Origin of the sequence: Corallococcus exercitus, assembly GCF_042231735.1 — a bacterium.
GTDB lineage: Bacteria > Myxococcota > Myxococcia > Myxococcales > Myxococcaceae > Corallococcus > Corallococcus exercitus_B.
Map to the genome: position 1 here is coordinate 6,913,066 of NZ_CP102577.1, position 46,935 is coordinate 6,960,000.

Consider the following 46,935-nt stretch of genomic DNA (forward strand, 5'->3'; position numbering starts at 1 on the left):
CGCCGCCCGGACCGCGGACCCGGAGGAGGCGCCGGCCGCGGACGAGACGCTCACCCTGAAGAAGGGCGCGAAGCAGGTGCTGACGGTGCCGGGCCTGAGCCGCGTGGCGCTGGGCGACCCGTCCGTCGCGGACGTGAAGACGACCGGGAAGGAGGGGGTGGAGGTCTCCGCGCTGGCGAAGGGAACGACCACCCTCATCGTCTGGGGCACCGGCGGCAAGCGCCGCATGTACCGCATCGTGGTGGACGGCTAGCGTCCCCCAACTCCGGAAGCCTCACGGCTCCGACAGCAGGAACAGCGCGTGCGAGCTGGCGATGGGCCGCGTCCGGTCGTCCTGCCAGGCCTCCACGCGCACGTTGGCCACGCGCCGCCCCTGCCGTGTGATGAACGCGCGCGCGAACGTGTCCTGTGCCTTGCCCGAGCGCAGGAAGTCCACCGTGGTGGAGATGACCTTGGGCACGCGCTCGGTGTCTGTCTTGAGCAGCAATTCGAAGATGGCGCTCGACTCCAGCAGCGCCCCCAGCGTGCCGCCGTGCAGCGCGGGCAGGATGCTGTTGCCGATGAGGTGCGGCGCGTAGCGCATGCGGCAGAGCATCTCGCCGGCCAGGTTCTCCACGCCAATGCCCATGAAGCGCGTGTAGGGGATGGCGTTGGTGAGGCGCGGGTAGTCGCGCGACTGGCGCACCTGGCGCACCAGGTCCGCGAGGGGAAGGGAAGGCGTGCTCATCAGTCCTCCACCCGCATGAAGGTCCCCTGCGACGACGCCACCGGCATCGCCGGGTCGCCCTGGTGCACCAGCGCGCGCACGAAGGCGACCAGGCGGGTGACCTTGTAGCACTCGGCGCGGGCCGTCAGCGGCAGGCCCGGACGCGCGGGGCGCAGGTAGTCGATTCTCAGGTCCAGCGTGACGATGGCCGCGAACGCGTTCAGCGCCGCCATCACCGCCGTGCCGCTCGCCGCGTCAATGAGCGTCGTCACCGCGCCGCCCGCCACCACGCCCGTCTCCGGGTTGCCGACGAGCACGTCCGCGTACGGCATCACCACCGTCGCGTCCGTGGCGCCCACCTCCTCCAGCCGCAGCGCGAGCGCGTGGTTGTGGGGCACCGCCTCGGTGAACAGCACGGCGAGCTTCTCGCGCCGCTCCGCCGCGTCCGCGGGAAGACTGAAGTCCGACATAGGCGGGATGCAGTAGCAGATTCGGACCGCGCGGGGGGAACGCGGTGCGGCACGCCCGCGCCCAGGAACACGCCTGCCCGTCCGCGAGTTCACGGGCACCCTGCGAACCCGCGCATCCTGGCAGGATGCCGCGCCCCGCGTCTTCCCCGAGGACACTTCCGGTGAACCGACCCCTCTCCTCCCTCTGCTTCGCGCTGCTCGTCCCAGGCCTGCTCCTGGCGGCGCAGCCCCTGCCCCGGCCCGCGAGTGCGCCCGCGCCCGCACCCCAAGGACAGGGCGAAGCGCCTCCGCCTGAACCGCCCCCACCGCCCGCGCCCAGGGACACCGCGCGCGAAGCCGCCCGGGCGAGCGAGGGCGACGGCGGCACCCTGGCCCCCGTCGCCGGGCAGGAGCCGCCAGACGCGAAGAAGGAGGAGTGGAAGGTGGACGCGCCTCCGGGCGTGGCCACCACGCAGGTGCCCATCGACGTGCGCGAGGGCACGTGGATGAACGTGGACGTGAGCCCGCGCGGAGACGAGATCGTCTTCGACCTGCTGGGGGACCTCTACGCGCTGCCCATCGCGGGCGGCGAGGCGCGCGCGCTGACGTCCGGCGCGGCGTGGGACATGCAGCCGCGCTACAGCCCGGACGGGAAGTCCATCGCGTTCACCAGCGACCGGGGCGGCGGGGACAACGTCTGGGTGATGGATCGCGACGGCCGCAATCCCCGCGCGGTGACGCAGGAGAAGTTCCGGCTGCTCAACAGCCCCGCGTGGAGCCCGGACGGCCAGTTCCTCGTGGCGCGCAAGCACTTCACCGGCCGGCGCTCGCTGGGCGCGGGCGAGGTGTGGATGTTCCACCGCGCGGGCGGCGAGGGCGTGAAGCTCACCGAGCGCGCCAACGACCAGAAGGACCTGGGCGAGCCCGCGTTCTCCCCCGACGGCCGCTACGTCTACTTCAGCCAGGACGTCACGCCCGGGAAGACCTTCGAGTACGACAAGGACCCGAACAAGCAGATCTACGTCATCCAGCGGTTGGACCTGGAGGCGAAGGAGGTGGAGCCCTTCGTCACCGGTCCGGGCGGCTCCATCCGGCCCACGCCGTCACCGGACGGCAAGCAGCTGGCGTTCGTGCGGCGGGTGCGCGGAAAGAGCGTGCTTTACGTGGCGGACGTGAAGTCCGGGGCGGAGCGGCCGCTGTATGACGGGCTCGACCGGGACATGCAGGAGACGTGGGCCATCCACGGCGTGTCCCCGGTGATGGCGTGGACGCCGGACAACAAGTCCCTGGTGTTCTGGGCGGGCGGGACGCTGCACCGCATCGACGTGGCGACGAAGAAGGTGACGCCCATTCCCTTCCACGTGAAGGGCACGCGCACGGTGTTCGCGGGGGTGAAGAGCACCCGGCAGGCGGCGCCGGACCGCTTCGACGTGAAGATGCTGCGCTGGGTGCAGGTGTCACCGGATGGCAAGAGGCTGGTGTACCAGGCGCTGGGCAAGCTCTACGTGAAGGAGCTGCCGTCCGGGACGCCCCGCCGGCTGACGCGGCAGAACGAGCACCTGGAGTTCTACCCGGCGTTCTCCCGGGACAGCCGCTCCATCGTCTACACGACGTGGGATGACGACGCGCTGGGCGCGGTGCGCGTGGTGTCCGCGACGGGCGGCGAGGGCCGCGTGGTGACGGCGCAGCCGGGCTTCTACGTGGAGCCCGCGCTCAGCCCGGACGGCAAGTGGGTGGTGTACCGGACGACGGGCGACGGCTACCTGATGCCGGGCACGTGGAGCCGGGAGACGGGGCTGTTCGTGGTGCCGTCCACGGGCGGGGGCGTGGCGCGCAAGCTGACGCGGGACGGGGAGCAGCCGCACTTCGGCGCGAAGTCGGACCGCGTGTACTTCCTGCACGTGGAGTCCAAGGACGTGGAGGACGTGCGCACGCTCCAGAGCATCGGCCTGGACGGCGGCGAGCCTCGCACGCACCTGACGAGCGGGGGCGCGCTGGAGATGCGTGTGTCGCCGGACGACCGGTGGGTGGCCTTCCGCGAGGACTTCAACGCGTACGTGACGCCCTTCGTGCGCGGCGCGAAGGAGGCGCGGGTGGGGCCGTCCACCAAGGCGATGCCGGTGACGCAGCTGAGCCGTGACGCGGGCGAGTACCTGCACTGGTCCAGCCCTGGCGGGCGGCTGTCCCTGCACTGGGCGCTGGGGCCGAAGCTCTACACGCGGGCGCTGAAGGACGCGTTCACGTTCGTGGAGGGCGCGCCGAAGACGCTGCCGCCGCCGGAGGCGGACGGGGTGGACGTGGCGTTCTCCGCGAAGTCGGACGTGCCGGAGGGGACGCTGGCGCTGGTGGGCGGGCGGCTCGTCACGATGAAGGGCGAGCAGGTGGTGGAGGAGGGCGTGGTGGTGGTGAAGGGCAACCGCATCGTGGCGCTGGGTCCGGTGGGGAAGGTGGACGTGCCCGCGTCCGCGAAGATTGTCGACGTGAAGGGCAAGACGCTGATGCCGGGCCTGGTGGACGTGCACTGGCACGGGGCCATGGGCGTGGACGGGCTGATGCCGGAGCAGAGCTGGGTGCAGGCGGCGTCGCTGGCGTTCGGGGTGACGACGCTGCACGACCCGTCCAACAACTCGGAGACCATCTTCGCCGCGAGCGAGCTGGGCAAGGCGGGGATGCTGACGTCGCCGCGCATCTTCTCCACGGGCACCATCCTGTACGGCGCGGCGAGCTCGGACGCGCACGTCGAGATCGACACGCTGGACGACGCGCGCCGGCACCTGCGGCGGATGAAGGCGTTGGGGGCCTTCAGCGTGAAGAGCTACAACCAGCCCCGGCGTGACCAGCGGCAGAAGGTGCTCCAGGCCGCGCGCGAGCTGGGCATGCTGGTGGTGCCCGAGGGCGGCTCGCTGCTCCAGCACAACCTGACCATGGTGGTGGACGGGCACTCGGGGCTGGAGCACTCGCTGCCGGTGGCGCGCATCTACGACGACGTGCGCCAGCTCTGGAAGGGCACGAAGGTGGGCTACACGCCGACGCTGGGCGTGGCCTACGGCGGGCTCATGGGGGAGAACTACTGGTACCAGAAGACGAACGTCTGGGAGGACACGCGCCTGCTGTCGTTCGTGCCCCGCCGTGTGGTGGACGGGCGTTCGCGGCGCCGCGTGATGATCCCGGACGAGGAGTTCAACCACCAGAACGTGGCGCGAGTGGCCAAGGAGCTGAACGACCTGGGCGTGAGCGTGCAGCTGGGCGCGCACGGTCAGCGCGAGGGCCTGGCGGCGCACTGGGAGCTGGCGATGTTCGTGCAGGGTGGCATGTCTCCGATGCAGGCCTTGCGCGTGGGCACGCTGAACGGCGCGCGTCACCTGGGCATGGACAAGGACCTGGGCTCGCTGGAGGTGGGGAAGCTGGCGGACCTGGTGGTGCTGGACCGGAACCCGCTGGAGGACATCTCCAACAGCCGCACGGTGCGCTACACGATGGTGAACGGGCGCCTGTACGACGCGAACACGCTGAACGAAGTGGGCACGCGGCAGCGCACGCGCGCGAAGTTCTACTTCGAGAAGGACGGCAACGAGGGCTGGAGCCCCCGGGCCACCACGCACGCCAACGAACAGGTATGCGATTAGGCGTCGTATTGGTGTTGGGAGCGGTCGCGGGCTGCGCAGGCGGCCCGCGGCAGTTCCGTCAATCCATGGGCCCGGGGCCAGGCCCGGGCTGTGTCAGCACCGTGGATTGTCAGTGCAAGAACGGCTCGGCGGCGGCGTGCGAACAGATGGAGACGATGAAGCCGCCCCGGCCCCGCAAGCCGAACCCGTTGCCGCCGCCTGGGGCGACGGATGAGGCACGGGAGAAGGAGGCCGAACACAATCGGGAAATTTGTGGTGGCCCCTATCTCAGCTGTGTTGATGCGGGCGGTGATAGCAAACCCGGTCGGGTGGAAGGAGAGAGCCTCTGTGATTCCTGCCGGTCCTACTGTATGGCCCACGGATTCTGGCCCAAAGCCATCTACACCTGGAACGGAAACGCGAAGAAATGCCTGGGAAGATAAGGAAAGCGTTCGCTGATCCAACCCTCCACGATCCGTGCTGGAACGCCTTTACCCTGGATGTCGAAGAGACGTCCGGGCTTGCTTCCAGGGATTGGCCACGCTTTCGCGTCGGCGTGAAACAATTGGAGCGGCGCCATACAGGGCGGGTTCCGGCGGCCTCGCTGCGTCGCTATCTCGCCGAAACGGTGTTCTTCTGCGCCGCGCATTGGGGACAGACCCCACGAATCGTACGGAGCGCGCTGCGTGCGTACCTGAAGCATCCGCTGGACACCCGGATGTACTCGTACACGGCCGCGGAGTACTGGCAGTGGGCCTACAAGGTCTCCCCCGAGGACCTGCCCGCGGCGGAGGCCATGCTCGCGGAGGTCCGCGAGTACCTGCCGTCCCTGGAGGACCACGAGCGCCGCAACACGGAAGGCATGCTGGCCTTCCTGGAGCGCCAGCGCCGCTGAACCTCAGTGGCCCGTCGCGGCCACCTGGGCCAGGGCCTGCTGAATCTGCGGCAGCGCGTAGGGCTTGGGCAGCACCACCACGCCCAGCCACTGCTGCGGATCCCCGTCCAGCGCCGCGCGGCCGTGGCCGGACGCGATGATGATGCGCATGGCGGGCTTTCGCAGCGCCACCTCGCGCGCCAGGTCCACGCCGGACATGCCCGGCAGCGTCACGTCCGTGAACAGCACGTCGAACCGCTCCGCCGCCAGCGCCACCCGCGCCTCCTCCGCGCTCGCCACCGGCATCACCACGTGCCCCAGCAACCCCAAGAGCTCGCTGGCGGACGCGCGGATGTCCTCGTCGTCCTCCACCAGCAGCACGTGCATCCGCCGCGCGGCCTCCTGCGCCGCCGTCGGCTCCTTCGGCTCCAAGGTGCGCTCCGGCCACTGGAGCTTCGGCGTCAGCAGCCGCTGCTGCCGCTGGTCCAGCAGCGTGCGCACCTTGCGCGCCAGGTCCTCGCGCCGGTACGGCTTGGACAACAGGTTCACGCCGGGGTCCAACCGGCCGCCGTGCACGATGGCGTTCTCCGTGTAGCCGGACGTGAAGAGCACCTCGATGTCCGGCTGCAGCGCCTTCGCCTGCCGCGCCAGCTCCGGGCTGCGCACCGGCCCCGGCATCACCACGTCCGTGAAGAGCAGGTCCACCGTCACGCCGCTCTTGAGGATGGACAGCGCGCTCTGTCCGTCCACCGCGCGCAGCACCCGGTAGCCCAGCTCCGTCAGGAGCTCCACCACCGTCGCGCGCACGTCCGCGTCGTCCTCCACCGCGAGGAGGGTCTCCCGCCCGCCCTCCACCGGCCCTGTCACCACCTCCGTCACCGGCGCCTCCGGCTGGAAGGCGCGCGGCAGGTACACCTTCACCGTCGTGCCGTGCCCCGGCTCGCTGTAGAGCTTCACGTGCCCGCCGGACTGCTTCACGAAGCCGTACACCATGCTCAGCCCCAGCCCCGTGCCCCGGCCCTCCTGCTTCGTCGTGAAGAAGGGCTCGAACGCGCGCTCCAGCACCTCCGGCGTCATGCCTCCGCCCGTGTCCGACACCGCCAGCAGCACGTACGACCCCGCCAGCACGTCCGGGTGCGCCTGCGCGTAGTGGTCGTCCAGCGACGCGTTGCTCAGCTCCAGCGTCAGCTTCCCGCTGCCCCGCATCGCGTCGCGCGCGTTGATGGCCAGGTTGAGGATGACGTTCTCCAGCTGATGCGGATCCGCCAGCGTGTTCCACAGCCCGCCGCTGATGACCGTCTCCACCTCCACGTCTTCCCCCAGCGCGCGGCGCAAGAGGTCGTCCATGCCCCGCAGCAGCCGGGCCAGGCTCAGCGAGCGCGGCTCCAGCGGCTGCCGCCGTGAGAACGCCAGCAACTGCCGCGACAGCCGGGCCCCGCGCTCCACCGCGCCCAGCGCCGAGCGCACCCGCTGCAAGCCCCGCTCGTTGCCCGCCACGTCGCGCTGGAGCAACTGGAGATTCCCGCCCACCACCTGGAGCAGGTTGTTGAAGTCGTGCGCCACGCCGCCCGTGAGCTTCCCCACCGCCTCCATCTTCTGCGCCTGCCGGAGCTGGTCCTCGGCCTGCCGCTGCTCGGTGACGTCGCGCCCGCTGGCGTACAGCACGCCGTCCTCCGGCACCGGCACCGCCGTCCAGGCGATGCGCCGGTAGCCGCCGTGCTTGCACCGGTAGGCGCTCTCGAAGTTCTGCGTGGGCTGTCCTCCCTCCAGCCGGGACACCTCCTCACGCGTCCGCGCGTAGTCGTCCGGGCGCTCCAGCCACTGCGACGTGCGGCCCAGCAGCTCCTCCTCCGTCCACCCCAGCATCCGCGTCCAGGCCGGGTTGACGCTGAGGAACTTCCCCTCCGACAAGCTCCCCACCACCAGCAGGTCCTGGGACACGTTCCACACGCGGTCCCGCTCCCGCGTGCGCTGCGCCACGCGCTGCTCCAGCGTCTCGTTGGCCTGCTTCAGCTCCGACAGCGCCTTGAGCCGGGACACCGTCGCCCACACGCGGTCCGCCACGTTGCGCGCCAGCTCGATTTCATCCTCCGTCCACGGACGCGGCCGCACGTCGTGCAGGAACAGCACCGCCACGAACTGGCCGCGCTCCATGAGCGGAATGTCGAACAGCGCCCGGATGCCCAGCTGCTCCAGCGTGGCCGCCTGGCCCGCCGTGCGCGGGTCCTCGCGCACGTCCGCGATGGCCACCACCTCGCCCCTCCGCAGCTCGTCCAGGAACACGCCGTAGTCCTGGAAGCGGTGGATGCCCTCGATGCTCGCCACGTCCGGCGAGCCCACCCAATGCGGGTGGATCCGCACCAGCGCGTGCGTCGAGTCCACCGTGCCGTAGCCCGCGCGCGGCACGCCCAGCAGCCGCCCCACCACCTCCATGGCGAGCTGCGCGGCGGCATCCGGGGACGAGGCGTCGCGCAGCCGGTCCGCCATCTCCAGCAGCGCCGCCTGCCGCAGCTCCGCCCGCTTGCGCGCGTCGATGTCCACCAGCACGCCGGGAAAGCGCAGCGGCGCGCCCTGTGGGGAGAGGACGCAGTGGCCGCTGGCCTCCACCCACCGGTAGACGCCGTCGGCGCGGCGCACGCGGTACTCGGCGCGGTACGAACCGCCTGCCTTCAGCGTGCGGGCGACGGCCGCCTCCACGCCGGGCCGGTCCTCCGGGTGCATGGACGCCATGAATTGATCAATGGGCAGTCCCTCGCGCGCCTGCCGCGGGTCCAGCGAGAAGGAGTGCGCGAAGCGCGCGTCCGTGACGACGCGGTTGTCGGGCACGTCCCACACCCAGGTGCCGATCATCACCTCGGTGTTCAGCGCCAGCTGCACGCGCTCGTTCGCGGAGCGCAGCGCCTCCTCGGCCTGCTGTTGCTCGGTGACGTCCTGGGCGATGCCGATGAACTGCGCCGGCCTGCCGGCCGCGTCGTACACGAGCGACGCCCGCCGGTGGATCCACCGCACCTCCCCGGTGTCCGGCCGGCGGATGCGGTACTCCACGGACGTGAGGACCTGGCCCGCGGCCCGCGTGCGCGCGTTGGACACGCGGTGCCGGTCCTCCTCCAGCGCGAGCGCCTCGATGACGGGCGCGGGCAGGGTGTCCGTGCGCGGCACGCCGTACAGCCGGCAGAACTCCGGCGTCACCGTCAGCAGGTTGGTGGCGATGTCCAGCGTGAACACGCCGATGCCGCCCGCCTCCTGCGCCAGCCGCAGCTGTTCGTGCTGCACGCGCAGCGCGTCGGCGTCGCGGTCGTGGAGCACGGGGGGCTCCGGGACCGGTGCGGGGGGCGTGCCGGTGCCGTCATCCAGCCCCGCGGCGCGCAGGCGGAGCCGCAGACGTTCGACCTCGGCCCTCAGGGCCTGTTCGGTGTCGGAAGGGGGCACGCTCATGAGCGGGGGACCGCGGGTCGAGGGGGGACGACCGCCGGCCGAGGCACTGTCGCCCGGGTCCTCCGGGGTGGGCAACGGAGAATTCCGGGGGGTTCATTCCTCCGGAATCGGAACATCCGCCTCGGTGTCCGCACCCGTCCGTGCCTGGATGAACGCCCGCATGTGCGTCACGAGTCCGTCGCGCCGCAGCGCGAGGAACGCCGCTCCGTCGCCTTGACGCAGGGCGGCCAGGGCGTCGGGGCCCAGCGCGTGGCTGGGGAATACCACGGGCGGCGTCACGCCCGTGCGCACCAGCCCCAGCAGGGACCGGCCCGGCGCGAGCACCGGGTGGAAGACCTGGTTCGCCAGCGTGAGCAGCAGGTCGCTGCCCGGCCCCGGCGGCGGCGCGCCTCCCGACAGCGGCGGCGGGAACAGGGGCAGGAACGCCACCGCGCCCTGGTTCTCCAGCAGCGGGACGGGCTCCAGCACGGCGCCGGTGAGCAGGTGCCGGGGCTTCAGCGCCAGCAGCGCGTTGGCCTCCACCCGGTCCGCCACCGACGCGAGCCCCGCCATGCCGGGCTGCGAATAGCGCTCCCAGCCGCGAGGAGGCGGCGACCCCAGGCGGTGCAGCAGCGCGCGCACGGAGGCGTCCGCGTCCGGCGTGAGGAGCGCGAGCGCTCCGGCGTCAGGCAATGAACGTCCGGTGTCGAAGAGCGCGTGGCGCCACAGCCAGTGGGACAGCCGCACGCGGGAGGCCGCCGGAGGCTGGGGATGCAGGTGGAAGAAGCGGCACAGCAGGGGCAGCGCGTCCGGTCTCGGCACGAGGGCCAGGTACGGGATGCCCGCGTCCTCGCGGAGGAAGTCGAAGGCGCGTCCCACCGCGCGCGCCGTGCGCTCCAGCGCGGGGGCCCAGTCGTCCTCGGTGGCGAACTCCTCGCGGAAGTCGCGCGTGAAGTCCCGCCCGTGCACCGCGAGCAGCAGCATGGGCAGCGCGTCATCCTCCAAGCGGCCGAAATCACGGGACGCGAGCCACGCTCCCAGGTCCTCCAGGCTCTGGCAGGACGTCTCGCGTTGCCCGGGAGGGGTGGGTGCCATGGGACGTCCTGCGTAGCGCGGACTCGTGAACACTCACATCACCCGCGGGTCGCAATGCTCACTTCCCGCCTTGACGCTGCGAGGAATTTCTTTAAAGAATGCGCGCACGTCCTCTTCTTCTTGGAAGATGGCGTATGTACCGGGCCTCGCGTTCCCCAACCGCGGAACCGGTGCGTGACGTCCCAGTTGAGCCCCGCGCGCCGCGTTCCCCCTCTCGGCGCGCGGTGGCCCCTGGGACTTCCACCTCGCCCCTCACAGCCCAGGTCCCCCTCGAGGATTCGCGTGTCCACGTCCGCCTTCGTCCTGCCCGTCTCGCTGGCCCTGCACCTCTTCACCTCGGCCTCGCCCCGGAACACCGCCACCGCACCCCCCCAGGACCCCGCGCCCAGGTCCGCGGCCACGGCGTCGGTGAAGGCGGCGCCCCCGGTCGTGTCGAAGCTGAGCGCCGCGCAGCAGGCCACGGCGGCGAAGCTGGTGGGGCCCGCGCTCGCGGAAGGCCATGCGTACGCGCGGCTGGCGGAGCTGACGGACGGCGTGGGGCCGCGCCTGTCCGGCTCCGAGTCCGCGGAGGCCGCGGTGCAGTGGGCCCTGCGCTCCTTCAAGGCGGACGGGGTGAAGGCGTGGAAGGAGCCGGTGAAGGTGCCGCACTGGGTGCGCGGCGAGGAGCACGGCGAAATCCTCCCCTCCGAGCGCACGCGCGGCCTGCCCCTGTCGCTGCTGGCCCTGGGCGGCAGCGCGCCCACGCCGCCGGAGGGCGTCACGGCGGAGGTGGTGGAGGTGAGCTCCCTGGAGGAGCTGGCGGCGCTGGGGGACAAGGTGAAGGGCCGCATCGTGTTCTTCAACCACACCATGTCGGAGGCGTCGGACTACGGCCGCTTCGCGGGGCTGCGCGGGCGGGGACCGGCGGCGGCGGCGAAGCAGGGCGCGGTGGCCGCGCTGGTGCGCTCGCTGGCCACGGCGTCGCTGCGCACGCCGCACACCGGGTCCACGCGCTTCGACGAGGGCGGCCCGCGCCTGCCCGCGGCGGCGGTGTCGGTGGAGGACGCGCTCACGCTGCACCGGATGCTCCAGGGCGGGGCGGTGAAGGTGCGGCTGGTGCTGGGGTGCTCGGAGCTGCCGGAGGCGGACTCGTCCAACGTGGTGGCGGAGGTGCGGGGCCGCGAGAAGCCGGACGAGGTGGTGCTGCTGGGCGCGCACCTGGACTCGTGGGACGTGGGCACGGGCGCGCACGACGACGGCGCGGGCGTGGTGATGGTGATGGAGGCCGCGCGGCTCATCGCGAAGCTGCCCCAGGCGCCCCGGCGCACGGTGCGCGTGGTGCTCTTCATGAACGAGGAGAACGGGCTGCGCGGAGGCCGCGCGTACGCGGAGGCGCACGCGAAGGAGCTGTCCAGGCACGTGGCCGCCATCGAGATGGACTCGGGCGGCGGGCGGCCCCTGGGCGTGAGCATCCACGCGGGGCCGGGCGGTGAGGCGCTCTTGCGGCCGTGGCTTCAGCCGCTGGAGGGGCTGGGCGCGGCGAAGTTCCTGGTGGGGCACGCGACGGGCGCGGACCTGAGCCCCATGGAGCCCGCGCACGTGCCCTTCGTGGGCGTGCGCGTGGACAGCAGCCGCTACTTCGACGTGCACCACTCCATGGCGGACACGCTGGACAAGGTGGATCCGCAGGACCTGTCGCGCAGCACCGCCGCGGTGACGTGGATGGCGTACGCGCTGGCGGAGGCGCCGGGCACGCTCGCGCGTCCCACCGCGCCGGAGTCGGACACGCCTCCGCCGCCGAAGAAGTAGGCGGGGCGCTACGCCTCCGCCGGGGCCTTGCGCGGCCCGCCCTTCCGGAGCGGCTGCTCCGGAAGCAGCAGCGTGACGAACAGGGCCGCCAGCGCGACGAAGATGGCGAAGCGGTACACCGCCATCGTCGCGCGGGTGAAGGACTCCTTGAGCGCGCGCTCCACGTGGTCCACGGTGGACAGCGCGCGGGCCTCGTCCGCGTCCACGCGCGCGCGGGCCTCGGGCCCTTCCGCCAGGGCCTGCCGCCGCTCCTCCTCGAAGCCCTCGCGCAGCTTCGCCTTCACCTGCTCCGGCTGGAACTGCTGGCCCTGAGGCGCGCCCTCGCCGCCCAGGCCTCCCGGCGCGGACGCGCGCAGCTCCTGCCGCACGTCCGGAGGCAGGCCGCGCGTGGCCTGCTGGGTGCGCGCGTGCATCTCCCGGCCCAGCGTGCCCGCGAACACGGTGCCCAGCAGCGCCACGCCCACCGTCATGCCCAGCTGCCGGAAGAACGTGGTCGCGGACGTGGCCACGCCAATGCGCTGCGGCGGCACGGAGTTCTGCACGGCCACGGTGTAGAGCGGGATGGACGGGCCCAGCCCCAGGCCCACCAGCACCATCTTCACCGTGACCTCGGCCTGGCTGGAGTCGGGCGTCAGCGTGAAGCCCATCACCGCGAAGCCGACCATGAGGAACAAGAGCGCCCCCACCATCAGCGCCTTGTAGCGGCCCAGCCGCGACACCAGCTGCCCGGACAGCACGTTGCCCGCCACCACCCCCAGCGTCAGCGGCGTGAGCGTCAGCCCGGAGTGCGTCGCGGACAGCCCCACCACGTTCACCATGAACAGCGGCAGGAAGGTGACGGACGCCAGGAACACCGCGCCAATGGTGAACACCGCCGCGTTGCCCGCGGAGAACGCGCGCAGGCGGAACAGCGACGGCTCCAGCAATGGCTCCTTCGCGTGGCGCTCCCGCCACACGAACAGGCCCAGGCCCACCGTCGACAGCGCGAACAGCCCCAGGATGGGCGCGGAGCCCCACGCGAACCCGCCCGCCCGGGGCGTCGCCTTCCCATGGCCCAGGCTGAGCGCGAGCAGGAGCGGCACCACGCCCACCGCCAGCGCCACCGCGCCCGGCAGGTCCAGCTTCCCGCCGTGCACGCCCTCCGGCTTGAGCGGCGGCATGCGCAGGAAGATGAGCGCCAGCGCGAGCGCGCCCACCGGCAGGTTGATGAAGAACACCCAGTGCCAGCCCAGCGCGTCGGTGATGAAGCCGCCGGCCAGCGGGCCAATGACGCTGGACAGGCCGAACACCGCGCCGAACAGGCCCTGGTACTTGCCCCGGTCGCGCGGCGGGAACAGGTCCGCCACCACCGCCAATGAGCCGGTGAAGAGGGCCGCGCTGCCCAGCCCCTGCACCGCGCGGCAGAGGATGAGCACGAGCGTGGAGCGCGCCGCGCCGCACAGGAAGCTGCCGGTGAGGAACACGGCGATGCCCGCCACCAGCACCGCGCGGCGGCCCAGCAGGTCCGACAGCTTGCCCCACACGGGCACCATCATCGTGGAGGCCACCAGGTACGCGGTGGTGAGCCACGGGTAGTGCTCCGGCGCGATGTGGAGGTCCGCCTGGATGGTGGGCCCCGCCGTGGCGACGATGGTCTGGTCCAGCGCCGCCAGGAGCAGCCCCAGCAGCGCCCCCGCCAGCGTGAACGCCTTCTGCGAGCGGCTGAACCGCTCGGACGCCGGCGCGGCGCGGGAGTCCAGGGCGGTGTCGGCGGCGGTGTCGGCCATGGCTCGGGCACGCGCACGGGGCGCGTGCATCCGCGCGAATCTGGGGACGGCCGGGGAGACTGGCCACGCCCGCCTGCCTGGCTGCCCTCCCTCCGGAAAGCACCCCCCGTGAATGAAGGCGCGGAGACGCCCGTCAGGGGGCAAGGTCTTTTCCAGGCGGTGGGCGCGCGGCCCTATCCTCCGGCCCCTTCAAAGCGGGACGTGCCGTGCCCGCGACCTGTCCTGCCCGAGGAGTCACGCATGCGGATCCATGGGGCGCTGGCCTGCGCCGGGGTGCTGTTCCTGACGGCGGGCTGCAAGGACGACCCGAAGCCCCAGCCCGACGCGGGGGTGCCGGATGCCGGGTCCGATGCGGGCTCCCAGGACGACGCCGGCACCGCCGGCCCCACCCTCTCCGAGACGCCTCGCTGGCAGGTCGAAGGGGATGGCCTCGACCCGCAGGAGTGTTTTGGCCGGGGCCTGGCGCTGGGCGACGTCAACGGCGATGGCCGCCAGGACCTGCTGGTGATTTCGCCGCCGTGCACCAGCCGCCCCACGAACCCGGGCCGCGTGATGGTGTACGCCGGAGAGGCGTCCTCCTTCTCCAGGACACCCGTCACCTCCACGGTGTCGTGGGTGCATCCCAGCCCGCGCACGTCGGGCTACCAGATGGTGGTGGGCACGGGCGACGTGGACGGGGACGCGTACGCGGACGTGGTGGTGAAGAGCTACTACGGCGTCAGCGTGTACAAGGGCGGGCCGGACCTGTCCCAGGTGTTCGCCCAGCCGCTGTTCCGCGTGCCGGACTCCGCGACCCTGCGCTTCAGCGTCGCGCGGCTGCTGGACGTGGATGGCGACGGGCTGGACGACCTCATTGTCTCGACCTTCACCGGCAGCACCACCCTCTACCGAGCGACGCCCGGCGGGGCGGAGGGGCCCTTCACCAACGTGCGCGTGCTGTCCGGCTACGTGCAGCCCGCGGGAGACACGGACGGGGACGGCGCCCAGGACCTGCTCATCACCCTGTTCGACGAGGAGAACAGCCAGGGCCTCTTCCTGGGCTGCAAGGCGGACAGCTCGCGCGTCTGTGATGGACCGCTCACCACGCAGCCGGTGTGGAGGGGCAGGGCGGAGAGCATGCGGGGGATTCCGGACCTGAACGGGGACGGCCGTCCGGAGGCGCTCGCGTCGCTCCGGGGCAGCACGCGCCTGCACCTGTCCGACGCCTCCGTCCAGGGCTACTCCGCCACGCCCGCGTGGCAGCTGATGGACGACCCGGCCTTCCCCAGCATGGCCGCCCAGAGCGCCACGGTGGGCTCCATGGCGGAGGGGGGCACCGGCCACGACTTCGTGCTCGCCTCCCTGGGGCGCGTGTACCTCTTCCGTCCCACGGCGGACGTGTCCGGTCCGCTGGAGCCGGTGTGGTCCTGGCCGCGCGCCAACCGCCTGCTGCCCCAGACGATGCTGGGCTTCACGGTCCCCAGCGTCGCGAGCCCCGGCGACCTGGACGGGGACGGGTACGACGACCTGGTGGTGGGCCTCTCGCAGGAGACCGACGGCACGCGCGCCCCGGGCCGGGTGGTGGTGTACGGCGGCGGCGCGGTGCCGGACTTGGAAGAGCCCGCGCCCGCGCTGGCCCCCACGAAGACGTGCAACCTCCAGGTGGACCCCGTGAACGGCAAGCCGGACCTGACGGTGGACCGGGACGTCATCGCGCGCACGCTCTACATCGAGCGGCGCTCCTTCGCGGCGGACTCCTGCGAGGTGCGCGAGGGCTGCGTGCCCGCGGGGGGCGAGCGGCGCCTGCTGCGCTTCACCACCTCCATCATGAACATGGGCACCGCGCCCGCGGTGGTGCCCTCGCCGGAGGAGCGCCCGGACCTCTTCGTCTACGACGCGTGCCACCAGCACGACCACCTGGTGAACTTCGCCGCCTATGACCTGAAGGACGCGTCCGGCCACACGACGTCCGTGGGGCGCAAGCAGGGCTTCTACATGATCGACTTCACCCAGTACTGCGCGGACGGCAGCGCGCTCTCCTGGTACGACCCGGGCACGGGCATCTCCCCGGGCTGGTCGGACGTCTACACGGCGGACACCGCCTGCCAGTGGCTGGATGTCACGGACACCCCGGACGGCGAGTACACCGTGCGCGTGGGCGTGGATGAGAACCACATCATCGATGAGCTCGATGCGCTCCCCAACGAGGCCACCGTCAAGGTGCGCCTGAAGGGGGACACGGTGACCGTGCTGCCCTGAGGCGGCGCGAAAAAAGCCGCGCGCATCGTTTCTCCGCGAAGGGGCTCCTCGGGACAGGGCCGGTGGAAGGCCGGCTGGTTCATTCCCGGGGAGCAATACATGCGGATGCGGTTCGCGCGGTCTTTCGCGGTGGTGGGACTCCTGGCCCTGACGGGCTGCAAGGAGGATCCGAAGCCCCAGCCGGATGCTGGCACGCCGGACGCGGGCTCGGGGGATGACGGCGGCACCTCCACCGGTTCCACCCTCTCCGAGACGCCGCGCTGGCAGGTGACCGGCGACGGCGCGAACCCCCGCGAGTGCTTCGGCCGCACCGTGGCGCTGGGCGACGTCAACGGCGATGGGCGCAAGGACCTGCTGGTGACGTCCGCGCCCTGCTCGGGCCTCCAGCGGGACCCGGGCCGCGTGATGGTGTACGCGGGCGAGGCACGCGACTTCTCGAAGACGCCCGTCACCACCACGCTGACGTGGGTGCACCCCAGCCCCCTCGCCTCCAGCTACAAGATGACGGTGAGCACGGGCGACATCGACGGGGACGCGTACGCGGACGTGCTCGTCGCCACCTCCTTCGGCGTCAGCGTGTTCAAGGGCGGGCCGGACCTGTCCCAGGTGCTGACGCAGCCGGTGTTCCGCGCGCCGGACGCCGCCACCCTGCGCTTCAACGGCGCGCAGTTCCTGGACCTGGACGGGGACGGGCTGGACGAACTCGCCGTCTCCTCCACGCTCCCCAGGGAGCTCACCGTGTACCGGTCGACGCCGGGCGCGCCGGAAGGGGCCTTTACCGCCGTGCGCAAGCTGACCGGCGTCCCCAATCCCGCGGGCGACGCCGACGGGGACGGGGTCCAGGACCTGGCCGTGACCCACACCGACGCCACGGTGGACCTCTACCTGGGGTGCAAGGCGGGCAGCGCTCACGTCTGTGAAGGGCCGCTCACGACGCAGCCCGTGTGGACCGGCCAGGCCGAGTCCTTCGCCGCGCTGCCCGACCTGAACGGAGACGGCCGCTCGGAGGCGCTCCTGCTCCTGAACGGCAGCCAGCGCCTGCACCTGTCCGACGCCGCGAGCCAGGGCTACGCGCCGCAAATCACCTGGCAGGCCATGGACGACGCGGCCTTCCCCCTCTTCGGACAGGCCTTCCTCACCTTCAGCAAGACCGTCGTTCCCGTGGGCGCCATGGTGGAGGGCGGCACGGGCCACGACTTTGCCATCGGCGCCATCGGCCGCGCGTACCTCTTCCGCCCCACCGCGAACGTGTCCGGCCCGCTGGAGCCGGTGTGGGCGTGGCCGCGCGCCAACCGGCTCGACCTCCGCACGTCGCTGGGGACCGACTACCTGGGCATGGCCTCCGCGGGCGACCTGGACGGGGACGGGTATGACGACCTGGTGGTGGGCCAGTCCCCGGCACTCAGCGGCACGCCCGCGGGCGCACCCTCGGGAGACGCCACCCTGGGCCGGGTGATGGTCTTCGGCGGCGGCGCGGTGCCGGACTCGCCGGAGCCCGCGCCCGCGCTGGCACCCACGCGGACGTGCAACCTCCCGGTGGATCCGGTGAACGGCAAGCCGGACCTCACGGTGGACCGGGACGTCCTCGCGCGCACGCTCTACATCGAGCGCCGCTCCTTCACGGCGGACTCCTGCGAGGTGATCGAGGGCTGCGTGCCCGCGGGAGGCGAGCGGCGCCTCTTGCGCTTCACCACCTCCATCATGAACATGGGCACGGCCCCGCTGGTGGTGCCCTCCCCGGAGGAGCGCCCGGACCTCTTCGTCTACGACGCGTGCCACGACCACCACCACCTGACGAACTTCGCCGGCTACGACCTGAAGGACGCGGCGGGCAACACCACGTCCGTGGGGCGCAAGCAGGGCTTCTACATGATCGACTTCACCCAGTACTGCGCGGACGGCAGCCCGTTCGCCGCGTACGACCCGGGCACGGGCATCTCGCCCGGCTGGTCGGACGTCTACACCGCGGACCTCCCCTGCCAGTGGCTGGACGTCACGGACACCCCGGACGGCGAGTACACCGTGCGCGTGGGCGTGGATGAGAACCACATCGTGGACGAAGCCGACACGCTGCCCAACGAGGTCACCGTCAAGGTGCGCCTGACCGGTGACACGGTGACCGTGCTGCCCTGAAACCAGGGAAAACCCCACCCGTGGACCGCCGCCCGGTGAAGGCGCGTGCAATGGGTGGCCTTCCTGGGCGTAGAGTGCCTGACGCGGCCCGTCCGCCGGGGAGCCTTCCCGGTGGGATGGGCCGCGCGGCTTCCAGCGTGAAGGGGTGGTTTCGTGAACTTCCGGGTCGACGTGTGGGAGGGGGCGCGCATCGCGCTGACCTCGCTGCGCTCCAACCGGCTGCGGACGGTGCTCACCACGGTGGGCATCGGCGTGGGCGTGTGCACCCTGCTGGCCATCGTCGGCATCATCCAGGGGCTGAACAGCTCCTTCGCCGACCAGCTCAACAAGATTGGCTCCAACACGCTCCAGGTGTCCAAGTTCCCCTGGGTGATGAACGGGGACTGGTGGGCGTACCGCAACCGCAAGACGCTCTCGCTGGACCTGGTGGACCCGCTGCGCAACGCCTCCGAGCACGTGGTCGCGGTGGCCCCCATGATGTTCGTCAACGCGGAGGTGGCCTTCCAGAACCGGAAGCTCGCCTCCGTGCAGACCATGGGCACCAGCCCTGACTACGCCATGACGTCCTCGGTGGAGATGGCCCAGGGCCGCTTCCTCACCCAGGCGGACGTGGACAACCGCTCCCCCGTCGCGGTGATTGGCGCGGAGATCGGCAAGGTGCTCTTCCCGGGCATCAACCCCGTGGGCCACCGCATCCTCGTGGACCGCCGCCCCTACCGCGTCGCGGGCGTCATCGTGGAGCGCGGCACCGTGCTGGGGCAGAACGTGGACCTGGTGGTGATGCTGCCGTACCCCGCGTTCCAGGGGCACTTCGGCACCCAGCGCGACGTGACCCTGGTGCTCGCGGTGGACCAGCAGGAGAACGTGCCCCGCGTGCAGGACCGGCTCACGGAGACGCTGCGCCGCGAGCGCAACACCAAGCCCGGTGCCCCGGACGACTTCGCCATCAACCGGCCGGACCAGCTGGCCAACATGTACAAGCAGCTCACCGGCGCGCTCTACGGCGCGGCCACCGGCGTGGGCCTCATCACGCTGCTGGTGGGCGGCATCGGCATCATGAACATCATGCTGGTGTCCGTGCGCGAGCGGACGCGCGAGATTGGCGTCCGCCGGGCGCTGGGCGCGCGCAAGCACACCATCATCCTCCAGTTCCTCATGGAGGCGGCCAGCGTGTCCGCGGTGGGCGGCGCGATGGGCACCGCGGTGGGCATGGCCATCGCGTGGCTGGTGAACTACCTCACGCCCCTGGCGGCGGCGGTGCAGCCCATGACGGTGGTGCTGGGCGTGGGCTTCTCCGCGGTGGTGGGCCTGCTGTTCGGCATCTGGCCGGCGGCGCGCGCCGCGAACCTGGACCCCGTGGAAGCGCTCCGCCACGACTAGGCACGAGCGGGAGACCTGACCATGTGGATGGCTTTATGGGACACGGTGCGGCTGGCGTTCGGCACGTTCCGCTCCAACCCCCTGCGCTCCTTCCTGACGCTGCTGGGCATCGTCATCGGTGTCACCACCGTGGTGTCCATGATGTCCCTCATCGAGGGGCTCAAGAACCAGGTGAACAACCAGATGTCGGAGCTGGGCAGCGACTGCTTCCAGGTGCAGCGGCTGCCCTTCGGCCAGGGCGAGCTGTCCGTCGCGGAGCTCGCGCGCCGGCCGCGCTTCACCTACGCGGACCTGGACGCCATCCGCACGCAGCCGTCCATCGCGCGGGCGGCCGGTGAGGACTCCAAGGGCGGCCAGAAGGCCTCCACCGCCGAGCGCGAGACGCGCCCCAACCTGCACGTCTGGGCGGGCACGGCGGAGTACTTCCACACCAACGCGGTGAGCATCGCCACCGGGCGGCCCTTCACCGACGCGGAGTTCGTGGACGGCCGGCGCGTGGCGGTGATTGGCGCGGACCTGGCGGACACGCTGTGGCCCGGCATGGACCCGCTGGGCCGCGAGTTCCGCCTCCTGGGCCGCACCTTCCAGGTGGTGGGCACGCTCAAGCGCCGGGGCGGGTTCCTGGGCGGCGGCAGCCAGGACAACCAGGCCATGATTCCCCTGTCCACGTTCGCGTCCATGTTCGGCGTGCGCGACTTCCGCATCAGCATCCAGGCGACGTCCCCGGAGGTGCTCCAGCGCGCCCAGGATGAAGTGACGCTGCTCATGCGCCGCCGCCACGGGCTCAAGCCGGACGAACCGGACGACTTCTTCCTCTACAACAACGCGTCCGCCACGGAGATGTTCAACAACCTCTCCTCGGCGGTGTCCGCGGCCAGCTTCGGCGTGTGCATCCTGTCGCTCCTGGTGGGCGGCATCGGCATCCTGAACATCATGCTGGTCGCCGTGACGGAGCGGACGCGGGAGATTGGCATCCGCAAGGCGCTGGGCGCCAAGCGCTACCGCATCCTCGCGCAGTTCGCGCTGGAGGCGGTGGTGCTGTCGCTGGTGGGCGGCGCGGTGGGCGTGGCGCTGGGCGCGGGCCTGGCGCACCTGGCCCGGTGGATGATCAACCTGCCCACGGAGGTCCCCATGTGGTCCGTCATCGTGTCGCTGGTGATGAGCTGCGGGGTGGGCCTGCTCTTCGGCATCTACCCGGCGGCGCGCGCCGCGAAGCTGGACCCCGTGGAGGCGATGCGCTCGGAGTAGCGCGCACGCGCCTTCCGGGCAGGAAGAAGGCCCCGACCCGGCATGACGCGGGTGGGGCCTTTTTTCATCACGGTCGTGGCCGGCCCGGGACTACGGGCAGGGGTACGTACAGGTGATCTGCCCGGTGATGGGGTTCTTGAAACACTGGGGCGTGCAGTCCTGCGCGTCGGCGGAAGCCGGCGTGGCGGCGACGCCCAGGCCCATCACGGTGGCGGCGGCGGCGAGGACGAAGGCGATGCGACGGATGTTCTTGCGAGCCTGCATGGTGTCGTCTCCCTGCTGCGAGGTGTTGGCGCTGCACGGAGCACTCTAGGAAGAGGGACTGACAACGCCAGCGGCGATGTCGCGGGCTCGCGCGCTGGCGCGGAGGGCGGGGCGCCGAGGTGCCGCACGCGGGAAGAAAATTGAAACGCGGGTGCGGCGAAACGACGCGTCAACGCCCCGGAGTGGGAGTGCGGCTCCACTGATAGCCCACGGTGGCCCCGGAGCCGATGAGCGACAGCGCGAGGTAGCGCCGCAGGAAGTCCAGCCGCTCGCTGGAGCCGGCCAGGTGCCGCAGGCCTTCATGCGCGGCGAGGCCCAGCAGCATTCCCACCGTCGCGCCGCCGAGCGCGCCCAGGTACGCGCGGCCGCGATCCTGGCTGTCGCCGAACGCGACCTCGCCCATGCCCCACGTGCCGAGCGCGGCGACCGGAGGCGTGACGACCATGGCGGCGCCGAACGCGCCCACCTCCAGCTCCATCCACCGGCCCTGCGGATACGAGGGGTGGACGAAGAGGAAGCGTCCGGGAAGCGAGGCGAGCACGGTGCCCGCGGCGGCCTCCGCGGCGGTGGCACCCAGGCGCGTGTCCCCGCCCACGCGGGTCGCGGCCCAGACGGCGCCCAGGGGCAGCAGCGTGACGCCGCCATGCGCGGCCCAGGTGGCGCCGGACAAGGGGGCCTCCGTGTCGGGCTCGCCGTGGGGAATGAAGGGCCGCAGCGCACGCGGAGGCACGGCGGGAGGCGGAGGCTCCGCGTCCAGGAACGGCGCATCCCGGAGGGTGGGCTCCAGCGGAGGCGGAGGCGGTTCAGGCTCGCGGGACGAAGGCACCCGCGAGCGCGGGTCGGCCTCGCCAGCCTGCGAGGAGGACGCCGGCACGTCGCCTTCGCAGGGCGGTGCAGGGGACTCGGGCGTATCGGCTTCGCGGGGTCCATCGCGAGGCGCGAGGGCATCGCCCGCCCGCGGCGAGGACGTCTCGAGCGTGGGCGTCTGTTCATCCCGGGGCGCGGATGAAACCTCCCGCGCGGGCGGTGCCTCCTGGGTCCCCACGGCGGCGACCGCGGCCGGTGCCCCCAGCAGGCCCATCAGCAGGAGCGCCCCGCGCGCTGGTGCCATCCCCCGTCGCCGCATGCCGTGTCCGTCCTCCTCGCGCGTCCGATGTCCGTACCCAGCAGTGCGCATGCGGCGCGCCCGGCACCACCGGCCTTGGGTGTCACATGGCTCAACCGTCAGCGGGTGGACGGTGCCCGGCCCCATCCACACCCTTCCTCCACGCGGAAGCACACGGCGGATGCGGAAGGGCGGGGGCTGCCCTAGTTTCCGGGCCGTGCGGCTGGTCTGGCCCATCCTGCTCGCCCTGCTCGCCGCGGGGTGTCCCTACCCGAACCACCGACAGGACCTGCGCCTGCGCGCGCTGCCGGAGGCCCCGGCTGAGCGGGAGCTCGCCTTCGAGCAGACGCTGGGCATCCCGATGGAGCCCGGCAACGGCGTGGAGCTGGTCCAGAACGGCCGCGTCTTCGACGTCATCGAGGAGGAGATCCGCGCCGCCCGCTCCAGCATCCACATCGCCAGCTACATCTGGCGTCCGGGCATCCCGTCGGACCAGCTGCTCATCGCGCTGCGCGAGCGCGCGCCCGGCGTGCAGTGCCGGGTCATCGTGGATCCGCTCGGCAGCGTGAACTTCGAGGTCGTGGCCCCCGTGCTCGCGGACGCCGGCTGCGAGGTGCGCATCTACCGTCCCTATCAGGGCGCGGTGACGTCCCTGTCCGCGGCGCGGATCCGCGCGCGGATGCACCGCAAGATGGTCATTCGCGACGGTGAGGTCGCGCTGACCGGAGGCTTCGGCATCTGGCGCAGCTGGCTGGGCAACGGCGACGCGCCGGAGACCTGGCGCGACACCAACGTGCGGGTGCGGGGCCCCGTCGTGCGAGGCATGCAGCTCGCCTTCGCCCAGAACTGGCAGGAGTCCGGCGGCGACTTCCTGCCGCTGGAGTCCTTCCCGGAGCTCGCCCCCGCGGGCAACGCGCGGGCCTGCTTCGTCGCCAGCACCGGCCACCGCTTCCTCTCGGACGCCTCGAGGATGTGGCTGCTGTCCATCGCGTCCGCGAAGCACCGGCTGTGGATCGCCAACTCGTACTTCCTGCCGTCGGAAGCCATCAGCGACATGCTCATCCTCAAGGCCCGCGAGGGCGTGGACGTGCGCGTGCTGGTGCCCGGCCGCTACCACGACGTAGGGCCCGTGCGTGCCGCGCAGCGGGCGTCCTACGCGAGGCTCCTGGAGGGAGGCGTGCGCATCTACGAGTACGAGATCTCCATGATGCACTCCAAGACGCTGGTCGCGGACGACACGCTGAGCGTCGTGGGCTCCACCAACCTGGATCCACTGGCGCTCAACCACACCGACGAGGGCTCCGTGATGGTGGAGGACCCGGTGCTGGCGGAGGAGCTGGCCGCCGCCTTCGAGCAGGACCTCACGCACTCGGTGGAGGTCCACTGGCACGGCTGGAAGCGGCGGGGCCTGCTCCAGAAGTTGGGTGAGCAGCTCCCGTGGCTCATCGGCGACTTCCTCTGAGCCGGGGCGTGCGGCGCGACCAGGCGCCTGCCTTCGCCTCGGGGAAAACAGCGCCTGGGCCCACCAGCCCGGCCCTGGAGGCCCCGGCCACCTGCCTGCCCGGCTGACAAGGGACGGCCAATGCGGGAAGCGACGCGGGGCTGGAGCGCGTTGGTCTCTTCATGCCCTCGATTCGACCGTTCCGTGCCGCCCTGTTGTCGCTGACCGTGGCCCTGCCGGTGTTCGCGGCCGGGCCCTCCGTGTGGGGCGAGGGGATGATGGTGAAGGTGCGGCCAGGGACCGCCGCCCGGAGCGCTACGGAGGTGCGGCTCACCGCCGCGCGCAACGAGTTCGTCTCCTTCCAGGTCGCGCTGCAGGGCGGCGACACGGGGCTGACGGGCGTGCGCGCGAAGCTGCCCGCGCTGGAGGGCCCTGGCTCCACGACGTTGAGCGGGCCGGACGTGACGCTGTACCGCGAAGCGCTCGTCACCACGAAGCAGGCGTCGGTGGCCGGAGAGCCCGTGGGGGCGTGGCCGGACGGGCTGGTGCCGGACACGGACGAGGTCGCCGGTGAGACGCGCAGCGCCTTCCCCTTCGACGTGCCCGCGAAAGAGGCCCGGGCCATCTGGGTGGACGTGCACGTGCCCCAGGATGCGCCGCCCGGCGACTACACGGGCACGGTGACGGTGGAGGCGGACGGAGGTTTCCAGCGGCAGGTGACGGCGAGGCTCACGGTGGTGGACGCGGCGTTGCCGAGCACGTCCTCGCTGCCGTCGGCGTTCCTGCTCTGGCCGCCGCACGTCTGCCGCGCGCACACGGGGCGCGAGGACTGCACGCCGGAGGAGCTGCAGCCGTTGCTCGCGCGCTACCAGCGGATGGCGCTGGAGCACCGCTTCACGCTGTCCAGCCTCTTCCCGCGCAAGCCGTGGCCGCCCGCGTGGAGCGACTTCGACGCGACGTGGGGGCCGTACCTGGACGGGACCGCGCCCTCGCGGCTGCAGGGCGCGCGGATGACGAGCCTGGAGTACGTGGGGCCGCTCGACGCCGCGAACCTGCGGGACTTCACGGCGCACATGAAGGAGCGGGGCTGGCTGGACCGGGCCTACGTGCAGCTGGGGGACGAGCCGCCCCACGGCACCAGCTTCGAGCAGGTGCACGCGACGGGAGAGCTGGTGCGCCAGGCGGCCCCCGGGCTGCGCACGATGCTGACGACGAACTCGCGCGAGCTGAAGGCCAACCGCCTGGAGGACCAGGTGGACATGGCGGTGCCGCTGGTGAACCACCTGGACGGCACGGACGCGAGCTTCCGGGGTGACCAGCGAGGGACGTACACGGGCTTCCTGGAGCGTCCGGGAACCGCGTTGTGGATGTATCAGAGCTGCATGAGCCACGGCTGTGCGTATGGGACCAACGCGCCGGAGAACAAGCCGGGCGCGGGCTGGCCGTCGTACATGCTGGACCGGTCGGCGGCGAAGGCGCGCGCGATGGAGTGGGTGACGTTCCTCCAGGGCGCGACGGGCGAGCTGTACTACCAGACGGTAGGCATGCTCTCCACGGCGTGGACGGACCAGTACCGCTTCAATGGCAACGGGGATGGGACGCTCTTCTACCCGGGCACGCCCGAGGCCATCGGCGGCAGGACGGACGTGCCGGTGGCGTCGCTGCGCCTCAAGCTCATCCGCCAGGGCATGCAGGACTACGAGTGGCTCAAGGCGGTGAGCGACGCGGGTGACCCGGACTTCGCGCGCAAGGTGGCCAGGGACCTGATTCCGGCCGCGTCGAGGGTGACGGACGACGGCGCCGCGTTCGACGCCGCGAGGCTGAAGCTCATCCAGCGCTATGAGGAACTGACCGCCACCCGGACGCCAGACGCGGGCACGACGACGGACGCAGGCACGACGACGGACGCAGGCACGGCACCCCTGCCGGAAGAGGCCGCGGGAGGACCGTCGCTGGGGACGCCCGGCTCCACCTCCGACGTGACGCCGGGCGCGGTCGCCGACGCGCAGGCGGGAGGATGCAGCACGGGCGGAGGCGGCACGGCGGCGGTCGCGGGAGGCATGTTGTTCGCGGCCTGGGCGCTCGGAGGGATGCGCCGTCAGCGCGCCCGCGTGACGGTGCCCGCGCGGAGGAAGTAGGCGCAGGGAACGCCAGGTCGAAGCGTGGCGCCTGCCGCAACGCGCCAAGCCCTTGGACATGAAATCAGTCCCAGCGATGCGCAGGCCGGCCCCGCCGGCGGCGTACCGCACGAACCTGTCCGACAGTCGGACAGGTTTGGACCGCCAGCTGTCGGAGGGCCAGGGCCCCCGCCCCATCCGGGCAGCGGAAACCTGTCCGACAGTCGGACCGGTTTGGACGACCGCGGTTCGGAACGCTCCCGCTCCAGCCGGGCCGAGGAAACTTGTCTGACAGTCGGACAGGTTGGGGCGACTGCTGTTCGGAACGCCCCCGCTCCCGCTCCCGCCGGGCAGCGGAAACCTGTCCGACAGTCGGACAGGTTGGGACAGCCGGCGGCCGGAGCGCCCCGCCCCATCCGGGCAGTGGAAACCTGTCCGACAGTCGGACCGGTTGAGGGGCCGCGTCGGACCCGGGGTGTACAACGCGCATGTCCTGGGCTTGGTGGGCGTGTAGGCGCCGCGCATGCCGGAGGCGGGCTCCGGGGCCTCATGCTAGAGGGCGGCGCATGAGCACGGACGTGGTGAAGCGAGCCCTCATCCGCGAGGCGCGGCCCGAGGACGACAAGGTGATTGGGGAGCTGCTGGTGGAGGCCTACACCACGCAGTACGCGAGGCTGATGCCGGAGGTCGTCTACTCCGAGGAGCGCAAGGCGTTCCTGCGCGACGTCGCCTCCCGGCGCAAGGTGTGCACCATCCTCGTGGCCGAGGTGGACGGCGAAGTCGCCGGCACGGTGGCCTTGTACCCGCCCGGCGCACCCGGCACCGAGGCCTGGCTGCCCCGCACGGCGGACCTGCGCGCCCTGGCCACCGCGGTGCGCTTCCAGGGGCAGGGGTTGGCTCAGCCGCTGCTCGCGGAGACGGAAGCCCTCGCGAAGCGCTGGGGCGTGGACGCCATCTCCCTCCACGTGCGCCGGGGCGCCAGGGGCGTCGCGAGCATGTACGAGCGCCGGGGCTACCAGCGTGTGCCGGAAGGCGACATCGACCGCCGTCCGGACGTGTACCTGGAAGCGTATCTGCTGCCCCTGAAGTGACGCATGTCAGGCGGGGACGCGTTCATTCGTGGAGAGCGCATCCCGTCTGACGCCGGAGGGTCCGCGAAGGCTCGCGTGACCCGGGCACCGGAAGGGATCGCGCGCTGGAGTGGTGGCGTGCGCCCTGCCCCGGAAGGGGCGCCGGTCGGCACGCCGACCCCCATCCCGGTGTTCCCATCATGAAGATTCCCATTCCCGAGCAGTCGCTCGTGCTGCTCATCGGTCCCTCTGGCTCTGGCAAGTCCACCCTCGCGAACGCGCACTTCCTCCCGGAGGACGTGCTGCTCGGCACCGGCAACGAAGCGAAGCTCCACGACGAGGTGGCGCGAAGGCTCAGGCAAGGCACGCTCACCGTCATCGACGGCGTGCCCCTGAGCGCGGAGTCGCGCCGTCACTACGTGACCCTGGCGCGTGAGCACCACGTCGCCCTGGTCGCGGTGGCCATGGACGCGCCGGAAGTGCTCTGTCTGGAGCGCAACCGCGCGCGCACCGGGTCACACCCCAGTCCCCGAGCGCTGCGCAACCAGGTGCTGCAGCTCCAGAACGCGCTGAAGGGGCTGGCGAAGGAAGGCCTCCGGCACGTGCATGTGCTTACGCCGGAGACGGCGGACGCGGTGTCGTTCGAGCACCGCCCGCTGCCCAGCCACCGCCAGGACGAGCACGGCCCGTTCGACATCATCGGAGACATCCACGGGTGCTTCGACGAACTCAAGGCCCTGCTGACGGAGCTGGGCTACACGGTCGCGCCGCGCGCGGACGGAGCGCCCGGCTTCGACGTGGGCGCGCCCCACGGGCGCAAGGGGGTGTTCCTGGGCGACCTGGTGGACCGGGGGCCGGGCGTGACGGACGTGCTGCGCCTGGTGATGGGCATGGTGGAGGCGGGCACGGCGCTGTGCGTGCCGGGCAACCATGAAATCAAGTTGCTCAAGAAGCTGCGTGGCAAGGACGTGCGCGTGGCGCGCGGGCTCGCGATGACGCTGGAGCAACTGGAGCGCGAGCCGCCCGGGTTCTCCCAGGCGGTCGCCGACTTCATCGAGGCCCGCTCCCCGCACTACGTCCTGGACGACGGCCACCTGGTGGTGGCGCACGCGGGCCTGAAGGAAGCCATGCACGGCCGGGACACCCCCGAGGTGCGCGACTTCGCCCTCTACGGAGAGACCACGGGCGAAGCGGACGCCTACGGCCTGCCGGTGCGAGCCGACTGGGCACAGCAGTACCGGGGCCCGGCGACGGTCGTGTACGGCCACACCTCCGTGCCGGAGGCCGAGTGGGTCAACAACACCGTCTGTCTGGACACGGGCTGCGTGTTCGGAGGGAAGCTGACCGCGCTGCGCTATCCGGAGCGGGAGCTCGTCTCCGTGCCCGCGCAGCGCGAGTACTGGAAGTCACGGAGCCACGCGGCGCCGTGACCCTCCAGGAGAACGTCAGGCCGCCGCCGCGGTGACGCCGCCGCCCAGGCTCCGGCGCGCCGCCTCCATGCAGTCGGCCAGGAAGCGCAGGTAGCAGTCCAGCCCGCGCGAACCGAACGCCGCCAGCCGCCGGCCTTCCTCGGGATGGGTGCTCAGCAGCCCCTCCATCATCCGCTCGTTGAGCGCGGTGTGGCCCACGTCCACCTCCGCGTGCTCGCGCAGGAAGGTGAGGGAGTCCAGCGTCCCCTGGCCCAGCACCGCGCGCACGTTCGCCAGGATGCGCGGCACCAGCACCACCGCCAGGTAGCCCACCTCGTACTCGATGGCCGCCTGGCCCAGCGGCAGGTCGCCGGTGATGGCCTCGTCGTGCACCTGCCGGTACTCGCGCATGGCGGCCGTGGGCGCCTGGGCGACCAGCGCGTCCGCGTCCAGCGCGTCCGCGTGGCTCTCGTTCCACCGCACCGTCAGCACGCGCGCGTCCTGGATGGTCATCAGGTGGTGGCCGGCCTCGTGCTTCGCGTGGGTGATGAGCTGCCGGCCCACCTTCTCCTGGCCCAGCGCGATGCAGCGCTCACCGGCGCCGCGGATCCACCCGTCCACGGGCTCGGTCATGTACGCGCCCCGGGCGGACCACTCGATGAGGAAGCGCGCCATCAGGTCCGGCGAGATGTCCGGCGACAGGAGCGTGCGCACGACGGCGTCCGTCTCCAGGCGGGCCCGGGTTTCCTGAACGTGCGGCAGGTAGTGCGTCTGGATGAGCGTCATGACAGTTCCTTCTGGGGGTGTGAGTGCGGACGGGGTGCCGTCTGCTCGTGGATGTGCTCGAGGAATTCGGAAGCCAGGTCCGCGGGGATGAGCCACAGGAACGGCTTGGCGTCGGGCGCCGGGTCGTGCAGGCCCGCGGCCTCCACGTCGCCGGCCTCTTCGGCCAGGAAGGTGAAGCCATCGCGGCCCCGGTGCGCGAACCAGCGGCGTGCGCCGTCCAGCAGCGCCGGGTAGGCCTGTTGCGCTCGCGGCGACAGCGCGAACAGCCGCACGGAGTCCAGCAGCCCGAAGGGATTGGTGCCCGGCGGCCCCGCCTCCAGGACGGCCACCGCCACCGGCTTCGCCCCCTCGCGAGCGACCAGCAGGTGCCGCTCCCGCTCCAGGCCCACCGCCTGCCAGGCGCGGGCCGCGTCCCGCAGGTCCAGCGTCTCCAGCCGCAGGTCCAGCGCCTCGGCGTAGCAGGCGGGCCGGGTGAGGGCGATCCGCTCCACCAGCAGCCGCCGCTCCGCCTCCGTCGCGGGCCCCAGCTCCAGGCCCGTGACAGGCGAGGCCGGGGCATGAGCGCACTCGACGTCAATCATTCGCATGGGCAGGAGCAGCGTCCGTCCCGTCGCCGCCATGCGGTCGGCGAAGCCGACGTGCGAGCGGTACGTGAAGGGCACGGTCGACTCGATGTACGCCGCCAGCCACCGGAACCCGGGGTCCCGCTGCGCGTGCTCCACGCAGCGCACGTACACGTCACGCAGCATCTGGCCCCGGAGACGCTCGAACCGCGTGGCGTCCTGGCGCCGCGCCAGCTGGTGCACCATCCACACGGAGCGGTAGGGCTTCATCGCGGAGAGCGTCGCCTCCACGCCGCGCTCCGAAGGCCACACCACCTCGGTGAGGACCGTTCCCATCGCGCCGGCCTGGCGGCCCAGCTCCACGAAGCTCCGCCGCTGAGCCTCGAAGTCCTCCGCGGACCGGCCCGCCAGGTTGAAGTAGCCGGAGTCGATGAACAGCCGCCAGTGCTCCTCCGCCAGGGCCCCATCGGTGCGCGTCGTCGGATGAAGCGCCCTGGCCACCAGCGCCTGCCATCGCTCCGCGTCCTCGACGGTCAACGGCGTCACCTGGAGCCCGCACTGGAGCTCACCGTCGGCGCGGTCCGACACATGGCGCACCTCACCCCGCAGCGACACGGCCTCGCCTCCCGGGGTGCGCAGCTCGATGGGCTGGAGCACCCGGCCCGGTGACAGCCGCTCCCCCGCGCCCAGCCGCAGCGACAGCCCGCGCAAGGACACGTCCACCGCCCCGCGCTCCCGGCCCAGCCACCCCGGCAGCGGCAGCCGCATGCGCAGGTCCGGAGGGGCGGGAGCCCGCCGGTGGGCCCGGCGGCGCACCCGGAGCAACTGGCGCGGCAGCGGTGTCACCCACGTCCCCGGCTCCGCCGTCTCACCGGACAGGAGCATCCGGTAGACGCAGCCGTGGCCGAACACCTCCACCTCCCACGCGTCCGCGCCCGGATCCACCGTCAGGCTGGACCAGTGGAGGCCGCCGCCTTCGGGCTCCAGCGTCTCCAGCCGCAGCGGCGACGCCGTCGCTCCCCGGCGCAGCAGCGCGGGCGAACCCAGCGCGGCGGCGGTGGCGAGGATGATGCGGATGCGCTCGGGATCGGTGATGTCCCACCGGATCTCCCATTCCAGGGCCGGTGCCTCGGACGACGGACGCAGCTGTGCGCGAGCGAAAGGCGCTCCCACGATGACTCTCCAGATGAATGACGGCGGGGGGCGCGCGAATCACCCCGGGCTCCCGCGGATCCGCGCTTGAAATGGATACGGAGCCGGGCCACCCGGTTGGTCGTCGGATCCGGCGGGGACACGGACACCGGCGGTGCGGTCCGCCGCTTTCTCGTCGTCTCACTGGACAGTGAAAACGCGCGAAACCCCCTGGGTTCCATGTGACAGGGGAGTGCCGTCACGGTGGGAAAGGTGCGGAGGCCCCGGTCCGGGCTTACCCTGCGTGCCCCATGTCCCTCCGCAAGGACTTCATCGAGCGAGCTGCCGAGCAGTTCGCCGCCGCCATCGCCAGCATCCTCAAGGCCCGGAAGGAGAAGCGGTACGCGGACGCGCGCAACCACGTCCGCGAAACCGTCCTCACCGTGCTGGGCATGGAGTACGGCGCGCTCATCCTCGCGGACGCCGAGTCCACCTCCCGCCTGCTCGGCACCGCCACGCGCACGCGCATGCTCGCGAAGCTGGTGCGCGAGGACGGCGAGCTGATGCGCGAGCAGGGCGACCCCCTCACCGCCGACTCGCGCTTCCTGCTGTCGCTGGAGCTGTACCTGGAGGCCATCTCGCTCGGCCTCAACCCGGACACGGACGACGCCACCGCCATCGCGGAGCTGCGCGCCCTCACCGACCCCTCCGCCCTGTCGGAGCGGCACCAGCGGATGCTCTCCCAGGCCTGACGAAGCGCGGCGCGCACGTTCGCGCACCCGGGGCGTGGCAATCCCTGCCGTGCGCATCGGTCGGGTTTGCGACACAGCAAGCCGGGGAGATCCATTGCTTCCGATCAAGCAAGGACACGGTGACGCCCCCTGACTTGCCCTGGCTTCCAGGTTTGCGTCTATCCTTGCCGTCCATTCGTCACGCAACACCGGGGGGGTGCGCGTGTCCTTTGTTCGGTTACCCGAGAGCGTCGTCTCTTGTCGCAACCTCGTGGGCGGAGAGTGGGTCTCTCCCGCCGGAGCGTCCGCGCAGGAGGTCCGCAGTCCCTACACAGGAGCGCTCATCGGCCGCGTGCCGCTGACGACCGCCTCCGGTGTCGCCCAGGCGGTGGAGGCCGCGAAGGCCGCCGCGCAGGGCTGGCGCGTCACCCCGCTGCGCGAGCGCACCCAATTCCTGCAACGCTTTCGCACGCTGCTGGAGTCGCACCTGGAAAGGCTTGCGCACCTGGCCGCCAGTGAATCCGGCAAGACGGTGGCGGAGGGCCGCGCGGGGCTGCTCAAGGGATTGGAGGTCTGTGATTTCGCCCTGTCGCTGCAGAACCTGGACAGCGGCGCGCACCTGGAGGTGAGCCGGGGCGTCACCTGCGAATACCGCCGCGAGCCCCTGGGCGTCGTCGCCGGCATCACGCCCTTCAACTTCCCCGCGATGGTGCCCCTCTGGCTGTTCCCCATCGCCGTCACCGTGGGCAACGCCTTCATCCTCAAGCCGTCGGAGAAGGTGCCGCTCACCGCGACCGCGCTGGGGGAGCTGATGGTGGAGGCGGGCTATCCGCCCGGCGTCTTCTCCGTCGTGCACGGCGCGAAGCCCGCGGTGGACGCGCTGCTGGAGCACCCGGACGTGAAGGCCCTGGCCTTCGTGGGCTCCTCCCCCGTCGCGCGTCACGTCTACGTGGAGGGCAGCCGCCACGGCAAGCGCGTGCTGGCGCTGGGCGGCGCGAAGAACCACCTCATCGTCGTGCCGGACGCGGATCCGGAGCTCACGCCGCAGGCGGTGGTGGACTCGTTCACCGGCTGCGCGGGCCAGCGCTGCATGGCGGCCAGCGTGATGCTCGCCGTGGGCGACGTGCAGCCCCTGGTGGATGACATCCTCCGTCGGGCGGCCAGGCTGGAGGTCGGCCCGGGCATGGGCGCGCTCATCGACCGGGGCGCGGTGGACCGGCTGGAGACGGCCATCGCGAAGGCGCAGGCGGACGGCGCGCGCGTGCTCCTGGACGGGCGCGGCAAGCGGCCCGCGGGCGAGGCCTACGCGAACGGCCACTGGCTGGGGCCCACGGTGCTGGACGGCGTGCGGCCGGAGATGGAGGCCGCGCGGCGCGAGCTGTTCGGCCCGGTGCTGTCCATCGTGCGGGTGCCCACGCTGTCGGCGGCGCTCGCGGTGGAGAACGCGTCGCCCTACGGCAACGCGGCGTCCATCTTCACCACCAACGGCGCGGTGGCGCAGACGGTGGTGGAGGGCGCCAGGGCCGGCATGGTGGGCGTGAACGTGGGCGTGCCGGTGCCCCGTGAGCCCTTCTCCTTCGGCGGCACGGGCGAGTCGAAGTTCGGCCACGGGGACGTCACCGGACCGTCGAGCCTCGACTTCTGGAGCCAGCTCAAGAAGGTGACGCGCAAGTGGTCCGCGCGCACCGACGGCTCGTGGATGAGCTGACGCCGCGCGCTGGCGTTCTCCTCACGTCTCCCCATTCCCAGACGCCTGTCCTTTCCCGCGCCCCACAAGGAGGGTGCACCCATGGCTGACAAGAAGCCCGTCAATCACATCCGTCTCACGTCCCACCCCGACGGGCAGGTGCCCGGAGTCCCCCTGCGCTGGGGCGAGTCGGAGCCGCTGCGCCGGGGCCCGGTGGTGGCCACGCTCTCCGACGCCGCGAACCGCAACGTCATCGGCACGCACTCGGGCGCGTACTCCATCTACCGCGCGCTGGCGGTGTCCGCGGGCAAGCTGCCGCAGGACCACAAGGCGGACCTGACCAACACCTCGCCCGCGGCGCAGGTGGGCCCGTATCCGTCGTGGAGCGACCCCAGGCGCATCGTGTCGCTGGACCCCTGGGGCGCGGTGGCCTCGCAGGTGTTCCGCGCCTACGCCGAGCAGGGCGTGGACTACCGGCCCACCATCGCCGTCACCCGCGCCCACATCAACATGCCGGAGGTGCGCGAGGCCATCGTCGCCGGGCGCCTGAAGGTCGACGGCGACCTCGTCGCGGCGAATGGAGATGTGAAGGTCGTGAAGGCCGCGGTGGAGCCCGTCTGGTACCTGCCCGGCATCGCGGAGCGCTTCGGCCTCACGGAGGGCGCGCTGCGCCGGGGCCTCTTCGAGCACACCGGCGGCATGTACCCGGAGCTCATCACCCGCCCGGACCTGCACGTCTTCCTGCCACCCATCGGCGGGCTGACGCTGTATGTGTTTGGAAACATCGCCTCGCTGGCGGACCGGGACGTGCCGCTGGCGGCGCGAGTGCATGACGAGTGCAATGGCTCGGACGTCTTCGGCAGCGACATCTGCACCTGCCGGCCCTACCTGGTGCACGGCATCGAGGAGGGCGTGCGGATGGCGCAGCAGGGCGGCGTGGGGCTCATCGTCTACCACCGCAAGGAGGGCCGCGCGCTGGGCGAGGTGACCAAGTTCCTGGTCTACAACGCGCGCAAGCGCCAGGAGGGCGGCGACTCCGCGGCCACGTACTTCCACCGCACGGAGTGCGTGGCGGGCGTGCAGGACATGCGCTTCCAGGAGCTGATGCCGGACGTGCTGCACTGGCTGGGCATCACGCGCATCCACCGCTTCATCTCCATGAGCGACATGAAGCACGACGCCATCGTGCGCTCGGGCATTGAAATCCTCGAACGGGTGCCCATCCCGGACGGGCTGATTCCCGCGGACGCGAAGGTGGAGATGGAGGCGAAGAAGGCGGCGGGCTACTTCACGCGCGGGCCGGTGGCGGACGCGGGGGCGCTGGCGCAGGTGAAGGGACGGGACCTCGATGCTTGACGCGATCCGGGTGCAGGAGGTGTCCCCCACGGTGGCGTGGCTGCGCAGCCCGGCGGCCATCCGTGAACGCTGTCACCAGGTGCTGGACCTGGGGCTCGCCGGACGGCTGGAGTACTTCCGGGTGGAGCCTTCCAGGCTGCCCACGGTGGTGGACCGGGTGCTGGCGGTGACGCATGAAGCGTACCCCCGGCTGGACATCCCGGTGCACAGCCGCTGGAGGCACTTCGACGCGGGAGGGGTGCCCAGGCTCGCGCAGCTGGAGGCGCGCCTGGCCTCGCTGCCGCCGGAGGAGCGCGCCAGGGCCAAGGTGGACCTGGGCGTGGTGAGCGTGCTGCTGGACGCGGGCAGCGGCCCGACGTGGCGCTACCAGGAGCCCGGGGGCGCCTCGTACGTGCGCTCGGAGGGGCTGGCCGTGGCGTCGCTGCGCATGTTCATGGCGGGTGGCTTCTCGTCGGACCCGGACCGGCCGCTGCGCGCGGACGCGGAGGCGCTGAGCCGGATGACGCGCGAGCAACTGGAGCGCGGCTTCCAGGTGTCGGAGTCCAACCCGCTGCTGGGCGTGGAGGGCCGGCTGCACCTGTTGCAGGGCCTGTCGCGCGTGCTGCCCCGGCCGGGGTCCATGTTCGACATGCTGGCCGCGCACCGGCGCAGCGTGCGGGCGGCGGAGGTGCTGGGCACGGTGCTGGAGGTGCTGGGCCCCATCTGGCCGGGGCGCACGACGGTGGACGGCGTGAACCTGGGGGACGTGTGGCCGCACCCGGCGCTGGGCCCACCGGGCAGCGCGGACGCGCTGGTGCCCTTCCACAAGTTGTCCCAGTGGCTGGCGTACTCGCTGGTGGAGCCGCTGGCGGAAGCCGGCGTGACGGTGACGGAGCTGGACGCGCTCACCGGCCTGCCGGAGTACCGCAACGGCGGCCTCTTCGTGGACCTGGGCGTGCTGGTGCCGCAGGACCCACGCCTGACGATGGAAGTGTATGCCCCGGGTGACGCGCCCATCGTGGAGTGGCGGGCGCTGACGGTGGCGCTCCTGGACCGCGTGGCCGCGCTGGTGCGAGGGCGTCTGGAATTGAGCGCGGAGGAGCTGCCGCTGGCGAAGGTGCTCCAGGGCGGGACGTGGACGGCGGGGCGCCGGGTGGCGGCGGAGCTGCGCCCCGGAGGCGTGCCGCCCATCCGCATCCGCAGCGACGGCACGGTGTTCTGAAGAACCAATCAAGGAGGACGCATGGACTTCCCGAACTGCACGGTGGTGGATCACCCGCTGGTGAAGCACAAGCTGACGGTGATGCGCAGGACGGACACGAGCACGGCGGCCTTCCGGGCGCTCCTGGAGGAGATCTCCCTCCTGCTCGGGTACGAGGCGCTGCGCGACCTGAAGCTGCGCGAGGAGGAGATTGAGACGCCCATGGCGCGCACCACGGGCTGGGCGCTGGACGGCAAGAAGCTGGTGCTGGTGCCCATCCTGAGAGCGGGGCAGGGCATCCTGGACGGCCTGCTCCAGCTGGTGCCCTCCGCGCGAGTCGGCCACATCGGCCTGTACCGCGACCCGGAGTCACTGAGCGCGGTGGAGTACTACTACCGCGTGCCCGCGAACCTGGAGGACCGGGACGTCATCGTCTGCGACCCCATGCTCGCGACGGGCAACTCCGCGGTGGCGGCGCTCCAGCGCGTGAAGCGAAGCCGCCCGGGCTCCCTGCGCTTCGTGTGTCTGCTCGCGTGTCCGGAGGGCCTGACGAACCTGCGCGAGCACCACCCCGACGTGCGGGTCTTCACCGCCGCCATCGACGACAGGCTGGACTCCCACGGCTACATCCTGCCCGGCCTGGGCGACGCGGGAGACCGCCTCTTCGGCACGAAGTAGGCTGACTGATTAATCTCGATTTGCAAGATTGACGGTGAGACGTGAATCCTTCATGTCTCACCGCATGAAGACACCACGTCTCGCGTCAGCGCTGATGGCCCTGGGGTTCCTCGCCTGCGGTGGGGAGGAGCCGATGCCCGCAACCCAGGAGCAGGACATCACCGGAGGAAGCCTCGCCGCCCGGTACGAGCTGCCCCACCAGGTGCGCCTCCACGTCTCGGGGGCCTTCACCTGCGGAGGCACGCTCATCCGCGCCGGCTGGGTGGTGACCGCGGCCCACTGCGTCCAGGGCGTCACGGCCGCGTCCATGCGCGTCTACGCGGGGGACCTGCGGCTGGGCGCGGTGGAGGCGGACGAGCAGTACCGCGCGGTGTCGCGCAAGGTGATGCACCCGTCCTACAGCGGGTCGGTCCACGACGTGGCGCTCCTCCAGCTCGCCTGGCCCTTCAACCTGTCCCAGGCGGTGCAGCCGCTGACGCTGCCGGATGCGCCCGCGCCCGTTGGCGCCACGTACACGGCGAGCGGCTGGGGCCGCACGCAGACCGGGCCCACTTCCGATGCCCTCAAGCGCGTGAGCCTGAGCGTCACCTCCACGGCCACCTGCCGCGACCTGGTGGGGAGCACCTATGTCAACGGCGCGGAGCTCTGCACGGCGCCGCGCGCCAACGCGAACGTCTGCACGAAGGATGACGGCGGACCGCTGGCCTTCAACGGGACGCTGTATGGGATTACGAGCGGGTTCGGCTCCAGCCAGTGCGACACGTTCTCCGTATTCACCAACGTGGCCACGTACACGCCGTGGATCCGCTCCGTCATCAATGGAACGTGATGCAGTGAGCCACGGCGGTTTCACGCCTTGGCTCTTGAGAACCGGGAAAGACGGATTTAAACGTTGAACGGTCTAAACGTTTTATCCACTTCCCGGGAGTCCAGGCATGCGCGCGTCGTGGCGGTCCACCCTGATGGCGGTGATGTTGGGCGCGGTCTTCGCGGAGGGCGTGGCGGCGGCGGAGCCCGCGCCGGAAGCGCTCCGGCAGGAGACCGGCCCGCAGCGCTGGACGGAGAACCTCTCGGAGGGAACGGGCACGTCGGAGCTCGTGGGCACGCGTGAGGGGCTGCGCTACGAACCCAACGCCGTGATGCGCCGTCCGGAAGGCCTGAGCCGGCTCACGGGCCTCTTCGAGTTCCCGGCGCGCACGCTCGAGCAGCCCGTGGACACCTTCCGCCCGCGCGTCCAGGCGGCGGTGGGCCTGGGGCAGGGCGTCGAAGTGGACGTGCGAGTCCGAGTCCCCGGAGGCGCCTGGAGCGAGTGGCGCACCGCCACCGGCGACGAGGCCGTGCGCCTGCCCCGCTCGGGCACGGAGGTGCAGGTGCGTCTGGCGCTCATCGCGGACGAGCGCGGGCGGGGCCCGGTGGTGCGGGGCGTGGAGCTGGAGGGCTGGCGCGAAGGCGCGTCCGAGGAAGGACTCCAGACGCTCGCGCCGCTGACCTACCGCGTCTACGCCACCCGTGAGGGCCTGGTGGGCGGCACGACGGCGAACGGCCACGTCATCAAGAGCAACGACCGCTTCGCGGCGCTGCCGTCGCGGCGCGGGCTCGCGTCGAACGGAGGCTCCGAGTACCAGGTGCGCGTCTGCTATTCGAAGACGGCCAAGTGCACGACGACGTCCGTCTGGGACGTGGGCCCGTGGAACACGAAGGACGACTACTGGAACCCGTCCAGCGTGCGCGAGATGTGGAAGACGCTGCCGCAGGGCAAGCCGGAGGCGCAGGCGGCGTACCAGGACAACTTCAACGGCGGGTTGGACCAGTTCGGCCGCCGGCCGTCGAACCCCGCGGGCATCGACCTCGCGGACGGGACGTTCTGGCTGGACCTGGGCATGTCGAACAACGACTGGGTGGACGTCACGTACCTGTGGACGTCCGGCGGCGGCTCGACGACGGGGCTGGTCATCGACAGCAACAACGCGAACAACGACCAGACGAAGGGCTACATCCAGCTCACGGGCTCGAGCTGGGCGTCCTCCACGAACGTGGCGGGCTACTACGGCACCAGCTACCTGGTGTCCCCGGGCGCGGCGGTGTCGGAGCCGGCGACGTTCTGGTTCTACCTCTCCGCGGCGGGCACGAAGACGGTGGACGCGTGGTGGACGGCGGCGAGCGACCGCTCCACGGCGGCACCGTTCATCATCACGAACGCGTCCGGCACGCAGCTGGCGAACGTGAAGGTGAACCAGACCATCAACGGCGCCCGGTGGAACACGCTGGGCACGTGGAGCTTCCGGGCGGGCTGGAACAAGGTCCAGCTGAGCCGCTGGGTGACGGCGGGGACCTACGTGGTCGCGGACGCCATCCAGGTCCGTTAGGCCTCATGGACGCACTGGCGGTCCGGGCGGTAGAACGGTGAACCGTCTCCGAGGAAGCCCCGCATGGCGTCGTTGCGCACCGTGATTCCGCCTCCCGTGGAGGAGCCGCAGCTCTACACCGACCTCGCCTCCTGGTGGCCGCTGTTCTCGCCACCGGAGGAGTACGTGGAGGAGGCGGAGGACCTGCTCCCCATGTTGCGTCCGGAGGAGGGCCCCGCGCGCACGCTGCTGGAGCTGGGGTCGGGCGGTGGAAGCATGGCCTTCCACCTGAAGAAGCACTTCACGCTGACGCTGACGGACCGCTCGCCGGAGATGGTCGCGGTGAGCCGGGCCGTGAACCCGGAGTGCGAGCACCGGGTAGGGGACATGACGTCCCTGCGGCTGGGGCGCACGTTCGACCGGGTGATGGTGCACGACGCCATCATGTACGCGGTGGACCGGGACGCCGCCAGGGCCACGGTCCGCACGGCCGCCGCGCACTGCCGTCCGGGAGGCCGGGTGGTGCTCCTGCCGGACTGCGTGCGTGAGACCTTCGAGCCCCTCACCGAGTCCGGAGGCCACGACGCGCCGGACGGGCGCGGCATGCGCTACCTCATGTGGACGTGGGATCCGGATCCGGACGATGAGACGTTCGAGACCGCGTTCGCCTATCTGCTGAGGGAAGCGGACGGAACGGTGAGCATGTCGCAGGAGCGCCACCGCTTCGGCCTGTTCCGGCGTGACGACTGGCTCGAGTGGATGCGGGAGGCCGGCATTCCCGCGACGACACGGCGAGACCCCTGGAACCGGGAGGTCTTCATCGGGGTCCGGGAGCCGGAGTGATGCGAGGGTGGGGGGCCCTGCTGCTGTTCATCCCGTTGTGGGGGATGGCCGCGCCCGCGCGAGTGGAGCTTGTCTTTGGCGGGGACGTGATTCCGCACGGCGAGGTGAAGTCGGTAGCGAAGGCGCACGCGCGAAGCGGAAACCACGAAGGCTGGGACCACGTCTTCGGGCCGCTGTCGGACGTCCTGCGCACGGCGGACGTGGGCGTGGTGAACCTGGAGACGCCGGTCACGGCCAACGCCAAGGCCTTCACGAAGGAGCTGGTCTTCAACGCGCCGCCAGCGATGGTGCAGGCCCTGGTGAACGCCGGAGTGAAGGTGGTGTCCACGGGCAACAACCACGCAAGGGATCAGCACGTGGAAGGCCTGGTGGAGACGCTGAAGCACCTGGACGCGGCGGGGCTGCGCCACACGGGCACAGGAACCACGAAGGACGCGGCCTGGGAGCCGGTGTTCATGGAGGTGAGGGGCGTGAAGCTGGGCTTCCTGTCCTTCACCAGAAGCCTGAACGGCTTCAGCAACCCGAAGGAAGCGGACGCGCCGCACGTGGCGCTGTTGCCCTATCCGGAGCACACCGCACGAAGAGGGCTGAAGCCGGAGGAAGCCCTGGAGCGGGTGCGAGCCGCGGCAGCGAAGTGTGACGCGCTGTTCGTGATGGGGCACTGGGGACGTGAGTACACGGAAGCGCCGAATCCCCAGGACCGGGCATTGGGGCAGGCCTTCCTGGAAGCGGGAGCCTTCGCGATCATCGGGCACCATCCGCACGTGCTCCAACCGCTGGAGGCCTACACGACGAAGTCCGGGCGCCGCGGTTTCATCGCGTACTCGCTGGGCAACCTGGTGGCGAACCAGGCGCGGTTCTACCGGCACGTGAAGGGGCAGCAGGGGAAGGAAGGGGACAAGAGGGACACGCTGCTCCTTCGAGTCGGAGTGACAAGGGCGGAGCCTGGAGCCCCGGTGTCGCTTGCGGACGTCTCCGTCTTGCCGGTCTGGATTGAGAACAACGCCCAGGGCCGCAAGGCAAAGGCCAAACGGAACATCCAGCCGGTGCTCATCGACCGCGAGATTGAAGAGGTCTCCAGAAGGTTGACCGCCCTGGCCCTGCGCACCGCGACGCCCGACAAGGCCACCCGAGCCGAGAAGGCCGCCCTGGAGCAGCGCCTGGCAACCGCCCGCTACCGCCGCGAGCGCATCCTGAGAGTGCTCCCCGCGGAGTTCCAGGTGGCCACGCCTGAACTCCGGAAGCGGAACAACGGAGCGGTGGGGCTGACGGCTCAGACGGTGCCGTGAAGCGCGAAGCCGAGCACCACCGCCACCGCGCACTGAACACACCCTGGGACACCGCGTCTTGCACTCGGTGTCCGGGCTGAAGCATGTGGACGCTCCCCTCATCCCGGAGCGTTCGTGTCCCGTCCCCTCCCGTGGTTCCGCTGGAGTCCCCTGGCCCTGACGCTGGCGGCCTCGCTGTCCTGTGCCCCCATCGAGGACCTGGAGCCCCCGCCCCAACCCGCCACCCAGAAGCAGGGCGTGGACGTGCCCGGCTTCGCCGAGCTGCACCACCACATGTTCGCCGAGGAGGCTTTCGGAGGCGGCTGGTTCCACGGCGGCGTCAACGGCACGCTCGACACCTGTGACGGCGGCTGGCCGGAGAGCGACCATGCCCGTGTCCGCATGGACCTGAGCGGCCTGCTCAACCTGTGTCCCAACTCCGGAGGCGTGGACCTGAGCGGAGCCCCCGTTCTGTCCCAGCTCTTCGGAGTCGCGGGCGCGGTGGGCTCGGAGTTCATCGGGAAGATGGAAGGCACGGAAGGGGACACCGGCCTGCACATGGGCCGCCGCCAGCCCGGCACGGAGTGGCCCCGCTGGGACACCATCGCCCACCAGCAGTCCTGGGGCGGGTGGCTCAAGCAGGCACACGACGGAGGCATGTCGCTCGTCGTGGTGTCCGCCGTGAGCAACGGCTTCCTCTGCGAAGCGCTGCCCCCGCAGAACCGCAAGCGCGCCTGCGACGAGATGATGGACGTGGAGGTCCAGCTCCAGATGGCCCGCGCCTTCGACGCGGCGAACGACTGGGTGGAGATCGCCCTGTCGCCCGCGGACGCGAGGCGGATCATCTCGCAGGGCAAGCTCGCCATGGTCCTCTCCATCGAGACCAGCAAGCTCTTCGGCACGAAGGACTGGCGAGCGGAGCTCAACCGCTTCCACGCGCTGGGCGTGCGCACGCTCCAGCCCGTGCACCAGCTGGACAACCGCTTCGGCGGAGCGGCCCCGCATAACGCCATCTTCCAGGCCGCGCAGTTCCTGGAGAACTGCCACATCGACACCGACTGCGGCCTCACCGCCGCCGGCTTCACGCTGGGCTTCGACGTGGACGCCCAGTGCCGCAACGTGAAGGGCCTCACCGCGGACGGCCAGCAGCTGCTCCAGGCGATGATGGACAAGGGCATGCTCATCGACCTGGCCCACCTGTCGGAGAAGGCCGTGCGAGACGCCTACGCCGTCTCCCAGGCGAACCGCTACTACCCGCTCTTCATCAGCCACGGCCACTTCCGCGAGGTGATGAACGGCAAGCTCGCCGAGCACGAGAAGACCACCCCCGCCTGGGTGGTGCAGCTGCTCCGCCGCACGGGAGGCATGTTCGGCCTGCGCACCGCGCACGACGAGACGCGCACGTACACGCCCGCGAACATCGCCAATGACTGCCAGGGCTCCAGCCGCTCCTTCGCCCAGGCCTACGAGTTCGGCCGCCAGGGCCTCAAGGTCCCCATGGCCTTCGGCGCGGACTTCAACGGCTTCATCCAGCAGACGCGGCCACGCTTCGGTCCCAACGGCGCGTGCTCGGCGGGCTTCCAGGCGGAGGCGGACGCGCAGGCCCACCAGCAGGAGCTCGAAGCACCGGGCCGGTTGGGCACGCCGTTCGACGAGCAGGGACTCGCGCACGTGGGCCTGCTGCCGGACCTGCTCCGCGACGTGCGCAACCTGGGCGCGGACACCACGCCGCTGGACCGCTCAGCGGAGGTGTTCATCCGCATGTGGGAGCGCACCTCGAGCAGCGCGCGCACCGGCATGGCGGACCCCGCGCTGGACATCGACACGGCGGGCATCGCGCCGTGGGTGCCGCCGGACGAGCGTGAGAAGGCCTACCCCACGGTGTGCGGCAAGGCCTACGCGCCGGACTCCAAGACGCTGAACCAGGGCTGCCGCTTCGACGACGAGTGCCAGAGCGAGCAGTGCACCTCCGTGCTCTGCGCCACCTTCGACGGCCGCTGCGTGTGCAACGACGACGGGGACTGCGGCGCGTCCCGCTACTGCCAGGATGAGATTCCGGGCAACCCGGGCGACAACGACTGCAAGGACCGCAAGACGGACGGCACGTCCTGCGGACGCGACGGCCAGTGCCTCTCCGGCGCGTGCGGAGGCTGCTTCAACGCGGTGGGCTGGTGCTACACGCCGCGCTCCAAGACCTACGGCCAGACGTGCAAGTCGGACCGCGAGTGCACCACCGACCGCTGCAGCGCGGACTGCTACGTGAACCCCACTGGCAGCTGCCTGTGCGACAGCGACTCGCACTGCGGCGCGAACCAGTTCTGCGGGTGGGGGCTCAACTCCGGCAAGTGCGTGAACAAGCGCGGCCGGGGCGCGGCGTGCTCCAGCGATCGCGAGTGCGCGTCCGGCACCTGCCGCTGGTCGTTCACCTGCAAGTAGCGCTTGCTAACGAGGCGCCTCGGGTTGCTTCCGGGGCGCCTCCGCAGGCAGGTCGCGCAGCGCGACCACGCGATCCAGCAGCGGCCCACCCAGCTTCCTCCGAGCGATGCGCTGTGACGGATAGATGCCCCGGTGCCCGGTGAGCAGGTACGCCACCGTGGCGACGATGGCCACGTGAGGCAGCACGGAGGCGCCCACCAGCTCCACGGCCATCAACGACAACGCGAGCGGCGTATTGGCCGCCGCGGCGAACAGCGCCGCCATGCCCACCGCCGCGCCCAGGTCCACCGGCAACCCGAGCAACCGCGCGAGCACATTGCCCAGCGCCGCGCCAATGAAGAACAGGGGCGTCACCTCGCCGCCCAGGAACCCCGCCCCCAGCGTCACCACCGTGAACACGAGCTTCCAGGCGAACGCGCCCCACGGAAGCGACGCGTCCTCGAACGCGCGGAGGATGCCGGGCACGCCCAGTCCCAGGTAGTCGCTGGTGCCCGCGAGCATCCAGAGCCCCACCACCCCCAGGCCGCCCAGCGCCATGCGCACGGGCAGCCTGGGGACGCGGCGCTCCAGGACCCGCTTCAGTCCATGCGTGCCCTCGATGAAGGCCACCGCCACGCCCGCGATGCCCACCGCGAACACCAACCACCGGCCCAACACGGGCAGCGTCAACGCCAGCACCTGGGGTGACGGATACGCGGTGTGGTGGATGCCCAGCCCGCGAGTCACCAGGTCGCCCACGACGGACGCGGTGAGCGCGGGCAGGAGCGCCTCGTAGCCCAGCCGGCCCACGCACACGACCTCCAGCCCGAACACCGTGCCCGCCAGCGGCGTGCCGAACACCGAACCGAAACCGCCCGCGATGCCCGCCGCCAGCAACTGGCGCCGCGTGTCCGGCGTCACGCGGAAGCGCCAGGCAATCTGGTCCGCCAGGCTCGCACCCATCTGCACCGCCGTGCCCTCGCGTCCCGCGCTCCCGCCGAACAGGTGCGTGAGCACCGTGCCCAGCAGCACCATGGGAGCCATGCGCAGCGGAATCACCGCGTCCCCCACGTGCACCGTGTCCAGCACCAGGTTGTTGCCGCCCCGGATGGACGCGCCCCACCGGCCGTACACCGCGCCCACGACGAGCCCCGCCACGGGCAGCGCGTACACCAGCGACTCATGCGCCAGCCGGTACGCCGTGGCCGCTTCCAGCAGCGCCAGGAACACCGCGGACGCCACGCCGCACACGCCCCCCACGATGGCGCCCAGCAGCAGCCACTGACCCAGCGCTCGGGCACCCAGGGAGAGGTTCATGGGCGCGCACTCTAGTCGTGAAACATCGCGTCAATTCGGAGCGTCGCGTCAGCCAAAGGCACGCAGCCCTGACGCGCCGTGGCGGAATTCATGTTCAACAGGTAATACATCTTGAGGAGTTAATTCTGGTCTGAGGAGTGATTCCAGAGTCAAACCCGTGTACCGTGCGCGGCCTCTCCCCATTGCCGGGGCGGGAACCCCCTACCTCTTCAGGAGCCGGTATGTCCGTTCGTCGCAGCGGGCTGTCCCTCGCCGCCGTCCTCGCCGCCACCACCCTCAGTGGCACCGCGATGGCCAGCACCATCAACCAGAACACGTCGTGGACCATCAACCGCTCGGCGTCGCAGACGTACCGGGTGGTGGCCTACGGCGACTCCATCTTCGCCGGCTACAACGGCGGCATCGGCAGCGTCGCGCGTCGTGCGGCCCCGGTGGTGGAGGGTGAGTACGCGGCGAAGAAGTGGGGCACGAACGTGGAGGTCATCCGCCGCACGAAGTCCGGCGCGAAGGCGGACGACATCTACAACAACAAGATCGTCAACGAGCGCTCCTACATGCAGGACTCCCGGACGCGCGTCGTGATGTTCGAGATGTGCGGCAACGACTACCTGCAGGCCCGCAGCGCGTTCTCCGACCAGACGGGGACGTGCAACTACAGCGGCCTGCAGAACGCGCTGACGGCCTGCACCACGTACATGGAGCGGGCGATGCAGACCATCAACCAGTACGCGACCACCGCGAAGGTGAAGGTCATCTCGAACATCTATTACCCCGGCTATGACGCGGACAACGTGCTGACGGCCTGCACGGACGCGACGACGGGCCAGAAGGTGAACAAGCAGCAGTACTTCCTGCCGCTCCTGGCGCGCAGCAACTGGCGCGCCTGCAACCTGGCGGCGAAGTACGGCTTCAAGTGCGCGGATGCCTTCGCGGAGATGATGGCGTCGGACTACGACCGCAACGGCGACGGTCAGATTGACTCCGCGGCCATCGCGTACCGCGCCGGCGAGACCGAGGACGCCTACGTGCAGCGCATCAGCGTCACCCTGCGCGGCACGCTGCGCGATGCGAACGGGCACCTGGCGAACAGCAGCACCAGCTACGACTACATCCAGTCGGACAACACGCACCCGACGTACACGGGCTCCACCATCAGCGTGAACATCTTCTCCGGCTCCGGTTCCGGCTCCGCGGCGCCGACCTATACGGACGGCCAGATCGTCAACGGCAAGAACCCGGACTGGAACAAGTTCGGCCACGAGCGCATGGGCTGGAGCATCTCCACGTTCGACCCCGCGACGCCGTGAGCTGAAGCGGCATCCGCAGGGCCCAAGGCCTCCGACCAGTCACCGGGTCGGGGGCCTTGTCGTGTCCGGAGCCGCACGGCACCCGGCAGCCCGCCCGTCCGCCCACTCCAAGCACGTCCGCTCTCGTCGGAGCTCAAAGGAAGCAGTCTTGCTCCACGGCCTGGCAAGCTGCCGGTGATGGGGGAGGGGTTTACGCCTCGGAACGGCGTACCCACATCCCTGGCGGTTGGGACGGAAGGATCAGGCCCGGCTCAACGAGGGTTTGACGTCGCCGAACCGAAGCGTTAGACACTGGACCCCCGCGCAACGAACCGCTGGCCTCCGGGCCTCGGAGCGTGAGCACGGGGGAAGAAAAGGATCGACGAAGGTTGTTGATCCCGAACGCGGCGAAGAGGTAGAAGCCGCGCCCCGCCCGACCGGCTCCGAAGGCAGCAGCTTGGAGCTCAGCGCGGGAGGAAGAAAAGGATCGACGAAGGTTGTTGATCCCGAACGCGGTGAAGAGGTAGAAGCCGCGCCCCTCACTTCGAAGCCCGCGCACTGGCGCGGAAGGTACTTCGGAGAGAGTGCAGCACCGAAAAGGAAATAGGGCAGTCAACGAGCGAGTTGACAGCGAACGCGGCGAAGAGATAGAAGCCGCGCCCCACCGAAGAGAGCAGTCCGGCAGGCAACACACGGACGGCAAGCGGTGAAGGAAGCTGACAGCAAGCGGTTGACAGGGAACGCGGCGCTGAAGTAGAAGCCGCTCCCCTTCGAAAAGAAGCGGCGAAAGTCACTGGACGGCGCCGACGAACTTCGAAGCAGCCCGCAGGACGCAAAAGTGAAGTTGACGCTGACTGCGAACTGAAATAGAAGCTGCAACCCCGCCGGTTGAAAAGAAACCGGCAAGCAACAAAGTCGCAACAAGCGGCTCGGTCTTTGAAAACCAAATAGCAAGCCCAAGCAGTAATGGATTGCGGAAACCCGCAGTCAATTTTTTGAGGGCATCTTCACCTCAAGAGCAGCGCTGAAAAGCGCAGCGAGAGGGAAGTGCCGACGAATCAGCGAGCCGAGACTCCTTAGCCGGGTCTCGGGGAACGCCGGTTCAAGCAAACCAAGAATACAATTGGAGAGTTTGATCCTGGCTCAGAACGAACGCTGGCGGCGTGCCTAACACATGCAAGTCGAGCGCGAATAGGGGCAACCCTTAGTAGAGCGGCGCACGGGTGCGTAACACGTGGATAATCTGC

At 71.0% G+C, this 46,935-nt stretch carries 33 protein-coding genes and 1 rRNA gene (2 of these 34 cut by a window edge); 24 read left to right on the top strand and 10 right to left on the bottom strand.

Translation table 11 applies throughout. The features are described 5' to 3' along the window. Positions 1-253 carry the 3' portion of a pilus assembly protein N-terminal domain-containing protein gene (locus NR792_RS27670; protein ID WP_375755698.1) on the top strand. It extends 74 nt beyond the left edge of the window, so only the last 253 of its 327 coding nucleotides appear in the window; the start codon falls outside the window, past its left edge; its stop codon occupies positions 251-253. A 21-nt stretch (positions 254-274) separates the two neighbouring features. Here the strand turns inward: NR792_RS27670 and NR792_RS27675 are convergent, their stop codons facing one another. Next, entirely contained in the window at positions 275-727 is a 453-nt protein-coding gene (locus tag NR792_RS27675) for a PaaI family thioesterase (protein WP_375755699.1), read from the bottom strand. Continuing rightward, positions 727-1,176, bottom strand: coding sequence for a PaaI family thioesterase (locus NR792_RS27680; protein ID WP_375755700.1), 450 nt, complete (start codon positions 1,174-1,176; stop codon positions 727-729). The genes NR792_RS27675 and NR792_RS27680 overlap by 1 nt, the downstream gene beginning before the upstream one ends. A 161-nt stretch (positions 1,177-1,337) precedes the next feature. Here NR792_RS27680 and NR792_RS27685 point away from each other — a divergent pair, with 161 nt between their 5' ends. Together NR792_RS27685 and NR792_RS27690 are read left to right on the top strand one after the other, a co-directional pair. After that, positions 1,338-4,781, top strand: a complete 3,444-nt coding sequence (locus NR792_RS27685; RefSeq protein WP_375755701.1) for an amidohydrolase family protein — start codon at positions 1,338-1,340, stop codon at positions 4,779-4,781. 697 nt (positions 4,782-5,478) lie between these two features. Next, positions 5,479-5,655, top strand: coding sequence for a hypothetical protein (locus NR792_RS27690; protein WP_375755702.1), 177 nt, complete (start codon positions 5,479-5,481; stop codon positions 5,653-5,655). Between the two features lie 3 nt (positions 5,656-5,658). On the opposite strand, the gene NR792_RS27695 is transcribed toward NR792_RS27690, so the two are convergent. Together NR792_RS27695 and NR792_RS27700 are read right to left on the bottom strand one after the other, a co-directional pair. Beyond that, a complete protein-coding gene (locus NR792_RS27695) occupies positions 5,659-9,069 on the bottom strand; it encodes a PAS domain-containing protein (protein WP_375755703.1) in 3,411 nt (1,136 codons plus the stop codon). A 93-nt stretch (positions 9,070-9,162) separates the two neighbouring features. Next, positions 9,163-10,143: a hypothetical protein gene (locus tag NR792_RS27700; RefSeq protein WP_375755704.1), complete on the bottom strand. Its 981-nt coding sequence runs from the start codon at positions 10,141-10,143 to the stop codon at positions 9,163-9,165. Positions 10,144-10,425: 282 nt separating this feature from the next. Between NR792_RS27700 and NR792_RS27705 the strand changes: the two genes are divergently transcribed. Further along, entirely contained in the window at positions 10,426-11,931 is a 1,506-nt protein-coding gene (locus NR792_RS27705) for a M20/M25/M40 family metallo-hydrolase (protein WP_375755705.1), read from the top strand. Positions 11,932-11,939: 8 nt separating this feature from the next. Here NR792_RS27705 and NR792_RS27710 read toward each other — a convergent pair whose 3' ends face one another. Next, positions 11,940-13,727 (bottom strand): MDR family MFS transporter, encoded by a 1,788-nt coding sequence (locus NR792_RS27710; protein WP_375755706.1) that lies wholly within the window; start codon positions 13,725-13,727, stop codon positions 11,940-11,942. Between the two features lie 210 nt (positions 13,728-13,937). Between NR792_RS27710 and NR792_RS27715 the strand changes: the two genes are divergently transcribed. The 4 genes from NR792_RS27715 (at position 13,938) to NR792_RS27730 (ending at position 20,696) form a co-directional block, all read left to right on the top strand. Further along, positions 13,938-15,935 (top strand): lysyl oxidase family protein, encoded by a 1,998-nt coding sequence (locus tag NR792_RS27715; RefSeq protein WP_375755707.1) that lies wholly within the window; start codon positions 13,938-13,940, stop codon positions 15,933-15,935. A 99-nt stretch (positions 15,936-16,034) separates the two neighbouring features. Beyond that, positions 16,035-18,068, top strand: coding sequence for a lysyl oxidase family protein (locus tag NR792_RS27720; RefSeq protein WP_375755708.1), 2,034 nt, complete (start codon positions 16,035-16,037; stop codon positions 18,066-18,068). A gap of 153 nt (positions 18,069-18,221) precedes the next feature. Continuing rightward, the gene (locus tag NR792_RS27725; protein WP_375755709.1) at positions 18,222-19,448 is read left to right on the top strand and encodes an ABC transporter permease; all 1,227 of its coding nucleotides are present in this window, start codon (positions 18,222-18,224) and stop codon (positions 19,446-19,448) included. A 27-nt stretch (positions 19,449-19,475) separates the two neighbouring features. After that, positions 19,476-20,696 (top strand): ABC transporter permease, encoded by a 1,221-nt coding sequence (locus tag NR792_RS27730; RefSeq protein ID WP_375755710.1) that lies wholly within the window; start codon positions 19,476-19,478, stop codon positions 20,694-20,696. A 90-nt stretch (positions 20,697-20,786) separates the two neighbouring features. Here NR792_RS27730 and NR792_RS27735 read toward each other — a convergent pair whose 3' ends face one another. Both NR792_RS27735 and NR792_RS27740 read right to left on the bottom strand, forming a co-directional pair. Then, on the bottom strand, positions 20,787-20,960 hold the full coding sequence (locus NR792_RS27735) for a hypothetical protein (protein WP_375755711.1): 174 nt from the start codon (positions 20,958-20,960) through the stop codon (positions 20,787-20,789). Positions 20,961-21,129: 169 nt separating this feature from the next. Next, the gene (locus NR792_RS27740) at positions 21,130-22,071 is read right to left on the bottom strand and encodes a hypothetical protein (RefSeq protein ID WP_375755712.1); all 942 of its coding nucleotides are present in this window, start codon (positions 22,069-22,071) and stop codon (positions 21,130-21,132) included. Positions 22,072-22,282: 211 nt separating this feature from the next. On the opposite strand from NR792_RS27740, the gene NR792_RS27745 reads away from it, so the two are divergent. The 4 genes from NR792_RS27745 (at position 22,283) to NR792_RS27760 (ending at position 28,123) form a co-directional block, all read left to right on the top strand. Next, entirely contained in the window at positions 22,283-23,527 is a 1,245-nt protein-coding gene (locus NR792_RS27745) for a phosphatidylserine/phosphatidylglycerophosphate/cardiolipin synthase family protein (protein WP_375755713.1), read from the top strand. Between the two features lie 161 nt (positions 23,528-23,688). Further along, a complete protein-coding gene (locus tag NR792_RS27750) occupies positions 23,689-25,644 on the top strand; it encodes a glycoside hydrolase domain-containing protein (RefSeq protein ID WP_375755714.1) in 1,956 nt (651 codons plus the stop codon). Between the two features lie 545 nt (positions 25,645-26,189). Continuing rightward, a complete protein-coding gene (locus NR792_RS27755; protein WP_375755715.1) occupies positions 26,190-26,714 on the top strand; it encodes a GNAT family N-acetyltransferase in 525 nt (174 codons plus the stop codon). 179 nt (positions 26,715-26,893) lie between these two features. Continuing rightward, on the top strand, positions 26,894-28,123 hold the full coding sequence (locus NR792_RS27760) for an AAA family ATPase (protein ID WP_375755716.1): 1,230 nt from the start codon (positions 26,894-26,896) through the stop codon (positions 28,121-28,123). Positions 28,124-28,138: 15 nt separating this feature from the next. Here NR792_RS27760 and NR792_RS27765 read toward each other — a convergent pair whose 3' ends face one another. Both NR792_RS27765 and NR792_RS27770 read right to left on the bottom strand, forming a co-directional pair. After that, a complete protein-coding gene (locus NR792_RS27765; RefSeq protein ID WP_375755717.1) occupies positions 28,139-28,888 on the bottom strand; it encodes a hypothetical protein in 750 nt (249 codons plus the stop codon). Continuing rightward, positions 28,885-30,624 carry a hypothetical protein gene (locus NR792_RS27770; protein WP_375755718.1) on the bottom strand — a complete coding sequence of 580 codons (1,740 nt, stop codon included), beginning with the start codon at positions 30,622-30,624 and terminating at the stop codon, positions 28,885-28,887. Before NR792_RS27770 ends, NR792_RS27765 begins: the two co-directional genes overlap by 4 nt. A gap of 269 nt (positions 30,625-30,893) precedes the next feature. Here NR792_RS27770 and NR792_RS27775 point away from each other — a divergent pair, with 269 nt between their 5' ends. The 10 genes from NR792_RS27775 (at position 30,894) to NR792_RS27820 (ending at position 43,106) form a co-directional block, all read left to right on the top strand. Further along, entirely contained in the window at positions 30,894-31,334 is a 441-nt protein-coding gene (locus NR792_RS27775; protein WP_375755719.1) for a hypothetical protein, read from the top strand. A 202-nt stretch (positions 31,335-31,536) separates the two neighbouring features. Beyond that, on the top strand, positions 31,537-33,021 hold the full coding sequence (gene mmsA / locus NR792_RS27780; RefSeq protein ID WP_375755720.1) for a CoA-acylating methylmalonate-semialdehyde dehydrogenase: 1,485 nt from the start codon (positions 31,537-31,539) through the stop codon (positions 33,019-33,021). 81 nt (positions 33,022-33,102) lie between these two features. After that, entirely contained in the window at positions 33,103-34,356 is a 1,254-nt protein-coding gene (locus tag NR792_RS27785; protein ID WP_375755721.1) for a GTP cyclohydrolase II, read from the top strand. After that, positions 34,349-35,557, top strand: coding sequence for a URC4/urg3 family protein (locus tag NR792_RS27790; RefSeq protein ID WP_375755722.1), 1,209 nt, complete (start codon positions 34,349-34,351; stop codon positions 35,555-35,557). Before NR792_RS27785 ends, NR792_RS27790 begins: the two co-directional genes overlap by 8 nt. Before the next feature lie 21 nt (positions 35,558-35,578). Further along, positions 35,579-36,214: a uracil phosphoribosyltransferase gene (gene upp / locus NR792_RS27795; RefSeq protein ID WP_375755723.1), complete on the top strand. Its 636-nt coding sequence runs from the start codon at positions 35,579-35,581 to the stop codon at positions 36,212-36,214. Between the two features lie 64 nt (positions 36,215-36,278). Continuing rightward, positions 36,279-37,043, top strand: coding sequence for a serine protease (locus NR792_RS27800; RefSeq protein WP_375755724.1), 765 nt, complete (start codon positions 36,279-36,281; stop codon positions 37,041-37,043). Positions 37,044-37,149: 106 nt separating this feature from the next. Beyond that, positions 37,150-38,580, top strand: coding sequence for a hypothetical protein (locus tag NR792_RS27805; RefSeq protein ID WP_375755725.1), 1,431 nt, complete (start codon positions 37,150-37,152; stop codon positions 38,578-38,580). Between the two features lie 63 nt (positions 38,581-38,643). After that, positions 38,644-39,402: a class I SAM-dependent methyltransferase gene (locus tag NR792_RS27810; protein WP_375755726.1), complete on the top strand. Its 759-nt coding sequence runs from the start codon at positions 38,644-38,646 to the stop codon at positions 39,400-39,402. Further along, entirely contained in the window at positions 39,402-40,691 is a 1,290-nt protein-coding gene (locus tag NR792_RS27815; protein WP_375755727.1) for a CapA family protein, read from the top strand. The genes NR792_RS27810 and NR792_RS27815 overlap by 1 nt, the downstream gene beginning before the upstream one ends. A gap of 114 nt (positions 40,692-40,805) precedes the next feature. After that, positions 40,806-43,106, top strand: coding sequence for a membrane dipeptidase (locus NR792_RS27820; protein WP_375755728.1), 2,301 nt, complete (start codon positions 40,806-40,808; stop codon positions 43,104-43,106). Positions 43,107-43,112: 6 nt separating this feature from the next. Here NR792_RS27820 and NR792_RS27825 read toward each other — a convergent pair whose 3' ends face one another. After that, positions 43,113-44,402 carry a chloride channel protein gene (locus tag NR792_RS27825; protein WP_375755729.1) on the bottom strand — a complete coding sequence of 430 codons (1,290 nt, stop codon included), beginning with the start codon at positions 44,400-44,402 and terminating at the stop codon, positions 43,113-43,115. 221 nt (positions 44,403-44,623) lie between these two features. Here NR792_RS27825 and NR792_RS27830 point away from each other — a divergent pair, with 221 nt between their 5' ends. Beyond that, a complete protein-coding gene (locus tag NR792_RS27830) occupies positions 44,624-45,709 on the top strand; it encodes an SGNH/GDSL hydrolase family protein (protein ID WP_375755730.1) in 1,086 nt (361 codons plus the stop codon). A gap of 1,099 nt (positions 45,710-46,808) precedes the next feature. Further along, positions 46,809-46,935, top strand: a 16S ribosomal RNA gene (locus NR792_RS27835); it runs 1,411 nt beyond the window's last position.

What these genes read in the sequence shown, in the direction of transcription:
- NR792_RS27675 (WP_375755699.1), bottom strand. Translation starts at nt 727, where the DNA reads ATGAGCACGCCTTCCCTTCCCCTCGCGGACCTGGTGCGCCAGGTGCGC.
- NR792_RS27680 (WP_375755700.1), bottom strand. Translation starts at nt 1,176, where the DNA reads ATGTCGGACTTCAGTCTTCCCGCGGACGCGGCGGAGCGGCGCGAGAAG.
- NR792_RS27690 (WP_375755702.1), top strand. Translation starts at nt 5,479, where the DNA reads ATGTACTCGTACACGGCCGCGGAGTACTGGCAGTGGGCCTACAAGGTC.
- NR792_RS27695 (WP_375755703.1), bottom strand. Translation starts at nt 9,069, where the DNA reads ATGAGCGTGCCCCCTTCCGACACCGAACAGGCCCTGAGGGCCGAGGTC.
- NR792_RS27700 (WP_375755704.1), bottom strand. Translation starts at nt 10,143, where the DNA reads ATGGCACCCACCCCTCCCGGGCAACGCGAGACGTCCTGCCAGAGCCTG.
- NR792_RS27710 (WP_375755706.1), bottom strand. Translation starts at nt 13,727, where the DNA reads ATGCACGCGCCCCGTGCGCGTGCCCGAGCCATGGCCGACACCGCCGCC.
- NR792_RS27715 (WP_375755707.1), top strand. Translation starts at nt 13,938, where the DNA reads ATGCGGATCCATGGGGCGCTGGCCTGCGCCGGGGTGCTGTTCCTGACG.
- NR792_RS27720 (WP_375755708.1), top strand. Translation starts at nt 16,035, where the DNA reads ATGCGGATGCGGTTCGCGCGGTCTTTCGCGGTGGTGGGACTCCTGGCC.
- NR792_RS27730 (WP_375755710.1), top strand. Translation starts at nt 19,476, where the DNA reads ATGGCTTTATGGGACACGGTGCGGCTGGCGTTCGGCACGTTCCGCTCC.
- NR792_RS27735 (WP_375755711.1), bottom strand. Translation starts at nt 20,960, where the DNA reads ATGCAGGCTCGCAAGAACATCCGTCGCATCGCCTTCGTCCTCGCCGCC.
- NR792_RS27740 (WP_375755712.1), bottom strand. Translation starts at nt 22,071, where the DNA reads ATGGCACCAGCGCGCGGGGCGCTCCTGCTGATGGGCCTGCTGGGGGCA.
- NR792_RS27750 (WP_375755714.1), top strand. Translation starts at nt 23,689, where the DNA reads ATGCCCTCGATTCGACCGTTCCGTGCCGCCCTGTTGTCGCTGACCGTG.
- NR792_RS27755 (WP_375755715.1), top strand. Translation starts at nt 26,190, where the DNA reads ATGAGCACGGACGTGGTGAAGCGAGCCCTCATCCGCGAGGCGCGGCCC.
- NR792_RS27760 (WP_375755716.1), top strand. Translation starts at nt 26,894, where the DNA reads ATGAAGATTCCCATTCCCGAGCAGTCGCTCGTGCTGCTCATCGGTCCC.
- NR792_RS27765 (WP_375755717.1), bottom strand. Translation starts at nt 28,888, where the DNA reads ATGACGCTCATCCAGACGCACTACCTGCCGCACGTTCAGGAAACCCGG.
- NR792_RS27775 (WP_375755719.1), top strand. Translation starts at nt 30,894, where the DNA reads ATGTCCCTCCGCAAGGACTTCATCGAGCGAGCTGCCGAGCAGTTCGCC.
- NR792_RS27785 (WP_375755721.1), top strand. Translation starts at nt 33,103, where the DNA reads ATGGCTGACAAGAAGCCCGTCAATCACATCCGTCTCACGTCCCACCCC.
- NR792_RS27790 (WP_375755722.1), top strand. Translation starts at nt 34,349, where the DNA reads ATGCTTGACGCGATCCGGGTGCAGGAGGTGTCCCCCACGGTGGCGTGG.
- upp (WP_375755723.1), top strand. Translation starts at nt 35,579, where the DNA reads ATGGACTTCCCGAACTGCACGGTGGTGGATCACCCGCTGGTGAAGCAC.
- NR792_RS27800 (WP_375755724.1), top strand. Translation starts at nt 36,279, where the DNA reads ATGAAGACACCACGTCTCGCGTCAGCGCTGATGGCCCTGGGGTTCCTC.
- NR792_RS27805 (WP_375755725.1), top strand. Translation starts at nt 37,150, where the DNA reads ATGCGCGCGTCGTGGCGGTCCACCCTGATGGCGGTGATGTTGGGCGCG.
- NR792_RS27810 (WP_375755726.1), top strand. Translation starts at nt 38,644, where the DNA reads ATGGCGTCGTTGCGCACCGTGATTCCGCCTCCCGTGGAGGAGCCGCAG.
- NR792_RS27815 (WP_375755727.1), top strand. Translation starts at nt 39,402, where the DNA reads ATGCGAGGGTGGGGGGCCCTGCTGCTGTTCATCCCGTTGTGGGGGATG.
- NR792_RS27825 (WP_375755729.1), bottom strand. Translation starts at nt 44,402, where the DNA reads ATGAACCTCTCCCTGGGTGCCCGAGCGCTGGGTCAGTGGCTGCTGCTG.
- NR792_RS27830 (WP_375755730.1), top strand. Translation starts at nt 44,624, where the DNA reads ATGTCCGTTCGTCGCAGCGGGCTGTCCCTCGCCGCCGTCCTCGCCGCC.